The 57,671-nt window shown below is 42.5% G+C and carries 45 protein-coding genes and 1 pseudogene (1 of these 46 only partly in view); 4 read left to right on the plus strand and 42 right to left on the minus strand.

Annotated elements, in window-relative coordinates; translation table 11 throughout:
* Positions 1-200: 200 nt before the first annotated feature.
* The 13 genes from IEY34_RS10395 to IEY34_RS10455 all read right to left on the minus strand — a co-directional run bounded on the left by IEY34_RS10395 (position 201) and on the right by IEY34_RS10455 (position 16,195).
* Positions 201-1,718 carry a glycoside hydrolase family 43 protein gene (locus IEY34_RS10395; protein ID WP_189011089.1) on the minus strand — a complete coding sequence of 506 codons (1,518 nt, stop codon included), beginning with the start codon at positions 1,716-1,718 and terminating at the stop codon, positions 201-203.
* 40 nt (positions 1,719-1,758) lie between these two features.
* Positions 1,759-3,378, minus strand: coding sequence for a response regulator transcription factor (locus IEY34_RS10400; RefSeq protein ID WP_189011091.1), 1,620 nt, complete (start codon positions 3,376-3,378; stop codon positions 1,759-1,761).
* On the minus strand, positions 3,371-5,128 hold the full coding sequence (locus IEY34_RS10405) for a sensor histidine kinase (RefSeq protein ID WP_229757563.1): 1,758 nt from the start codon (positions 5,126-5,128) through the stop codon (positions 3,371-3,373). The genes IEY34_RS10400 and IEY34_RS10405 overlap by 8 nt, the downstream gene beginning before the upstream one ends.
* Before the next feature lie 85 nt (positions 5,129-5,213).
* On the minus strand, positions 5,214-6,101 hold the full coding sequence (locus IEY34_RS10410; RefSeq protein WP_189011324.1) for a carbohydrate ABC transporter permease: 888 nt from the start codon (positions 6,099-6,101) through the stop codon (positions 5,214-5,216).
* 53 nt (positions 6,102-6,154) lie between these two features.
* Positions 6,155-7,057, minus strand: coding sequence for an ABC transporter permease (locus IEY34_RS10415; protein ID WP_189011093.1), 903 nt, complete (start codon positions 7,055-7,057; stop codon positions 6,155-6,157).
* A gap of 68 nt (positions 7,058-7,125) precedes the next feature.
* Positions 7,126-8,847, minus strand: a complete 1,722-nt coding sequence (locus IEY34_RS10420) for an extracellular solute-binding protein (protein WP_189011095.1) — start codon at positions 8,845-8,847, stop codon at positions 7,126-7,128.
* A 524-nt stretch (positions 8,848-9,371) separates the two neighbouring features.
* The gene (locus IEY34_RS10425) at positions 9,372-10,019 is read right to left on the minus strand and encodes an HAD family hydrolase (RefSeq protein WP_189011097.1); all 648 of its coding nucleotides are present in this window, start codon (positions 10,017-10,019) and stop codon (positions 9,372-9,374) included.
* 601 nt (positions 10,020-10,620) lie between these two features.
* A complete protein-coding gene (locus IEY34_RS37775; protein WP_189011326.1) occupies positions 10,621-10,740 on the minus strand; it encodes a transposase in 120 nt (39 codons plus the stop codon).
* A gap of 38 nt (positions 10,741-10,778) precedes the next feature.
* Complete coding sequence (locus IEY34_RS10435) at positions 10,779-10,955, minus strand: hypothetical protein (protein ID WP_189011099.1); 177 nt, start codon at positions 10,953-10,955, stop codon at positions 10,779-10,781.
* Positions 10,956-11,358: 403 nt separating this feature from the next.
* Positions 11,359-12,156, minus strand: coding sequence for a helix-turn-helix transcriptional regulator (locus IEY34_RS10440; RefSeq protein ID WP_229757564.1), 798 nt, complete (start codon positions 12,154-12,156; stop codon positions 11,359-11,361).
* A 311-nt stretch (positions 12,157-12,467) separates the two neighbouring features.
* Positions 12,468-14,267 carry a type 2 periplasmic-binding domain-containing protein gene (locus IEY34_RS10445; protein ID WP_189011101.1) on the minus strand — a complete coding sequence of 600 codons (1,800 nt, stop codon included), beginning with the start codon at positions 14,265-14,267 and terminating at the stop codon, positions 12,468-12,470.
* Between the two features lie 42 nt (positions 14,268-14,309).
* Positions 14,310-15,278, minus strand: coding sequence for a carbohydrate ABC transporter permease (locus tag IEY34_RS10450; RefSeq protein WP_189011103.1), 969 nt, complete (start codon positions 15,276-15,278; stop codon positions 14,310-14,312).
* Positions 15,275-16,195 carry an ABC transporter permease subunit gene (locus tag IEY34_RS10455; protein ID WP_229757565.1) on the minus strand — a complete coding sequence of 307 codons (921 nt, stop codon included), beginning with the start codon at positions 16,193-16,195 and terminating at the stop codon, positions 15,275-15,277. The genes IEY34_RS10450 and IEY34_RS10455 overlap by 4 nt, the downstream gene beginning before the upstream one ends.
* 426 nt (positions 16,196-16,621) lie before the next feature.
* Between IEY34_RS10455 and IEY34_RS10460 the strand changes: the two genes are divergently transcribed.
* The gene (locus IEY34_RS10460) at positions 16,622-18,424 is read left to right on the plus strand and encodes a cache domain-containing sensor histidine kinase (RefSeq protein ID WP_189011107.1); all 1,803 of its coding nucleotides are present in this window, start codon (positions 16,622-16,624) and stop codon (positions 18,422-18,424) included.
* Positions 18,417-19,973, plus strand: a complete 1,557-nt coding sequence (locus tag IEY34_RS10465) for a response regulator (RefSeq protein WP_189011109.1) — start codon at positions 18,417-18,419, stop codon at positions 19,971-19,973. Before IEY34_RS10460 ends, IEY34_RS10465 begins: the two co-directional genes overlap by 8 nt.
* Before the next feature lie 475 nt (positions 19,974-20,448).
* On the opposite strand, the pseudogene IEY34_RS38110 reads toward IEY34_RS10465, so the two are convergent.
* From IEY34_RS38110 to IEY34_RS10490, 6 genes and pseudogenes are all read right to left on the minus strand, one after another.
* Positions 20,449-20,721, minus strand: a pseudogene (locus tag IEY34_RS38110) (transposase zinc-binding domain-containing protein); the annotation flags it as partial.
* A 125-nt stretch (positions 20,722-20,846) separates the two neighbouring features.
* Positions 20,847-23,399, minus strand: a complete 2,553-nt coding sequence (locus IEY34_RS10470) for an S-layer homology domain-containing protein (RefSeq protein ID WP_189011111.1) — start codon at positions 23,397-23,399, stop codon at positions 20,847-20,849.
* Between the two features lie 85 nt (positions 23,400-23,484).
* Positions 23,485-24,987, minus strand: coding sequence for a sulfatase (locus IEY34_RS10475; RefSeq protein ID WP_189011113.1), 1,503 nt, complete (start codon positions 24,985-24,987; stop codon positions 23,485-23,487).
* A gap of 30 nt (positions 24,988-25,017) precedes the next feature.
* Complete coding sequence (locus IEY34_RS10480) at positions 25,018-25,881, minus strand: carbohydrate ABC transporter permease (protein ID WP_189011116.1); 864 nt, start codon at positions 25,879-25,881, stop codon at positions 25,018-25,020.
* A gap of 19 nt (positions 25,882-25,900) precedes the next feature.
* Positions 25,901-26,818 (minus strand): carbohydrate ABC transporter permease, encoded by a 918-nt coding sequence (locus IEY34_RS10485; RefSeq protein ID WP_189011118.1) that lies wholly within the window; start codon positions 26,816-26,818, stop codon positions 25,901-25,903.
* Between the two features lie 109 nt (positions 26,819-26,927).
* Positions 26,928-28,265 carry an ABC transporter substrate-binding protein gene (locus tag IEY34_RS10490; RefSeq protein ID WP_189011120.1) on the minus strand — a complete coding sequence of 446 codons (1,338 nt, stop codon included), beginning with the start codon at positions 28,263-28,265 and terminating at the stop codon, positions 26,928-26,930.
* A gap of 324 nt (positions 28,266-28,589) precedes the next feature.
* On the opposite strand from IEY34_RS10490, the gene IEY34_RS10495 reads away from it, so the two are divergent.
* The gene (locus tag IEY34_RS10495) at positions 28,590-28,874 is read left to right on the plus strand and encodes a response regulator (protein WP_189011122.1); all 285 of its coding nucleotides are present in this window, start codon (positions 28,590-28,592) and stop codon (positions 28,872-28,874) included.
* Between the two features lie 66 nt (positions 28,875-28,940).
* Here the strand turns inward: IEY34_RS10495 and IEY34_RS10500 are convergent, their stop codons facing one another.
* From IEY34_RS10500 to IEY34_RS10530, 7 genes are all read right to left on the minus strand, one after another.
* Positions 28,941-29,687, minus strand: coding sequence for a Cof-type HAD-IIB family hydrolase (locus tag IEY34_RS10500; protein WP_189011124.1), 747 nt, complete (start codon positions 29,685-29,687; stop codon positions 28,941-28,943).
* 25 nt (positions 29,688-29,712) lie between these two features.
* Positions 29,713-30,540 carry a carbohydrate ABC transporter permease gene (locus IEY34_RS10505; RefSeq protein ID WP_189011126.1) on the minus strand — a complete coding sequence of 276 codons (828 nt, stop codon included), beginning with the start codon at positions 30,538-30,540 and terminating at the stop codon, positions 29,713-29,715.
* The gene (locus IEY34_RS10510) at positions 30,537-31,457 is read right to left on the minus strand and encodes a carbohydrate ABC transporter permease (protein ID WP_229757566.1); all 921 of its coding nucleotides are present in this window, start codon (positions 31,455-31,457) and stop codon (positions 30,537-30,539) included. The genes IEY34_RS10505 and IEY34_RS10510 overlap by 4 nt, the downstream gene beginning before the upstream one ends.
* Before the next feature lie 6 nt (positions 31,458-31,463).
* Positions 31,464-32,264 carry an endonuclease/exonuclease/phosphatase family protein gene (locus IEY34_RS10515; protein ID WP_189011128.1) on the minus strand — a complete coding sequence of 267 codons (801 nt, stop codon included), beginning with the start codon at positions 32,262-32,264 and terminating at the stop codon, positions 31,464-31,466.
* A 15-nt stretch (positions 32,265-32,279) separates the two neighbouring features.
* Positions 32,280-33,653 (minus strand): ABC transporter substrate-binding protein, encoded by a 1,374-nt coding sequence (locus IEY34_RS10520; RefSeq protein WP_189011130.1) that lies wholly within the window; start codon positions 33,651-33,653, stop codon positions 32,280-32,282.
* A 130-nt stretch (positions 33,654-33,783) separates the two neighbouring features.
* Complete coding sequence (locus IEY34_RS10525; RefSeq protein WP_189011132.1) at positions 33,784-34,650, minus strand: AraC family transcriptional regulator; 867 nt, start codon at positions 34,648-34,650, stop codon at positions 33,784-33,786.
* A 294-nt stretch (positions 34,651-34,944) separates the two neighbouring features.
* Complete coding sequence (locus IEY34_RS10530; protein ID WP_189011134.1) at positions 34,945-35,175, minus strand: hypothetical protein; 231 nt, start codon at positions 35,173-35,175, stop codon at positions 34,945-34,947.
* A gap of 325 nt (positions 35,176-35,500) precedes the next feature.
* Here IEY34_RS10530 and IEY34_RS37780 point away from each other — a divergent pair, with 325 nt between their 5' ends.
* On the plus strand, positions 35,501-35,686 hold the full coding sequence (locus tag IEY34_RS37780; protein ID WP_373291223.1) for a helix-turn-helix domain-containing protein: 186 nt from the start codon (positions 35,501-35,503) through the stop codon (positions 35,684-35,686).
* 544 nt (positions 35,687-36,230) lie between these two features.
* On the opposite strand, the gene IEY34_RS10540 is transcribed toward IEY34_RS37780, so the two are convergent.
* The 16 genes from IEY34_RS10540 to IEY34_RS10615 all read right to left on the minus strand — a co-directional run.
* Positions 36,231-37,166 (minus strand): ribokinase, encoded by a 936-nt coding sequence (locus IEY34_RS10540; RefSeq protein WP_229757567.1) that lies wholly within the window; start codon positions 37,164-37,166, stop codon positions 36,231-36,233.
* Between the two features lie 92 nt (positions 37,167-37,258).
* Positions 37,259-38,659, minus strand: coding sequence for an ADP-ribosylglycohydrolase family protein (locus tag IEY34_RS10545; protein WP_189011140.1), 1,401 nt, complete (start codon positions 38,657-38,659; stop codon positions 37,259-37,261).
* Between the two features lie 20 nt (positions 38,660-38,679).
* A complete protein-coding gene (locus IEY34_RS10550) occupies positions 38,680-39,564 on the minus strand; it encodes a carbohydrate ABC transporter permease (RefSeq protein ID WP_189011142.1) in 885 nt (294 codons plus the stop codon).
* 60 nt (positions 39,565-39,624) lie between these two features.
* Positions 39,625-40,515, minus strand: a complete 891-nt coding sequence (locus IEY34_RS10555; protein ID WP_189011144.1) for an ABC transporter permease — start codon at positions 40,513-40,515, stop codon at positions 39,625-39,627.
* Positions 40,516-40,584: 69 nt separating this feature from the next.
* The gene (locus tag IEY34_RS10560; RefSeq protein WP_189011146.1) at positions 40,585-42,279 is read right to left on the minus strand and encodes an extracellular solute-binding protein; all 1,695 of its coding nucleotides are present in this window, start codon (positions 42,277-42,279) and stop codon (positions 40,585-40,587) included.
* A 158-nt stretch (positions 42,280-42,437) separates the two neighbouring features.
* The gene (locus IEY34_RS10565) at positions 42,438-43,850 is read right to left on the minus strand and encodes a response regulator transcription factor (protein ID WP_189011148.1); all 1,413 of its coding nucleotides are present in this window, start codon (positions 43,848-43,850) and stop codon (positions 42,438-42,440) included.
* Positions 43,843-45,591 (minus strand): sensor histidine kinase, encoded by a 1,749-nt coding sequence (locus IEY34_RS10570; protein WP_229757568.1) that lies wholly within the window; start codon positions 45,589-45,591, stop codon positions 43,843-43,845. Before IEY34_RS10570 ends, IEY34_RS10565 begins: the two co-directional genes overlap by 8 nt.
* A 208-nt stretch (positions 45,592-45,799) precedes the next feature.
* Complete coding sequence (locus IEY34_RS10575) at positions 45,800-48,067, minus strand: carbohydrate-binding protein (protein WP_189011150.1); 2,268 nt, start codon at positions 48,065-48,067, stop codon at positions 45,800-45,802.
* Between the two features lie 57 nt (positions 48,068-48,124).
* Positions 48,125-49,666, minus strand: a complete 1,542-nt coding sequence (locus IEY34_RS10580; RefSeq protein ID WP_189011152.1) for an ABC transporter substrate-binding protein — start codon at positions 49,664-49,666, stop codon at positions 48,125-48,127.
* Between the two features lie 89 nt (positions 49,667-49,755).
* Positions 49,756-50,643 (minus strand): carbohydrate ABC transporter permease, encoded by an 888-nt coding sequence (locus IEY34_RS10585; RefSeq protein WP_189011154.1) that lies wholly within the window; start codon positions 50,641-50,643, stop codon positions 49,756-49,758.
* A gap of 11 nt (positions 50,644-50,654) precedes the next feature.
* On the minus strand, positions 50,655-51,593 hold the full coding sequence (locus IEY34_RS10590) for an ABC transporter permease (protein WP_229757569.1): 939 nt from the start codon (positions 51,591-51,593) through the stop codon (positions 50,655-50,657).
* Between the two features lie 224 nt (positions 51,594-51,817).
* Entirely contained in the window at positions 51,818-54,163 is a 2,346-nt protein-coding gene (locus tag IEY34_RS10595; protein WP_189011158.1) for an AraC family transcriptional regulator, read from the minus strand.
* Positions 54,164-54,260: 97 nt separating this feature from the next.
* The gene (locus tag IEY34_RS10600; RefSeq protein WP_189011160.1) at positions 54,261-55,658 is read right to left on the minus strand and encodes a glycoside hydrolase family 30 protein; all 1,398 of its coding nucleotides are present in this window, start codon (positions 55,656-55,658) and stop codon (positions 54,261-54,263) included.
* A gap of 316 nt (positions 55,659-55,974) precedes the next feature.
* Positions 55,975-56,421 carry a GNAT family N-acetyltransferase gene (locus IEY34_RS10605; protein ID WP_189011162.1) on the minus strand — a complete coding sequence of 149 codons (447 nt, stop codon included), beginning with the start codon at positions 56,419-56,421 and terminating at the stop codon, positions 55,975-55,977.
* A 320-nt stretch (positions 56,422-56,741) separates the two neighbouring features.
* Complete coding sequence (locus IEY34_RS10610) at positions 56,742-57,191, minus strand: GNAT family N-acetyltransferase (RefSeq protein ID WP_189011164.1); 450 nt, start codon at positions 57,189-57,191, stop codon at positions 56,742-56,744.
* 364 nt (positions 57,192-57,555) lie between these two features.
* A protein-coding gene (locus IEY34_RS10615; protein WP_189011166.1) for an S-layer homology domain-containing protein crosses the window boundary here: on the minus strand, positions 57,556-57,671 show its final stretch. The gene runs 1,507 nt beyond the window's last position; 116 of the gene's 1,623 nt are visible here — the last part of the coding sequence; its start codon lies beyond the right edge, outside the window; the stop codon is at positions 57,556-57,558.

The raw sequence follows: 57,671 nt of genomic DNA on the forward strand, positions 1-57,671 counted from the left end.
CAAAAAACCATGCAGAAAGCATGGCTTTATCATTTAACGAAAATATTTCCGGTTATGGTGCAAGCATATAAAATGGATAGCAAATACGAAGTTGCCAGAGAGGTAGGCATCGAGGATCAATAAAAAGTTAGTTCAATCACAAAGGTTTCCTGAAGCCCCATCGATCATAGGGATGGAATAAAATTAGATCTGCCTCTCCTCTATACATTATTCTCCACATTAAATCGAAAAAAATCAAAATCAGCATGCCCGCCAACATGCTTAGTCGCATAATTAAACAACCCAAACCGGTAGCCCATAAAATGATCCAGGGTATACTTCATCTTCAAAGGAGCCCCGATTTGCTTCCATTCTTCACAGTCGGCTGAGTAGTAAAAGCTTGCAAGATCAATGCTATTGTTAAAATTGAAATGAATTTTCAAATAAATCAAACTTTCCTCGTATGGAAAACGCTCGACCGTTTCTTCACTACCGTCGCCTCCATTGACACACATCGCAACATATCGCTTTCCGTTCGCTGCGGCTTGAATACCGACTGTTCCGAAATGATTATGAAGTGCTACCATTCCAGCATGATCACCCGGCCTCATATGGGAAACATCCATTGCCGTAATTCCAATGCATACAGGACCTTCTGTCCGCTGCGTCAATGTATTGCGTGCAAATAGGACGCTACTGGTACTATTTCCTGTCTCTAATCGCAACCAGCCAGGGCGCGTGATCGCAGACCAAAGGCGGTTATCCGGATTATGATTCCATTGCCAATTAAGCAGCAATTTATTTTCGTTATAGTCGAACTCATCGCTAATCACCAATTGAATAGGTGCGGTGCTTGGCAATTGCGCCCGGAATGAAACTTGCGCTTTACCTTCCATCCCAATGACCGGCCAGTCCTCCACCCAAGTAACTTGAAGCACAATAGGAATTCTCCCCACAGCATCATGATCTTGAAATAATAAGGCATACCACTCATCCTGCGGTGTATCAACAATGCCTCCTTGAGCGATACCATGATTACGGTAACCCATGTCGTCATCAAGAATCACTTTATGCTCATAAAGACCGAGCAACTCCCTGGAACGATAACAAAGTTGTCTACGACGCCTATTTCCGGTACTGGGCCATTCAATGAAAAACAAATAATAATAACCATTCAGCTTATATGCATGGCATCCCTCGCATCGTAACATGATACCGTCACGTTCCGTCTCGAAGAGCTCCTGATGGATACCTCCAGATTTTACAGTCATTACATCAGATGTCAGCTCTCTAATGTGAATACTCCCGTTGCCGTGAATCACATAAACACGGCCGTCGTCAAACAGCAGACTCGGATCATGATGAATTCCTGCAATGACAGAGCGCTCCCACTTCCCGTTGTCGATATCTGCTGTCCGGTATATGTAGAACCGGTTCATATCATTACTTGAGAAGCACACATAGAACACGCCATTATGATGCCGTAAACTTGCAGCCCATGATCCTTTGCCGTAAATGCCTCTCCCATCCAGCAAATTGTTGGCGTCGTTATCCTCTAAGGTATCGTAAACGTAGTTCACGATCTTCCAATCCATCAAATTCTCAGACCTCATAATCGGGCATCCAGGCATTGAATGCATGCTTGTGCTAACCATATAGTAGGCTGTTCCTACTCTAATAACACAAGGGTCCGGAACATCCGCCCAGATGATTGGGTTCGTTATCGTCACATTCCCCATCGCTAACTCTCCTAATACTTAAAAGCCGATCCCAATACGCTTATTTCCTTACAATCTCACGATACTCCGCTGGAGTCATGCTGGTTGATTTTTTGAAAAATCGAGTAAAAGAGTGTGGGGTTTCATACCCTACCTGAACGCCCACTTCAGCAATTTTAAGTTCATCTTTCTTGAGCAAATTTTTGGCTTTCTCCATTCTAACTTCATCAATATATTCAGATAGATTAATGCCACTTTCCTGTTTAAAAAGCCGAGATAAATAGGACGGGTTGAAGTGTATCACGCTAGCTAAACGTACGAGAGACAAATCTTCACCCAGATGCTCCTCAATATACAATCGGATCTTCTCTATCACCGCTGCTGCTCTATTGCGTTCTACACTCAATCGAAGATTGAACAAGGACTCTGCGATCTGTTTCAAAAACTCGTAGCTATCTTGCCAAGATGAATGCCTATCTCTTTGCATAAGCCCGGTTGTTCCAACCTTATCGTGCAGCTCCCAACGGTTAATATATGACAATAAGAAGAGTGCAATCGTGTAATACAGTTCCAGTGCAAAAGGGCCTCCATTTCCTCGTTCATCGAAAGCCGTTTTCATTAATTCGTTGAACAAATGGAGAAATCCCTCTCTATTTCCGCCTTCTAGATGAATCGCCAAGGACTCCGCCTTTTCTCTCAGCGTTCTTGAGTTGGCCGCTGTTCCAATGGTTCCCAAAGTGACTGTTTGTACCATCTGGGCACCGTCTCCCGCTCGCCGGTACTGCTCACTTCTCAATCGATCGTATATCTCTGAAAGTTGCTTCCATTCGCAGGTATCTGCGCAAATTGTTATGGCAAAAGTAATTCCCAAAGAATCAAGACAAGCTTGCTGCATAAGTTCAAATTGTCCCTCTAGAAATTTGACCGTGCGGGCATAGGCTTCGTCCAGTTCCCTTACTTGGCCATGCTTCGGTTGAACAAGCCAGACGAGGCCGCCATAATGATCAATGATTCCAAGACTATCTGTGCGTTCTGCCAGGAATGTCTCTGCCAAAAATTTGACAGCAAGTGCCGCATTCTGGCTTTCCGCAAAGGAATGGTGCATGTTCGTACGCTGAATGTCAGCTACCGCAACAAGGATGGGCAAAGCTGGATCAAGAGCAATGCCCAGATTACGGAAATCAACTTCTAACTCCTCCGTTGTTCGTGTCCCTTGAAGCAAATAACGGAAATAATTCCCTTGAGCAAGGGTTTCGAGTGTAGTAAGCTTCTCTCGCGATTGCTTGACTAGATCATGGAACTTTAAACTGCTTTCCAGTTCATGAATCGCATCTGTTACTGCCTTGATGATCTTATCGTATTCTTCACTCTTCAGGAGATAGCTAATTCCAGGTGATTGAATTGCTTGGTAGACATAATCAAAATCATTATACCCAGTCAAAAAAATGATTTTGCAATGCGGCCAACTACTCCGTATGTTTCTCATTAGCTCGAGACCATCCATCCCAGGCATACGAATATCGGACAACACGATGTCCACTCTTGTCGTATTCATCCAATCCAGCGCTTCTTCACCGGAATAGGCTTTATACAAATCAAGATTGAGATTCAGTTGGCTAAATACGTCAAACAGCCCGTCTGTAATGATTTCCTCATCATCAACGATCAGCATTCTAATCATGAGCATAACCACCTTTAGAAGGAAGAGAAATGATACCTTTCAATCCCCCGAGCTCGCTTCGGCTTATTCGCAGACCGTATGCTTCACCGAATGTCATTCTGACACGGCGGTGAATATTCACTAAGCCTGTTGTCTCCGCATGTTCATCACCATTATCCAGCGTATCAGAGATACGCTCCAGTGTCTCATCCGTCAAGCTATCACCATTATCTTCCACAATAATACGTATCTCAGCCTCTTCCAACTCGAAGCGAATCATAATGTATCCACTGCGTTTCATTTGTTCCAAACTGTGTTCAAATGCATTCTCGATAATGGGCTGCACAATTAAACGTGGTACTGACACCTGTTCAATTTCCCGCGGTAGAGCGTCGAATTGCACCCGGATACGCCGTGAGAAGCGTAATTCCTGAATCTCCGTGTACATTCTGGCATGGTGAATTTCTTGTTTCAACAGCACTTCATCTGAAGCATTCCTGGTAACAAATTGAAAATATTCACCAAGCTGTGTGACGAACTGTCCGATTCGTTCAACATCTCCAATCTTCGCCATCGTTCTCAAGATAAAGAAACTGTTGTATAGAAAATGTGGATTAATCTGCGATTGAAGCTGCTTCAACTCCGCCCGTTGTGTCATGATTTTCTGCTTATACACTTGATCGATCAAAGAGCCAAGATTGGTGACCATTTGGTTAAATCGGCCATACAAGTAACCGAGCTCATCCTTAGACTCGTGCTGGATGTTCACATCCAGATCCCCATTTTCCATACGCCGAAAGCTTTTAACTAGCGTTAACAACGGTTTGTGAATAAATTTGTAGGTGGAGAATGCATAAATGGCAATGATGACAATAGCAACGAAAATAAATAACCATGCCCACAGATAAAACTTGTCCAGCGGCTTCTTAATAATTTGCTCTGGAATAAACCGGTAAATAGACATATTTAAATAATCAGAGCTTGCAATTGCGGTATAATATCGGCTTCCCGAGATGGTAAAGGTCCCCGTACTATGAACTGGATTTTGTTTTATTTGTACAATGGTTGCTGGTATATCCTTCCATAAGCGCTCTAAAGATCCACTCGTCAGAATAACACTGGTATTCTCCTTAGTCATCAAAGTTCCGCTTCCGGGATAGGTGTTGAACTGGTCTAACGCCTCCTGTAGTCTCTGTTGATCCAGTTCGATTTCAATAATGAACAATGGTTGATTCCCATTGGTTACTCCAAGCTTCGCGGCACTTACAAATAATCCGCCATTCCACTCAATAATCTGGTTATTCCTACTGCTTAAATCCGAGCGCAAGCCATTGTACCGTTCGGTATCAAATTCGCTTGGGCCATTGGCGGATGAAATCGTTTTGAATATCGGATAAATATGAGCACTTACATTTTTAATATAAGGAGAGCTGTTTTGAATGGCATAGAGACGTTTTCGCAGCGAGTTAATTTTTTCAGTGCGTTTAAACACATCCATCGTGTCCCAGGTCAGCGTCAGTTCATTGAGATCTTCATCCTCGATAACGCCAAACTGCAGCAACTTCATCCGTTCTATCTCTTTCTCAAGATCGTTTACATAGAAGGTTAGTTGCGATACCGCCGTTTTGGAGATGTCTTCGCTTGCCGTATGGACGATCCAGTTATACAGGTAGACGCCAAATAATAAAATGGGCAGCATGATAAGCAAAAAAGTACTGAGCAGTCGAAGGAAAATCGTGTTCCGCAAAGTGAATGGCTGACGGTTGATCAAGGTACAAGCCCCCAACTTTTTTCTTCCATTATAGCCTGAAGCTTGTAAGTTTCCCAAGCATTTTCATTAGGAAGCCATCTATCCTCTACCCCTTAACGCTACCAAGGACAATCCCTTTAACAAAATACTTCTGCAGGAAAGGATACGCCAAGATAATGGGAAGGGAGCCCAAGAAGATCTGTGAAGCTTTCAGCGTCCGATCAGAAATGAGGGCCATATTTAAGGCTTCATCACGTGATATATTCGTTAAATTTTGTTGAATGACGATCGTTTGAATGTAGCTTTGCAGCGGGTAATGACTAGGGTTCCCCATAAGCAGGAGACCGTCAAACCAACTGTTCCAATGTTCTACCATGGAAAATAAGGCAAGCGTTGCAAGAGCAGGCTTGGATATCGGCACATAAATTTTCCAGAGTGTCGTCCAGTAGCCTGCACCGTCCATGACTGCTGCCTCCTCCAGTTCCTTTGGCACCTCTCGAAAGAAATTAAGCAGCAGGACCACGCTGAATACTGGAACCGCACCGGGCAGCACGAGCGCCCAAATCGTATCAAGCATATGGTACTGCTTAAGTGTAGAGTACCAAGGAATCAAACCGCCGTGAAAGAGCATCGTTATGAAGAAAATCCAAGCGTAAACCATTCGCATGCGGAACGACTTCGTTTCCTTGGATAAAGGAAATGCGACGAGGATGGTTAAAACCAAATTTAATGGCGTCCCGATCGCAATGCGCTTCAAGGAAACAAGCATGGATTGCCAAAATGCTTCCCGACTAGCCGTAAACTTGTAGGATGCTAATGTGAAGTCAACCGGCCACAGTTTCACATGACCTGCTGCCGCAGCCGTACTGGAACTAAACGAAACGGCAACGATATGGATTAACGGAAGGACACAAATTAACGATATGATGATGAGAAAGGACACATTCAGAACGGAAAACCACTCGAATCGGAATCGACTGTTGGGTACCCGGATATAGGTATCAGACACAGAACTGGGTGATGGTTGTACCACTGTTTTCCCTCCTCCTAGAAGATTCTATATTTTGCAAACCGATAAGCGACAAAGTACGAACTTGAAATCAATATAAGCGAAACTAGTGATTTGAATAGTCCAACGGCCGTTGCAACGCCGTATTGAGCATCCAATAATCCGATCCGATATACAAAAGTATCCAGAATATCGCCGCTTTCATACACCTGAGGGCTATATAAATTGAACACTTGATCAAAGCCTGCGTTCAAAAGCTGTCCTAAACTGAGAACTGACAACAATACAATGACCATTCGCATGCCGGGAAGCGTGATATGCCATATCTTATCCCAGCGGTTTGCGCCGTCAATCGTGGCAGATTCGTATAAGCCAGGGTCAATGCCCGTGATAGCCGCTAGATAGACGATAGTTCCATATCCGAAATTTTTCCATATATCCGATGAAACGAGCGTAAACGGAAACCAGCTATTGTCACCAAGGAAAAATATCTTATTCAAACCGAAAGCACCCAACAGTTGGTTAACAATACCGCTAGACGGCGATAAAATATCAATAAGTATCCCTCCTAGAACAACCCAAGAGAGGAAATAGGGTAAATAAATGGTAGTTTGCACGCTTCTTTTAATGACCTCATTCTTCAATTCGTTAAGAAGAATGGCGAAAATAATCGGCACAATTAAGCCTAGAATAAGTTTAAGACTTGAAATAAAGAGAGTATTCCACAGGACCTGATTAAAGCTAGGAAGGTTCATGACATATCTGAAATTATCCAACCCCACCCATCGCTGGTCACCAAACAATCCCTTTGCAGGAATGAATTTTTGAAATGCAATGATAATTCCCGCCATTGGGACATATGAGAATAGCACAATTAGTACTAATCCCGGTAACATCATCAGATGCAGCGGAAGCTCTCTCCACATTTTCCTGATACCCATAAAATAACCTCCATTATTTAAAGCATAAAAAGCAGAGGAAGGATGGTTAACCCGCCCTCTGCCCGTATCTACTTCTTCGTTGCTGCATACCATTCATTAACTTCTTTCGTAATTTGCTCTCCGCCTAGCTTAGTCCAGTCTTTCACAAACTTATCGAATTCATCTACAGAGCCGCCCATAATGATTTTGGTGTATGTCTCATTCATCAATTTTTCTAACGTCGATTTCCGCTCAACCATCGTTGGCGTAGGTGCGCCTACGAATTTATCCATCAGGAATTGATTATTTTTATCGTACTGGTCAACAACCCCCTCGGAGCCTTCCGGGCCATAAATGCGTTCCCATCCCCACAATGCAAACCCTTCTTTTGAACCCGAATTGAAAGCCTCTATCTTTTCTTGAATGGTTTTGGCTTCTCCATTCAGGGTCGAGAAGTTGTTCGCCTTACGTGCCGCATCGATCGCTCTGAATGCCTCTACATTTTTCTTTACCGGGCTCGGGGTTACCGGTGACAGTTGCCATACGCTCTCTGCTTCCGGCGGTGCATAGTATTTGTCAAACTCCGCCGTTTTGCCAAAGTTTTTCTCCAGATGCATATTAAACAGCTTGATAACCGCCTCAGGATGCTTGAAACCCTTTTTAACCGCAAAAAACTTGCTTGTACTGAACCTCAATGGAACTTTAGGTGTATCGCCGGACTCCGAAACGATCGGGAATGCCTGCCATTGTGCTCTCGGGTCATTGTTACGGTTCAATTGAAGCGGCCAAATGGAATTCCACTGTTCGCCATACTCCATTCCGATCTTGCCAGCAGCTATTTGCTCAGATACCTTACCACCGTCTTTAATTCCGAATTCCTGATCAATTTCTCCATTCTTAAACATGCTTTGAAGGGCTTGAAGCGCTTTCTTAACTTCCGGCTGAACGCCGCCAAACATCAGCTTTCCGGATGCATCGGCAATCCACATATTCGGATAAGCTTTATACCCTGCCATGAACCCCTCTAAGCCTATAGCTCCTCCCCACAAGGCTTTGTTTAAACCGAGACCAAACGTATCTTTTTTTCCGTTGCCATCCGGGTCCTTCTCGGAAAAAGCTTTTGAAATGGTTTGTACATCTGCCATCGTCTTTGGCGGCTGCAATCCTAATTTGTTAAGCCAATCCGTACGAATCCAGATAAACATAGCACGTTCAAGTGAGGAGTCAACCTGCGGGATCGCCATCAGTTTGCCATCGATCGTAGCAGCATCGAATGGGCTTTTCCCTTCTTGCGATAAGATCTCTTTGGTTAGGGGAGCCGCATATTTCTCATACAAAGCTGTCATATCTTCAATTTGGCCGGAATCTGCTAATTGCTTTAACTGAGTCGCGTTCACTGGAATAACATCAGGCAGATCGCCAGAGGCCAGCGTTACATTCAGTTTCTGTAAATACTGATCAGAAGTATCGCTTCCCTTTACGACCCAATTATTTTTAATATTGATGCCGAGCTGTTCCTTATATAGACGTGTCCATCTGTTGTCTTCAAACGATTCACCTTTTAGCACACCGAGTACGTTATTTTCAACAACATCGTTGAGGTTCCGGACAAACGACACCTCAATTGGTGGATCATACTTGCCAAGCGGTTCTATATTTGCACCTTTCACATCGGTATTCCCGGCAGTGCTCACTGCTTCATTCTTTCCAGTACTCGTTGAATTGTTTTGGCTGGTGCAAGCCGATATGAGCGTTGTCATGGCAAGTAAGGAAACAGACAACGCTTTCATTTTGTGTTGGTTTAGCTTCATGTACATCCCCCTATATTAAGTATTTAAAGCTATCACTGCAGTGACTTGGTTATGTTTTCATTATAGGGTTGGCGAAACATCCAGACAATGTACAACTCTTTACTTTACTTACCAAATCTTGTTGTAATGTAAGCGTCATCATTGTGTGCGAAGCCCTACAAAATATCAAACATCTTCTCTCCTTTAAACGGATTAAGGACTGTCCACAAATTCTCAAACAAAAAGAGGGTACCACTCAGCATTCTTTTCCCTTCTTTCGCAGATTGATAGCAGCTTCCTCAATCGGCTTCTCCAATACCCGCTTCTCAAATTCTCTCAGAAAGTGATGATTATTATGCTATCCGGCTGCTTTCCGGATTACCTCCCATGTTGTTAATTTTGTTACTCGCTGTTGCTCCTCACGGAACATAATCGTGATTGGAAATCCCTTGAAAAAATGAGGAATACTGAAGAATTCTGTCCGTTAGCTCAGCGAACAAAAAACGGATGCATCCGCATCCGCTGTTACGCTATCAGTTCTCCCGTTAGTTTAATAATATTTCAATCAACTGGTTTGGATTATTAAATAAAAATGTTGGGTTTAGTGGGGAAAGCCTTTCAAGTTTACCTTCTCCCCAAAGAGCCGCAACGCTAGTCATGTTTGCGGCATGTGTGGCTTGTATATCTGTCGGCTGGTCTCCAACATACAAACACTGCTTTGGCTGTATATCAAGTTTTTCAGCTAATTGTAGTAAAGGAACAGGACTTGGTTTAAAATCAAGACAATCTTCCTTTGCCAAAACTGCCTCGAAGAAAGAAAACAACCCAGTGTTTCGTAATTCTGTCTCTGCATTTTGTTTTAATTTAGCAGTGACAATCCCAAGTTTAAATCCATTTTCATAGAGGATTTTAATCATTTCCCGAATCCCAGGATATTCTTCAATCAGATGATTATACTTTCTATAATAGACTAATGTTTCTTCAATAATCTCTTCTTTTTCGGAAGATGATAAAAATGGGAATAAAATATCTAAAGCGTTAAACGGTTTTCCGAGTAAGAATTGTTTTTCAGTTTCGTTTATTTCTCGATTTAAGACTTTTTTAATCCCGTAATTATACGCTTCTGTACCCAGTCCCTCACTATTAATTAAAGTACCGTCCAAATCAAAAAAAATACCTTTAAATCGGCTCATCTCAACTCAGCTCCCTCTCTCATCTCAACTCAACTTTTCTCAAACCTATTCCCAATTATATATCCTGCTCCCTTACTTAAAAACAATCACTTTTATAAGAATACTGCCCGTTACTTCAACGAGGCTACCGATTGATGCCGGCAGCTTCGTCCTCTGGTTTCTTATTGATCAAACGTTCGCCGTCCCTCGGTTTTAAGGGTTTATCTCACGTATACTCACTCATTCGCAGGATTTCATCACCTTGAAAATCAGTATTGTTCAGAAAGTAAGTTGTTTAGAACCGGTGGTTTACATTTTGGGCATGCTGGAATGAATAGAGGAACATATGGAACAATTCCCCAGGTCCTTCTCTACTGCACGCATCCTCCACAAATTCCTTAGAGGTTCACCCTCCCACGGCTCAACGGGTCTATGCCCTTACATTCCTCCGTTATACCTGACCAAGGTGTGGAGACCGATAGCGTTTAGCGGATGGGTCTGTGCCCTTATGAAGAACGAATTCGGTCCTCCGTGCTTTCTTTGTGAAAATCCTGCGAATGAGTCAATCTACGTTATCGTCAATAAGTCTTAGGCAGCCTGAGCGTAGTTGGGAGTAGCTTTTTCAGGTAAAAAGGATATGCTCATGCATCTGTCGAAAGACTGGATTCGTTCCTACGAGTGTGATCGTCGCTAGATACAAATATTTGCGCAGTGTAGCATCTCCCCGTTTCGAAAGTTTGATTTTCCCCTTGTGTTTTCATGACATCCTTTCAGCCAAGTTTACACCTGCTTTACGCAATAACTGACGTCCATGAGCATACTGTCTAAGGTCGCCAACACATGATAGAATGGCTGCTGTGAAGATTGGCGGGCTGTCTTTTCTCCTACACTCTGCTTGGCTTGTGAAATTAGCTGCGCAGCTTTCTGAGTACCCGTAGAACCACCCGCTCGTTTCATATGCTCTCTCCAACCTGTTATTACCTCTGGAACGGACAAAGACTGAAGATCTAACGGAGAGGGGAAATTTTTTTGTCTGGGGCAAAAAGTAAACTGATTTCTTCGGCGTGATGGAAATTTGGTTACCGGACAAAATCCGATGTCGAGCAAAGCATGGACGAGAAAGTCATTGATGCAATCGAAAACCCGGTCGGGGGCGTACCACAAGCCCCCAAGAGAGCGTGCTTTTTAGATAGGCTGTCCGTTTACGACCAACTTCATTTCGATAAACGGATAATTTTCATAAATTGCTCACTCCCCTAATTTTGTTTTATATTATAAACCAGCGATTTTCTTCCCTTGGTATTTACCTGAATAGATTAAAAAGACGTTTGGCGAAGAGTCTTCTGTTTTGTTGTGCAAGTTAAGTTTTAGCGGCCCTCTCAACAGATGCCCATTCCATCTGCTTGTGAAACTTTCTTGGTGTAAAGCCCGTAATCTGCTTGAATTGACGGCAAAAGTGCTCCACGTTGTTGTACCCGCAGCGCAAAGAGACCTCCGCGATGGATAGTGAGCCGTGCAATAAATATTCCTTGGCTTGGCGGATGCGACTTGTAATCACGTCATCCATACAAGAAACCCCGAAAGTCTTCTTGTAAATTGACTGCAAATACCCAGGACTGATGCGGATAGAGTCGGCCATTCTCGGAACCGCCCAATCCTGGCTAGGATTACTGTATATGGCGGTCCGAAGCGTCAACAAATTGTAGTATTGGGGCGTAATTACTTCTTGAAAGTAAGATTCCAGCAGCTTGTTAAACAGGGTTCTAAGTAAGCAGTCGATGGATGATTCTTTATAATCTTTTTGGAAAGAGTGTTCGCTGACGAGGAGTTGGAATATTTTATGGCAGTATTCAGGGTCATTCAATGAAAATGGCACTCCGAATGGAAGCGAAGTTTCCATTACGTATGATTCATTGGATTCAAAACGAATCCAGTCGTTCTTATATTGTTCTGCGCATGCCCGGTAATAAATTTTTTGATGGGGATGGTATAAAACTCCATTGTATGCTGGGTACTCCTTCAATTCTCCATTCACCCAGAACAGCGCGGGTGTATGGGTCACGACGAGCAGCCAACAGTTATGGCCTTCTGGGATATCGAACACAAAATTGCTTGCGTGCGCGGCATCATACTCAACATAAAAAATGTTGGTCATCATGATCCTCCAGTATCCAAAAAATAACATTGCATCAATTATTTATTAGCATATATTACTGATTGAAAACAGTCAACGAAGCAAGGAAACGCCGAGAAATTCGAAGAATTGAACACCTTCCTGTTCGGCTTCCGCTATATCGCGCAGAAACTTGGGCGTGCGGACTCCCGGGTAGAGCTCCGTGAATACCCCACTCTGCACGATCGCTCTCTGAAAGAGGCCGTTCCCTTGTACCAATCCGTCGTCTAGAATTAGAAAATGAATAAGGGATATATAAGATCATACATATCCCTCATTCATTAGAATTATAATTTTCACTTTTTAGCTATTGCATCGGCACGCATTTTAATAATCTTTTGCGCTTTTTCCGTATCTGAGGCAAAGACATCATTCCAACCGAGGCCTATCACATCTTTCTTCATCATTTCCCAAAGCTTGTCGAACTCTGCTTGATTCTTTGCAAATACTATTTTCCAGGATGTGTTCTTTACATAGTCAGAAATCTGACTGCGTTTGTTTTTAATATCGGATGAATCGCTTCCTAAACTTGTATTGATATTGGGGACGATATCGATCATCTTATGTTTCAGGTAGTAATCTGTTGCGTTTTCTGCATTATAGGTGTTCTGCCAATCCGTCGTTAGCGCTGTCTTGTTCGCTTCTATTGTTGCGGCCCAGTAATTGCTGTTATAGAACTCCCCTGTCTTTGGATCTTTGGCAAAATCGCTTATAATCATCGTGTTCAGCTTGCTTTGTCCGTCCTGGTATCCGCCGCCTCCGTACTCTTCCGGAACAGGTGTATTTTTCTGGAATGCGGTTTGACCTACCTCGGTCAGCTTAAATTTACCGTCTGCCGTCTTTTCGTAATTGAAGCCTTCAATTCCATTCACATAGTAGCGCAGGCCTTCAGGAGAAGCCAGCCAATCCATGAATTCCATGATCCGATCGGGATCATTGGCTTTGGAACCGATAGCAAATACTCTTCCATTTCCGTAATAGGCATCGCTTGCCTGAATGATGTGCGTGTCAGCGATCGGAATAGCAACATTCCCGTCACCCTTTTTACCTCTTTCAATTGTATTGTAGAACCCTGTTTCCCATGAGTACCACAAGAGGAGTACCTGCTTGTTGGTCAGCTTTTCCGATACTTTGTTCCAATCCTGGGTTGGCGAGTCAGGGTCAACCAAACTCATCTGATTTGCTTTATAATAGAATTGTAGAATTTTCTTGTACATACTGTTGTCATCGATGAGTGGAACGATGTCGCCTTTTGCATTCAACTGGATGGTCGTGGTTCCTTCTGGCTGCTCATAACCGTACCAATTGCTCAACCAGCGTGCATTTTCCATAGTGCCTCTGCTGTCCCAATCCTTCCACAAGGTGATCGGAGCTATCGGTTTACCGTCCGGAGTTTTCGGATATTTCTCATGCATAAGTTTCAGTACATTCAAAAGATCATCCAGATTGTTCAGCTTGGGAGCCCCAACTCCCTTGAAATAATCCCAAGGCATTATTGGGCTTGAGTAAGGGATTTGCTCCGAGTATGTCGTTGGTGAAGTATCTGCCTCAAAAGTCGGCAAAGCATAAATCTTGCCATCCGGATTTACTTTTTGGAATGCTGCATTGAAAGGTTTGAAATGATTGTCCACATATTTGGACAGGTTCTGGGTACTTTTGATCTTACCCGTGAGGTCCATAATCAGACCGGCTGGAATTAATTCTTCCAACTGACTGTTATTGACGATCAGGAGATCGCCCAAATTTCCTGCTGCCGATCTTGTCTTGTATAGCTGATCGCCGGCAACCTGCGGAGCAAGAATGTTCAATGTGATATTGAACTTATCCTTAGTAAGCTTTCCATACCACCCTTTCTGCTCTCCTTGATAATTTGCTGCATTGTCAAAAACGGTAATGGTCAACGGTTTACTGTGATCTAGTGCTGTACTAGCCTTGGATGTAGCTTCAGTACCGGAGTTTGGTGACTTACTTGGTTCCATTGATGCAGCCTTATTGTTAGATTCGTCTCCACAGCCGGTCAATGCTACCGAAACCATGAAGAGGCTAGCAAATAATAACAACATCGGTTTTTTTACTGCTTTACTAGATTTACTCATACTCAACCCCCATATTCTTTCAATTTATTAAACCAGTGAAAGTTATCCTTTCACTGCACCGATCATAATCCCCTTTACAAAAAACCTTTGGAAAATCGGATAAACCAACAAAATGGGCGCTACAACAATAATGGTCACCGTCATTCGAATTGAAGTACTGGTTTGCTTTGTTGCCAGACTTGTGATCGCTGTCGAACCGGCATTCTGCAGGTTTACCATGCTGGATATGGAACTTGCCTGATTCATATAGTTATATAGAATAAACTGTAAGCTATAAAGCTTGCTCTCCGTGACCAACAACAACGTGTCCTGGAAGGAGTTCCACTGATCCACTGCAGCGAATATGGCAACTGTAGCCAATATGGGCTTACAGATCGGCAACATGATTTTGAAGAAAAGGGTCATGGTCCCGGCCCCGTCGATACTTGCCGCATGTTGCAATTCCTTCGGCGTTGATTCCACGAAAGTCTTTACAAGAATGATGAAAAACGGAGCTACGATTGTCGGCAGAATATAGGCCAAAAAATTGTTTGTCAGATGCAAAGACCTCATTGTCAAATACCATGGAATAACCCCGGCATTAAAAAACATGGTTAAAACCGTATAGCGATACCATAATTTTCTCCTCCACATGTCCTCCTGGGTAAACATGAATCCCAGAAAGGCGGAAGCACCTACCGTCAAAGTGGTTCCAATCACGGTCCTTCCTACAGATACAAGGGCTGCATCCCACAACCCCGGTATTTTAAACGCATCCACGTAGTTATGAAATTGGATATTTATCGGGTAAAAGATAACATCACCTTTGGCACTGATATCGTTTGCGCTTATGGTATTAATAATGATGGAGTAAAATGGATATACACATATAAGCGCATACAGGGAAAACAACACATATATTAATACAGTACTCATTTTGTCTGTTGGGCTAACTTGTACTTTAATTTTTCTGGTGAGATGGCTGCCCGGCACTTTATCATTCGGCGCCAGCCCTGCTGCTGTATCACTCATACAATACTCTCTCCTCTTAATCTTTTTGACAGTCCGTTCACAGAAAAGAGAAGCACAACACTAATCAAGCTCTTTAGCATACTGATCGCGACGGACACGGAATAGCTGCCGCCCCCCATTGCAAGGTTGTAAACATATAAGTCTAAAACCTGTATGGAATCCTTGTTAAATGCATTTTGAAATACGAAATATTGCTCCAAGCCATTATTCAGAAAACTCGCAATTTGCAGCATCAACAAAACAAAATAGGTCGGCACCATACTCGGCAATACGACATGCCAGATCACGCGCATTCTTGTCGCGCCATCTACATAAGCCGCTTCATATAGAGAATCATCTATCCCCATAATCGCTGCTATATACAATATGGCTGACCAGCCCAATGTTTTCCAAGTCGTCCACATCCACATCATAATCCAAACATGGTCGGAGTTTTGAAGAAGTAATATCGGGGAATCGATAAATCCAAGTTGTTTCAAAAGGCCGTTGACTATACCTTCACTAGAGAACATTGAAAATGCCAGTGAATAGACCAATACCCAACTGATGAAGTTCGGCAAGGTTGTTACCGTCTGTATAAACCTCCGGAAACGTACGGATTTGATCTCAGTTAGGAATATGGCAAAAATCATTGGAAGCCAGGAGAACAGCAGATTCAAGCCACTCATCCCAAACGTGTTCTTAAGTATTTGAAGGGTTTGATCGATCTTTACTTGGTTTTCGACCAAGGTATGAAACCACTGCAGACCAACAAACGGCGAGTGGGACAGCGGAATTGGCGGCGTATAGTCAAAGAATGCATAAACCCAACCATATAGCGGGTAATAGGCAAAGATACCAAGTAAAATCATAAAAGGAAGTATAAAGAGAAATTTTCTAAATGAACTGCTTGTTATGCTGTTTTTTTGTATTTGCACCATGTAACGCTCCCTTTTTTTATGGTATATTCAACGTATTTATTGACACATAACGATATCTATAAAAATATATGGAATGCCGAAATGGCAGTCTCCTCTACTGCAGCGCAGAAAGTCATCGATGAATTAGAGGACGCACCTTATGTTGATAGCGTTTTCATTCTGTTTCGTTAAAGCAATTATAAGATATCATTTTTTTCAAAACAATGACCTATTCTCATTGATTATTGATCTATTCTCATATAGCTCGATTGTCGTATGGGAAAGATCTAATCGACGCTCGCTCATTAGTGGATTTTTTTTATCTCATTTTTCGATAGAAATGAGTTACTTTTCGTCCATAGTTTTCCTTGCTTATTTGAAGCATACAGTCTACAATACTTCCATCAATTGAAATCGTTATCATTCTAAAGGATTGGACACCCTATGGGAAAACTAAATTCGTTTAAAAACAGCATCTTCGGCAGACTTTTTGTCACGTTCATCTTACTCAGTATTATCCCCATGATTGCCATCGGCTTGGTTTCCTTTAAGGTATCCGAGAAGCTTCTTGACGCACAGGCCAGTCGCTCTAATACCGATACTCTAGAACAAATTGACAAAAATATTAGCGTATTGCTCGACCAAGTGACCGCCATCGTCAACATCTACAATATGAACAACGAGCTGGAAGCTAATCTCACCAAAACCTATACCAATATCTATGAACAGCTCTTAGATCAGGCCAAAGTGGAAAACAACATGCTGCGCTATTCCTTCGCTTTCGATTGGCTCAATTTCCAATCCTTTCTGATCGGTCAGAACGGCTTGATTTACACCCAGAATTATCAGAACAATATTGTAGATCCTGTCCGGTTACTCAGCTATAATTGGAAGGATTTATTAGAGAGAACACCTGATCGTATTACCTGGTTAAATACGCATAAAAGCTTTCTGAAAAACAATGAAGATAGCAACGTATTTACTGCTGCTAAATTATTACAAACCGATAACACCAATAAATCCTATGGCGTGTTCGTACTCAGCGTCAAAGAGACTAGCTTATATAACATTTATAAGGGGCTATTAAATGAAGACAAAGAAATTTTCATTCTGGATGAGGACATGAATATAATTTCACATAGCAACCGGGAGCTGGTTGGAAGTAGGATTTCCGGCGATCCACCTATAACCTTTTTAGCCAAAAACGATGAAAATTACAAGGTTTCTACCATAAATAATCAAAAGTACCTTACGCTCTATACAAAAGTAAATCGTATGAATTGGTATATTGTCGAGAGAATTCCAATGTCCTTAATTTACAAGGATATCGATGTTTTAAAATCCAAAATATTCTATATTGCCTGTATCTGCATTTTGCTGTCATTGATCGCTGCTATTTTCATCTCACGCACGTTTTCAATGCCGCTCCGCAAATTATCTAGACGGATTCAGACGTATCTCCTGCAAGGTAACGTCCAAACAATTAAACAACACTCTCCTGTGAATGAGATGAACTTGCTAGCAACTGAATACGATAAAATGATCTATAAGTTAGAGCGAACCATTAATGAACTCGTCAAAAATCAAGAGGAGAAACGCATGGCTGAGCTACATGCCCTGCAGATGCAGATTAATCCACATTTTTTGTACAATACACTCAATTCGATAAAATGCTTGGTCTGGGTCCAGAAGACACATCTCATCGAGCCGACCATCAACGCCCTAGTTAATTTGCTGGAGCAAACGATTAACCGAAGTCATGAGCTCATTAGCATCCAAGATGAAATTGAAAATATGGATCACTACATCTATATTCAGCAAATTCGGACGTCCCATACGATTACGATGAATTACCATATCGATGAACAACTCTTACAGTACAAGCTGCCTAAGTTGCTGCTGCAGCCCATTATTGAAAATGCCATTTTTCATGGACTTGAACCAAGCGGATGTGAAGGCAGCATCTCCGTCTATGGCTCTCATTATCGGGATGGTATCCGCATTGAAATCATCGATAACGGCGTTGGGATGACGGAGCAAGAAATTGAGGCTATTTTTAACGATTCTGGCGATCGGCTTCATTCACGTTTCAGCGGCATCGGTGTCCGCAACGTCGACGAACGCTTGAAATTAAATTTTGGTAGAGAATACGGTCTAGCAATCACTAGTCAACCTGGTAAGGGAACCTCGGTTACCCTAACACTACCAATCGTACATTCATGTAATGAGGTGCAAGATCATGTATAAAGTCATCATTGTTGACGACGAAAAGCTCCTGCGTCAGGGATTTATCCATATGACAGATTGGACCCAAAGCGGCTTTGAAATTGTTGGGGATGCGGCGAATGGCGTTGAAGCGTTAGCCCTTGTGGAAAGCCTTCACCCAGATATCGTTGTTACCGATATTCGCATGCCTGTTATGGATGGGATTGAGCTTACACGCATCCTGAAGCAATCTTATCCGAATATTCAGGTCATTGTTCTAAGCTCTTACAATGATTTTGATTATGTAAAGGATACACTGCAGCTTGGTGCGCTTGATTATATTTTGAAGCCCAAGATGCAGTATACAGACCTGGTGAACGCTATGAACAAAGCCAAGCTGACCAATCTGCAGCAATCGCCTCCTACTAGACCTAATAAACCAAAAAGCCAATCCATGCTCAGCTTCTTGAAGAGCCTATTGGCACAGCCTATTGAATGTTCCGTTGCCCTTCAAAATAAGCTGGATGATTTCAATATTTCGCTGCAATCAAGTCACCTACGCCTTATTCTAGTGCAAATTGAATACGAGGAAGGCGATTCCATTCTTGACGATTCGCCAGTTAACCAGATCTCTCAAACAATCGTCGAGGATCTGCAGAGTAAATTCAGAGGGGGAGAGAATGGCTGTTGCTTTGCTGTGAATCCCGAGCAAGTCCTCATCCTCCAGAATCACTCGGATCCTGAAAATCTGGAATGGATGACAACTATTCTTACCTCATATGACGTTCAGTACTGGCTTTGTGTCAGTGACGTTTTCTCCGGGTTTGAGGAAATCCATTCCGTTTATCAGCAGTTGCTTGCGATCTCCAACTTCCGGTTCTACATGCCATCCGGCACTTTTTTACAAGGATCTGATTATCGTGAGCGCAGCACCCGCTTGGATTTACAGTTTAAGTTGCTGAACGACTTCATAGATATACAAAATTTCCAAGGACTTTATGCTCACATTGATACCGTTGTCCAAGAGAGTATGCTTCAACAACGTTATGTTGATCCATATGCCATGCGAAATGGGTTTATTGAAGTGTTATATTATGTGATCCACCGGCTCGATGAGAAAGCGTTCGACATTGAAGAGCTGCATAAACAGAAGCTTGCTTTTTTCAAAAATATCGAAAACTCCCGCCATTTAGACGAATGCTTAGCAATCTCTCACCACATTCTCATGGAGATCGAGAACCAATTGAAGCATAAACGAAATGCTCAGATAAGCCCTACCATCCAAGCTATTCTCGATTATATCCAACAGAACTTCAGTGAGGATATTTCACTTCAGTCGATTGCGCATCAATTTCATCTGAATAAAAGTTATCTAAGCCAGCTGTTCAAGGTTCAAACAGGAGGAAATTTCAATAACTACTTAGCTAATCTGCGGATCAATGAGGCAAAGGCCATGCTTAGAGAGTCTAATCCCAATATTTATACCGTATGCCAAGCGATCGGCTATCCCAATCCGAGTTATTTCGGCCAGGTGTTCAAGAAAATCGTTGGGATGAAGCCCTCGGAGTACAGCAAGTTGTATCACAAATAAAGAGAATTTTCTCTCATAGGAACACTAAGAAAAGTGGCTTTGCCACCCTGAGGGATGAGCATCTTCATAACGGTTTTCAGCAATATAGCGGATCCTAGTTCCCTTTGGGCTTCGCAATGACAGAGATCGTCGTGTGAAAAGGAACTATGATCCGCTAAATGGCGGGAACTGGGGTAAACGTAGCATGAAAAGGAACTGAAATCCGCTATTTAAGCGGAACCTGCTGATTCCAACCGGGAAATGGTGCAATAGCGGATCGTAGTTCCCTCTGGCGTGGAATATGGCGGTTTTCGGAATTATAGCGCACTGTAGTTCCCTCTGGATCTCTATCATGACACATTTTCCTATAATCGCGGCTTGACGTTCCCTTATCTCCGCGCGATTGCAAAGCTAGAGGATCTCATTCTGCCAAATAGCTTGTTTATACCTCCACACCAGCACCAATTCGAACACATAAGTACGTTCACAGCTACCTAACATGTCGATGGTTGACTTGAGATACGTCCTCAGACAAGACACGGCTCCGCTCTTCCGTTTCTCCGCATGAACACGTCGTGCAGAAACACCCCTTGCACCAAAAAGGCACCCACCTTAAAGATCGTGGCACCCTTCACATGTGAGCAGGTTAAACCCTTTTTTTCGGGTCTCCACAATCTCGAAATTTCCAGATTTCTTTCAGCACTACGGGACGTATCTTTTTGCCATGCTTGCTTTTATTGGCTTCATAGTAGCGATTCTCATCAAAGAAGTAGGATGTCCTGTTTCATACTCTACATGTACCAAAAAACTAAAAAGGGAGAATCCCTTAAATCCACTGAAAAAAAGAGGGGAAGCATCGCTTCCCCCCCTGTTTATCAATCAGTTAAATGATTGTTATTTCGCAGCTGCTGCCAACATACGAAGGACAGCAACGACGACTTCTGCTCTTGTAGCTTTCTCATTCGGTCCGAAGTTGTTTCCTTCGCGACCGTTCACAATGCCACTTGCCGCGGCTTGTGCGACAAAGCTTTTCGCCCAAGCATCATCAACGAAGCTCGTTGTTGCTGTACCATTCCCATCCAGTTTCATTGCGCGTCCTAGGATAGCTACAATCTCCGCACGGGAAATGAGCTGATTAGGACGAACGGTATTGTCCTCAAAGCCAGTCAACCACCCTGCGTTTGCAGCTCTGTTCATATCCGCTAATGCCCATGCTGGAATTTGACTCGCATCGGCGAAAGCAGCATTTGCTGTATTTCCTTGTACATGCAGGGCTCTAGACATAATGGCTACGAATTCAGCGCGTGTAATCGCACGATCCGGAAGAAGGGATCCGTCATCATAGCCATTTATGATACCTTTGGTAACACCTTCTTGCAGTTGCTTTTCTGCCCAGTGACCCTTCATGTCTTTCCACTTGGAGCTAAATTTAAATGCAGTCAAGGAATGCGCAGGGAACGTGTAGGTGAAGTGATCCCCTTGGATGTTCATCTTTGCTGTGTCAATTTTCACCGTATCTGGCTTCTCGTTCGTGTTAATTGAATCCAGCTTATCACCATTCAAGGTCCAAGCTTCTGCCGTGCCCGCTTTATAATCCTTCAATTGAACATTGGAACTAACCGCATCTGTTGCATCCTGATTGAGAACAATTAAATACAAATCATCTCCAGTTGCTGAAGCCACTGTCATCAATTTATTGATATTTTGATCTTTGTTGTCAATGTTTATAGTTCTTATTGGATTATTAACGATAGATGACTTCACTTCGTTCTCACCGCTCATATGAGTAAACATTTTATACATGTTAGCGGAAGCCGACGGCAAAAAGGTGTACGTGTCAAAAAGCGCCATAGGTACGGCTGACTTATTCTCGAACGTTCTGTCAATTAGAGAATGCCGCAATGCGTATTCCATATCCATATCGATGAAGTGCATGAGCATATTCGCAGTTTGCAGGGTTGCTCCCAAAGACCCTTCGTATAAAAGGGCAGTTTTGGATACGCCATTCTCCTGATATTTCTTACTTTCAGGATCGTGTGGGCCAAATTCAGTAACAATAGGCTTGATGCTGCGCCCCGATAATTGTGAGGACGCGTCTCCTTTTTCCTTGGTTTCATGGATTTTTAGTTCGGCATCCAGGATAGAAGCATAGTGGTACTTAGGAACGTTATTAGGATCATAAGGGGTTGCAAAACCACCACTATAAGGATGAATCACAAGTCCATCGTATGGAACATTTTTACCAAATGCGGTTATTGCGTAATCCTGATCCATGGCGCTGTAAATTTTTATGGAAGGATCTACTGCTTTCATCTTGTTATAGTATTCACCAAACCCGGCGTGAGTGGTCTGATAGGTGACGCGGATTTCCTTGCCTGAGGCAGGTATATTCCCATTGTTTCCGCCGCTGCCAAATTTAATAACACCGGTACTATAATCCAGCTCGTACGCATTTATTGCGCCTGCCCCAGATAAAGACGCTACTCTCGTCCATGTTTCGCCAACCCAGTCTGACTTACCGCTGCTCGGGTTGTTTACATCATTGCCGACCGATACGTCCACCTGCGATCCCAGATCAATCGGAGCGTACTTCGCATACTTTACTTGGTTTGAGCTGCCGTTGCTTTGGGAAGCATCCATCGGATCTCCTGCCATTGTGCCATCCCGCCAATCATCGATCAGCCCGGTTTTTTGAAGCGTAAATTTCACCGTGCCCCCGTTTACATACAAATAGGCTATCTTCATATTGGTATTATTATTTAAAGCAACTAGATCTGGGTTATTGGATATCAATTTCCCATCCAACCAATATCTCATAGTCGGAAACAGGTTAATCTCATTTCCAATCTCGAAATCTTTTATGTTATAAGGAGCTGGATGCCCATTCTCGGCCCGTTTCATTGCCCACGGATGTGCGGCATCTGCCGGTGCATTCAGGTACTCAACTAGGTCGGCAGCATCCTGTGGATTCCCATTACCGACATTATAAACATACGGCGTCACGTAGCCATTACTCTCGGAGAAGCGCATCCCTTCGTCTAATCCAAAATTCGACTTTTCTGGACCATTGCCCAAATAAGGATTGATTTGATTCATTCTTTGCTCGGTAGGTCCAATAGAGCGCTTCCACCAAAACAAATTCGCTGTCGTCCCCCCAGGGTAACGAACCGCTTTAAGCCCAATATCCTTGACTGCTTTATCAAACTTGGGGTTCACACGCTTTTCTTTCGCATCCCACATGCCGACACCATCAACGAAATAGCGGTGATTAACACCGAAAAGGCCAGGTTGAATTGCATGCATGACATCGCTTGGATCTACGGTAATTTGTGTCGTCGTTGCATCCGCAGCCGCAGCGCTGAAAGGAGCGATCGTTCCTCCAATGAGCATTGAAGTACCTAGCACCAGACTTGTGAATCCGCTTACATTTTTCTTTAATTTAATCATCGTAACCTCCCTGAAGCTTGTTTTTTATATAGTAAACGCAAGGAAGGTCTTACCTGCATGGTGTAGCTGAACCTTCCCTACGATGCTACTCTAAACCTAGACGTACGTACTGCTCATCCGGCGAATCATGATTTGCCAAGGCTTTGCGCAGTAGTTCAATCATCCGCTTCTCTGCCTCTTCATCCTGTATCGGATGATGCTGTCCGTAGTCTTTACCGTTATGGTAGAGCAAGTTTTCTCGAATAAATTCACTGTTCACATGGAAGGATTGCGTTTGGTCCTTCATCTGCACATTACTTCCGGCAATTTTATAGACCGGAAAGTTGGTCCATTTGAGAAAAGGTCCCATTTCAATCCGACTCGGATCCACAATTTGCTCGGTGCCATAGTAATGGCCAATCGTCGTTGGCATCGCTGTGTATAGATAAATAGGCGAATTATCCGCAAGAAGTGAAGCCCGGAAGTAGGTGTACTCCCCGTCCGTGATGTTCACATTTTTCCCGAAATAGCCGTAAATCGCGCTATCCCTAATCGTCTCAGACTCCCCGCGCAGCAAAGGCAACCACGATTTACCGTGAAGTTTATTCCGACAACACGTGTTTTCGTCCAAACCGAAATGCTCCATAATGGTAGGAAACACATCGATATTTTGCGTTAATGCATCAATACGCTTACCTGCCCAATTACTTCCTGGCACATGCACCATCAGAGGAATATGGCAAATCTCGTTGTATGCAGGCATCACATTTTTGGCCATAAAGTTGTGCTCGCCAAGCAGGTAACCATGATCAGAGGTAAAGATCAGCATGGTATCTTCCCACATCCCGTTCGTGTCCATCGCATCGAGCAGCTTCCCAACCCAACGATCCGTCATCGTTAGCAGTGCGGCATACCGTTTGCGAATGTGCTTAAGCGCATCGTCCGGCACATTGACCTGCCCATACTCTGGCCAGTAATAGGAGGGACCATCGTAATCATCCCCGTAATTCGTCAATTCATTTTCAGGTAAATCGAAAGGCTCATGCGGATCAAATGCCTCTACCCACAGAAGGTAGTTATCCTCATCTTTATTGTTATCTAACCAGTTCAACGCTGACTTGATCGTCTTAGGTGATGAGTAGTCTTCTTCGGTATGAAATTGTGTCCGATTCAGCGCATACTGTGGAAGGTATTTGCCGATCTGCTCTGGCTTTTCCGGTTCACTAACCTTAGACACCCAGGAATCTAGCTCCTGTCCGCGGATGAAATCCCACGTGTTAAACTGCTGACAATAATTCTCTCCGCCGACGCGGAAATAGTGGTAATGATCCGTTGAAATGTGTGAAAAAATCCCATGATCCCGCAGCACCTGCGGCAGCGACTGATCGAAGGGTTCAATCGGTCCCCAATTTCGCTCTAGAAACCCAAGACGTCCCGTCATCATATCTCTGCGTGCCGGCATGCAGGGCAACGAGCCTGCCCAATGGTTCGTGAAAATAGCCGATTTTTCGGCAATTCTGTCTATATTCGGCGTTTCTACGCCTTTTGCGCCATAAGCGCTAAGATAATGCCGATTTACCGAGTCCATCAGCAATACGATTGCTTTCATCCTCATTCTCCTTTTTCTAGTTCTCGTTGATTAGCCCTTAATACCTGATGTGACGATACCTTCGACGAAATATTTTTGTGTAAATAAGAAGAGTACAAGCAATGGTAAGATAATGAGCGTTGTTGCCGACATCAAGAGGTTCCACTGTACCTGCGTCTCATCACGGAACATCGTCAGCGCAAGCTGGACGGTTTTCATTGAATCTGCGTTCGTCACGATAAGCGGCCATGTGTACTCATTCCAAGATTGTGTAGCCTTGAGCGCAACCAACGTGGCAAATATCGGCTTGCTGACAGGCACATAAATGTACATGAAGGTTTGAAAGCGCGTCAAGCCATCAATTTTAGCTGCATCATCCAGTTCTTTCGGAAAGCCGAGATAAAACTGTCTAAACAAGAACACCCCGAAGGAACCGGCCACATATGGCGCAATCAAGCCCATGTAGGAGTTGATCCATCCTAAGCCGCCTTGCCCGAGGAAGTCGTTACCACCCGCAAAAGGAACATGTCTCAGAATCAAGAACACGGGAATCATCGTAACTTGCGGAGGAATCATCAGACCGATTAAAGAGATAAGGAAGAGCAAATCACGGCCTTTGAAATTCAATCTAGCGAAGCTGTAGCCAGCGATCGAGTTCAGCAACAGGCTGACAATAACTGTAATGATGGTGACAAAAAGTGAGTTGAAAAAGTATCTACCCCAGTTTCCACGGCTCATCGCTTCCACATAGTTATGCCATACAATCGTTTTCGGGAAAAAGATGAAGCTTGGCGACATGATGTCTCCCATCGTTTTGAGCGATGTCAGAACCATAAGCAGAAAAGGAAAAATCATCAGAAGTGTAAATATCAGTACGATGATGGAAAGAGCGATCTTAGGTTTTGTTTGTTCCATGATTCATCAACCACCTTATTTAATCGATGTCATTACCTTGGCCATATTTGAAATTGACGATGGTAATAACCGCAATAATCCCCAGTAATACCGTTGCCATTGCGGATGAGTAACCTAGCTGAAATTCCCCGAAAGCACGGTTATAAATTTGATGAACAATCGTCGTCGTCGAATTCATTGGACCGCCGTTAGTTAAAATTTTAATCTGTTCGAATACATTGAAATTGTTTATGAGCCCTGTGATGAGTAGGAAGAATGTGATCGGCTTTAGCATGGGGATTGTAATGTAAAAGAACTTATGAAGCGTATGCGCGCCATCTACCGAAGCGGCTTCATATAAATCCCGCGGCACCCCTTGCAAACCCGCTAAGTAGATAACCATGTTGTAGCCGACGAACTTCCAAATCCCCATGATGATCAGGGCAACCATCGCCCAGTTGGCATCATACAACCATTGTTTACCTCCAATATGAAAAAAACCGAGTACGCTATTCGCGATTCCGCGTGATGGTTCATAAATCCATAACCAAATCATCGATACAGCAACCATGGATGTCACATGCGGTGTGAAAAATCCAGTCCGAAAGAAAGAAAGTCCAATGAGTTTGTTATTCAATAAGCTGGCGAAAATCAAGCCAAGTCCAAGTGTAAACAAGAGTGTAAACACCGTGTATATAAACGTATTTTTGAGTGATATCCAGAAAAATTTATCTCCCCACAATATTTTGTAATTTTTCAACCCGATAAAATCCATACTGTTCATATCATAATTCGTGAAGCTTAAATAGATGTTCATGAGAATCGGAACTAAAACGAAGATAAGCAGGAAGAAATAAAATGGAGCGATTAATACATATCCAATGGGATCGCGATCAAGCTGCCCCTTGTTCACTTTACGAACCTGTGACACTTCACGAGTTGCTAGGCTTGCGTTCATGGTGACTCTCCTTCCAGCCCTATTAACGGAGCTGGCTGAGCGGGCCTGTAGACGATTGTTGAATGTCGTGTCATACAAGCTCGCTTGCCGCTTCCTTATTTAAGGAACATTATTTAGCCATATTTTTCAGTTCATTTTGTAGACTATCCTGTGCATCCTTAAGTGCTTGCTCAGGTGTTTTCTTCTTGCTAATCGCTTCCTCATAGGATTGGATGATGTATTTATTGTAAAGAGCTAACCAAGGAACAACTGGCTTCCCTTTACCATTGTTTACGTAATCCAAGAGCACGCTGTTAAATGCCGGATCTTCGTCAGTAAATTGTTTACCCAACGACTTCTTCACAACCGGAATTTTCAAATCTTTATAGCGCTTCCAAACTTGATCGTTGGACATCATGAATTTAATAAATTCAAAAGACTCATCCTTGTGCTTGCTAGTGCTTCCAATTGTGAAAAGACGGTAGCCGTTGAAGCCGACTTTTGTTTCTTTTTGCAGGACGGGAGCAAAGCCTAGCTTGTCTTTCAAATCCGGATTGTTTTTAATCAGATTACTAATTCCACTTGTTTGAAGGAAAGACATCGCCGATTTACCGCTTACAAAAGGAATTTCATCCTTCTTCTGATAGTTGTACGGAATGCTCACTTTTTTGTTGTTGAGGTCAACCAAATATTTCAGACCCTCAACCGCTTTCGGATCATTCAGAACCGGAACACTTTGCCCTTCGTCGATCAACTTCGCGCCATTCTGACGAAGGAAAGGTTCAACGAAAACGTCTGCTGAAGTGAGTGGAATATCAAAGCCTGCACGAGTTACGTTGCCGTTCGCATCCCGCTTCGTGAGCTTCTCCGCATAGCTGGCTAGCTCGTCCCAGTTCGCTGGCGGCTTGTTCGGATCCAGACCTGCTTCTTGGAAATAATCCTTCCGGTAAGTCAGTATTTCCGGTGCAGGGAAGAAGCCTAACCCAAGCGTCTTATTCTGATATTTACCCGCGTTTAACGCGCTGTCCATGATATCCGCTTTTTGGTCCCATTTATCCATGTAAGCATCTAGTTGGGCAAAATCACCTCTCGCTCCTCTTGATCCCATGAAAGCTAGGTACGCTGAGAAAATGTCAGGCATTGTTCCACTAAGCTTCGCGGAATTCAGCTTCGTATCAATATCTTCCGCAGCGGATGGTAGCACGGTTGTTTCGATCGTTACGTTCGGATGCAGCTTCTCAAATTCTTTCGCCGCATTGTTGAAGTATTCATCATTCGCTTTATCTGCGCCTGGAAACCAGAACGTCAGTTTAACTGGTTCTTTGCTTCCTGTGTCCTTAGATGTTGATGTACCTATTGCTTTGGCTGTTTCTTTTGCGGCTGGCTTGTCCGACGTGCCACACCCTGCTAGTAGTCCTCCTGCTATAACCGTACTCAGTGATAAAGCTGTTACTTTTTTAACATTCACTTTATACAACCTCCCCTAATGTGCTTTCTAGTGTTGCGTTTGAATTGCTTTGGCCTACTTCATTATTATAGATAGCGCTTTCTTTTTCGTGAAGAAATGAAAATTAGATTATTTGTTTAGATTTTCAGTAGTTTTTCCCATTTAAACCCAAATTACATATTCAATCTGAAGAATATATAAAAATATTTAGGTAATCCCTCAGCATGTTTAGGTTAGGTAGCTTGGGATAACGATATTAGGTGTGGTTCCACTAAAAGCATTCTTTGTGACACTAAAATAAAAAGCACTCACTTATTAAGTGAATGCACATACTATTGGATTACTATGAGATTTTCTTTCCATCCCCAAACCGTACAACCCGCTTCGCCTGCTCCGCAACATCTGCGCGATCTGCTTGCCAACTCCTTTGAGCAAGTCGTCGTTACCGCTGAAGCCCGTAATGGCAAAGAAGCATTGCAACGGCTGGAAGAAACCCGTAAATTCATTACATCAGGTGACGATTCAAACCTACTTCAAACGGTCAGCGATTGGCAGGCCAAGTGTCTAGCCTTTGTTCAAAAAAATGTTTGGTGTCTCTCCTCAAGAATTCAGAGACAAGCTGCCTACTAACTGAAGCATCGCCTGAGAACGCATTCGTGGATAAATGAACTTGAGGAAGATTCAAATCTGATTCCGTTATTTATCTGCCTCCAAAACATACCGGCGAATCGCCTGCGCCACTCCATCCTCCCTGTTGCTGCCCGTGACGGCATTCACCAATTGCTTCACCTCGTCCTGAGCGTTGCCCATAGCTACACCTATACCGGCTTCAAGAAGCATTGCTTTATCATTCAAGCTGTCGCCCACAGCCATCACCTCCTCCATGGATAATGCCAACAGATCGCATACTTCGCGGATTCCGCTCGCTTTGGAAATACCCGATGGATTGAGCTCGATGTTGCTCGGATGGGAATTGGTGATCTCGAATAGCCCTACCTCTTCTGCCTTTGCCCGAACCCGTTCCAGTTGGTTCCGGTTTTCCGAGGAGTAACAGAACTTCAGCCATTGGGACTCAGGGGTAGTTCGGCTCCAATTGTCACCATCAATCATTCCTTCTGTCGTATAACCATAAAACCAACAATCTTCATCAACGGCAATTTTATGAAGCGCCCTAACAGTTTCGACATTTAACCTTTGTCGCATATACAGCTCGCCGGAAGACTTCCACACTTCGCTTCCATTAACGGTCACCATCGGAGATTCCAGATTCAGCTCTTGCCAATAAGGCTTGGCGGTCTGTACCTCCCGCCCCGTTGCCACAATGACGGTAACTCCTTGAGAGCGTGCTTCAGCGATCGCTTTCCGGTTTTCTTCAGATACTTGGGAATCCTCGTTCAGCAGCGTCCCGTCCAAGTCAAGTGCAATCAATTTTATCCTGCTCATGTAGTGCCTCCAGTATTTGATTAAACTATCCTTTTAATCCGCCTAATGTGATCCCTTGTACCAGCTGCTTTTGGAATATGATAAAGACCAAAACGGAAGGAATAAGGATGATGGTTACTCCCGCCATAATAGGACCGTAGATAATACTTTCGGAAGATTGAAGCATCGTAATCCCGACCTGCACCGTTCTCATATTCTCTGAATTGGTAACTATCAGCGGCCACAAATAGGCGTTCCACAAACCGATAAAAGATGCAATAAAAATGGATGACAATATGGATTTCGACATGGGTACCAACATGCTTGTAAAGAACCGGAAATCGCCACAACCATCGATAAAAGCTGCATCTCTATATTCTTTTGATATGCTCAAGAAATGCTGCCGCAGTATGAACATATAAGTCGCGGATGCCATCATGACAATGATGACTCCGGAATAAGTGTTTATTAATTTCATGTTTGCCACTGTAATATAATTGGTTATAAAAAGCATGTCTCCAGGAATCATCATCGTACCGAGAATAACTAAGAACCATATTTTCTTTCCTTTAAATTCCAGGAATGAAAATGCGTATGCAGCCAGGCTGCTCGTAATTAATCTGCCTACGGTTCCAATAATCGCAATCAAAAAAGAGTTCCATATAAATCGGAGAAGCGGCGTTGAAGTAAATACGATCTCATAATTTTTTAGAAATAATTGGCTTGGAATAAATTTAGGCGGATATGAGCTTAAATCGCCGGAACTCATAAAACTGGCACTTACACAATAAATAACCGGGGATATGACGATCAAACCAATGATGATACACATCGTACTGAATAGAAAGTCGCGCATTTGCATGGCAGTCTTCATGAATAATGCACTCCTTTCTTTTCATACGCAAAGGTAACTAAAGTAAATAACATAACAATGATGAAGATCATAATACCAACAGCACTGCCATATCCGTATTTGCCATTCTCGAATGCTTCAATGTACATTCGGTATATCATCGTTTCGGTAGACCCCATAGGTCCTCCTTTTGTCAAAACCATGATAGGACCGAAAACCATCAGTGAATGAATAATATCCGTGACGATCAGAAAAAAGAGAGTTGGGGACATCAATGGAAGCTTAATATGAATCAGAGATTGAAAATAACTGCTTCCCTCCATATCCGCCGCCTCCAGCAATTCTTCGGGGACATTGCGGACGGCTGCCAAAAGAAACAAGAAGCTGAATCCAATGCCCATCCAGATGCACACAATAGCAATGCCAACCATTGCATACTTTTCATCACCGAACCAGTTGATGCTGAGTCCGGTTAGAGCGTTGAATACGCCGATCGACGGATTTAAGATCAGTTGAAAAATCATCGCCGCCGATGACATCGATACAGCCATGGGCAAAGCGAACAAAATCTGGTAAATACTTGTCCCTTTCCGTTTCTTTTCCGCCAATAATGCCATGCAAAGGCTGATAATTATGGTTCCCGGAATTGTGATGACGGTATATTTCAACGTATGAAAAACAGTTTGCAGCATTCTCTGATCACTGAATATATTTATAAAGTTTTCAAACCACACAAATTCAATTGGATTACCATTCAAATCCACTAATGTAAATCCTAAATAAAAGGTTTTCGCAAATGGGTAATAGGTGAATAAGAAAACAAAAATTAAACACGGCAGCATAAACAAATATGGCTTGGCGGCTTCTCTCCATCTTTTCTTCGTGAAATGATATTTTAATCCTTTGCTTTTCACTTGTTGAGTTGAACTTATATTCACGCGGGATCATTCTCCTTCAATAGCAATCAGTTGAGCGACGACCGGATAATGATCCGAAGGATACCGTCCGTCAATCATCCGTCGGTCGATTTGAATGGATGACACTTGCACGTCAGGAGTAACAAAAATATAGTCGATCGGCTCTCCTTCCATTCTTCCGGAATAGTTATCATGGAACGTTGCTCCTACGGGTCCAGCCATCACGGAGTAAGCATCCGACATGTCCACAAGCGCCTCATCCCAAACTGGCTCTCCCCTCATAAAGCGGATCACCGCATGATCAGGTTGTGAGTTGAAGTCCCCTGTCAATAAGACAGGGACATCTTTTGCAGCTCGCAGTTCCTTAATTCGCTCCCATATAAGCCGAACACCTTGTTCCCTTGCCTGCTGCCCCTGGTGATCTAGGTGGGTGTTGAATAATAGTAACTCCGTACCTGTGCCTTTATGCCGAAAGTGCCCCCAGGTACAAATACGTGGCAGAGAGCTGTCCCAGCTAATACTTGCCGGAATCTCCGGCTGCTCGGATAACCAGAAGGTGCCGTGTTCCACAATGTCCAGTTCGTCTTTTTTGAAAAAGATAGCGCAGTGCTCATCTCCTCGATCTCCAAGCCGATCCTCGCCGATCCAATGATATTCCTCTAACTGCAGATCCTCCAGCATACTGGTATTTCCTTCCTGAGTACCCAAAAGCAGCGGACTATGCTCTCTGATCATGGCTGCCACTTTATCGCAACGGTACTCCCAAGCATTATCGCCGTCCTGTGCCAAGCAGGTTCTCAAGTTATAAGTCATCAAAGAAATATGCATAGTTACCCCTCAGCATCATTTAATATTATTTGCCCGGTTGTAATCCTTCAAAGCCTTGTTGCTTGCAGTTGCCATATCCGTGATCGCCTGATCTATGTTTTTCTTGCCTTGTACGTAGTTCAAGGTCTCCTCTCGCATAGCCTGGCTGAACTCGGCGCTTACCGGTCCCATCGGCTCTTGAGTTTCGGGAGACGACGCATGGAGCTGCTCGATTGCTGTTTTAAACAATGGATTTTTGGTTAAATGCTCTTTCATTTGAGGCAGATCATACGTTTTTGTGTTTACAGGGAAATACCCGGTTCCAGTGTGCCATACAAATTGGGATTCCGGCGTAATGCCATATTTCAGGAATTCCCATGCAGCATCTGATGCCGCTTTATCTCCCCTGTTCATAATATAAAGTGCGGAACCGCCGACCGCGACTCCCCCTTTGTCCGTTTCATTCACTTTGGGAAGGAATGCGGTCCCAACTTCAAATTTGTCTGCGACCTTAGCCAGTGTGCCTTTTAATGCTGCAGTAGATGTAACGAACATAGCCAGTTTTCCAGCCGCAAACTCTTCATCTGCTTTGACATCGGTGCCCGTCTGGATGCCTCCGGAATCTACTACTTTTTTCCACTCTGTCAAAAATCGTTTCATCGCTCCGTTCGTATCAAACTCAACAGCCGTCATATAATCGGCACGTCCGTTTTTGTTGTTACCAATATAGGCTCCCTGCATGCCAATCCAGCTTGACAGTTGATATTGATCAGGAGTGACGGAAAAGCCCCATTGGGTAACTTGACTACCACTTTTCTTGGTCATTTTTGCCGCGTATTTTCCTAATTCGTCTATCGTTTGCGGAGGCTTAGTCGGGTCCAGACCTGCCTCTTTAAACAAGTTTTTATTGTAATAGAGCAAAATCGTGGAATTTGCAAAAGGAATGCCTACTTGCTTACCTTTGAAGCTAAAGCCGGCAAGCGTATTCGGCTCTATGTCCGTGACTTTGAAAGACGGATCTTTGGTAAGCAGATCTTGAGCCCAGATGATCGCTGGTACATCTTTAATATAAGAGGTGTCCGAAGCAGGAATCTGTACGATATCCGGATAGTCCTTTTCGTTCTTCGCCTGAACGGCTGCTTTTACTTTTTTCAGCAGATCAGCGTAGGATCCTTGAAACACCGGTGTGATTGTAATTCCTTTTTCCTTACCGACAGTTTCATTAAAGTTTTGGACCATCTTTTTGACAACCTCTTCGTTCGAGCCCCCCATGGCGTGCCAGAATGTCAAGCTAACCGGCCCTGTGCTTTTTGGTTTTGCTGAAGTGTTAGCTGCCGGTTCACTACTGCAACCTGCTAATGCCGTAGCTAAGACGACTAATGTCAAAATTGTTTTCATCTGTTTCTTCATTCATAGAACCTCACTTTTCATATTGTATATAAGCCTTCCCCGTTTACCGGGAATGGTAGTTCACATAACTTATATCCTTTAATCTACTTAAAATATAATCCTAAATAGGTGAAATTTCTTCACTAAATACTTAATCCGATTCACAAAAAGGGCTATTTATTCTCATAGCCGCTTTCCTATAATCCCCAGGAGACATCCCTACAATTTTTTGAAATGCATGGTAAAATGGGTTGTGACTCTGAAACCCTGATTGATAACATATATCCACAATGGACAAATTTGTATTCAACAGTAATCTTCTTGCTTCATTCACACGTAAATGGAGCAGATAATCCTTAAATCCTTCCCCCATAATCTCTTTAAATAAGTGGCGTGCCCGCGAAGGGCTAAGGTCAAGTTTCTTAGCGACATCTGAGAGTTCTAGAGGTTCTCTAAAATTTTCATGTATGTAGGTTAATACAGGCTCTAACTTGTAATAAAGCGCAAAGACTTGGTTAAATTCCCCCGGCGATATATGGCTCTTGAAATGCCTAGAAAGTAGAACGCAAATTCGCAAAATATAACTACGAATCATGCCAGGGTACGCTGTTCTTTTCTTTTCCATCTCCTCATTTACAGCTAAAATAATCTGTCCGATTTCTTTGGCAGCCTCTAATTCGGAAGATATTTGATTAATAAACTTTCTTGGACTATAGAAGAATGGAATTAATAACTCTTTTTCAATTTCAATGAGCTCTTTTTTAAAAAAGACAAATATGTATTGGCTCGGATCTTCAGGGTCAGACTGAGCAATGTGCCGTTCCATATTATTGACGATAAACACATCACCGGGATTCACACTAAATTTTTTATCTCCAAAGTAAAACCAACCTTTGCCAGAAAGACAATAACCAATTTCTAATGAAGTATGCCAATGAAATGTTTCTAGTAACGAACTAGGAGTCCATTTGATTATTCCAACAGGTATACCTTCTTCTAATTCATTAAAAACTTCCATAAATTTTCCCCTTCCAAACTACATAATTGAAACCATCTGTAAGTAAAGTAAGCATAAAATAAAAATTGTAAATTAGTTTGAAAACCTAACAATTACGATTAAATGCCCTCCAGTTTCCTAAATGTAAGTGAAACGGCATTCTTTACCGCCTCTCTGAGTGCCTTTTAAATGCATTAAAGTTGTAGGCAAAATTTTAGCATGTATCCAGATTTTTGAGAGCAGAAGTCCCCTGACAGGGAGATCGTCTATTCGGAATCCCCGTCTTAGTGCGGATACAACGTCTTTGCTGTTCTTTCATCGGGAATTGTTCCCTAAACGGGCAAGTGAAATATAAACTTTACGTCCTGCCATATTGGATAGATTCAGCTCTTGGTCTTTACCTTTTGCTTGTTCTAATGTGCTTTGGCGGTAGTAAACTCCATCAGGAGCCAGCGTTTTGATCTGAGTCGCATGAGGATCATTTTGAATAAATGATTCGCCAAATGCTGCGTCGCTATGGGTGTTTTCCCGGTACGAAGACTGCATCTAACTTGTTACTCCCTTTAACCCATGTATTGAACGACTTTGTACACAAGTTCAAGACGAGCCAGCTTCTTACAAGAGATGCTAAACTCTAAGGAATCCATTCGGGCCCTGCTTTTACAACTGAATGACTTCGGCTAGCTTCTGAGACAGAGCATCGATTTCTTGCTTTAATAAGTCTTCCTTGGTCTTGCTTTCATATTCGACTAAGCATTGCCTAAAGTTGGTGATCGTATAAAACCGTATTATTTGGATTAATTATACTATTTTCGCGGGTTTTCTTGGGGGGGTTTACGCTAAATTAACTTTTTGGGGAACAATCATGCTAATGCATAATTATTCATTTCTCATCCGACCAAAGTCACACTTTACGCTGAAGTTCGACGCATTTGCAATGGGATTAATGGCTGAAATGCCTGTAAATGCTGCAGCGCGGGAACTAAGAGCGCACGATACTCGTATGTGTAGAATTCTCCATCATTATGTGGACCAAGCCATGTCAAAACTGGATTGATCCCAGGTAAAACGAATTGCTGTAGATGAATACTTCTGAATACGGAAAATCGTGGTTCAGGAACATAGCTAAGGTTATTCCACCAATTAAAAACGGAGACATGCCAAATATGCAAATGGCAAAGCACTGACAGAATATTTGAAAGCAGGAGGAAAGGCAGGGGCGTTGTCTCTTAATTATTCAATTGACAGCTTCTATCAATACGGAGAAGATATGCAAGCCTACATCCAAGTACTTATAATTGAATGACCTTGCAAAAAAATAACCGTCAGATCCTCCTGACGGTTATTTTTAAGTTACAAGTGAATTTCTTACAATAATATTTCTCACATCCGACAACTGCTATGTCGTGGCTGAAGTAAACAAGAAGCTCCGTTTCAATTGCACACAGCCAGATTTCATTTGGTGACATCTGGTTTAAGCAAGTACTTTCGTATCCGGCATTGCCCGTAATCAAAAAATAAGGGCGGACTCTATCGTTCATCCCCTTTTTTTTGACGCACTAAGATATCGATATCTCGAGTTTCCTAAGGGACCCACATCATTACTTCTTTGAATTTGTAGTTGTTAAGAATGCCTCAATCTCAGATTTATTCGGAATACCATCTTGGGCACCTTTTCGTGTAATTTTTATTGCAGCAGCAGCAGAGGCAAATCGCAAAGTCTCTTCCGAAATATCCTTCGAACCTGTCGATGCAGCCAAAACTCCAATGAAGGTATCCCCGGCCGCCGTCGTATCAACTGCCTGTACGTCGAAGGATGGAACATGCATAACATTACAGCTACTATCGGTAAACATTGATCCTTTATTTCCTAACGTCAGCACGACATTCCCTACTCCTCCATTTATTAATTTTACAGAAGCTTGAACTGCTCCGTAATCATTAGAGATGGGGATTCCAGTAACAGACTCGGCTTCAGTTTCATTGAGAATTAACACATCAATTAAATGAAGGATATCTGACGGTATTTGTAATGCTGGGGCGGGATTAAAGTAAACGCTAATGCCTCGTTTATAGGACTCTTCCATCACATATCTCGTAGTATCCCAATTTATTTCATTTTGAAGCATCACAATATCAGCAGTATCAAACACATCAAGAGAGTCTTGTATATCATTTACTGTTAACAAACCGTTAGCTCCCTCAGAAAGAATAATATGATTTTCTCCTGACGCATCTACTGTAATTGATGCTAATCCCGTATTTCCATCTTTATGAACAATAAAATCTGACTGGACACCGCTTCCACGAATAGCGGACAATAACTGCGAAGCGAATGGATCATTACCAACAGCACCAATTAATATGACCTGAGCTCCAGCTTGAGCTGCTGCTACAGCCTGATTTGCTCCCTTTCCTCCAGGATTATAGTCAGTCTTTAGACTTTTAATCGTTTCACCTGGGAGAGGATGTTTCAACACATGATTTACTATATCCATATTAATACTGCCTATTACAATAATTTTCACCACATGCATACACCTCAAATATTAATGATTTTTCAGTAGCGACAACAAAGTCTAAGTCCTACAAACATCCATTCATACTCGTTTTTTTGATAAAATCAAATTCAATGGCCGGAATCCGCGTTCTCGTTCACATAGAGTTCACTGGGTTGAATCCGATGTTGGCCGTTGTGCAGCAGTTCTGGCAAACGCCCCATCCGCTCAGCCAAACGAGAAAGCTTTTGCTCATTAAAATAAGATAACCCCGTATAAATTCGGTCCTGAAATGGCTCAAGCCATCTTGGTTCCAAACTGCCAGAGCCGAAATAAACCCCAAGCAGAGAACCGGCTGTTGCCCCAAAGCTGTCCGTATCGTTGCCTTGCATCACCTGCTTGCAAATCCCATCTCCGACATTTTCAGCAAATCGAAATGTATTCATTAAGGTGCCTATTTCCTGATAAACCTGACAATGGCAATAATTCGCGTACTTATCGTTAATGCTCTGATAGGCTGCCAGCCAGTTGTCTGCATTCGCGACCATCTGCAGGCAATCCTGAGTAATCTCGTAGAATCGGCTCCGTCTAGGTACGAATTGCAGGGCAGTACTCATTATTTCTATCGGATCGCGCAGCACCTGCGCGACAGCAATCGCAGCAGCAATGAACATCGTGGCGTAGATACCGGTCCGGCGGTGTGTAAAGCTTGCATCCCGCCAAGCCAGCTCAGCAGCAAGGGCTGGTTGACCAGGGCAGGCATAGCCGTAAGCGTCTGCACGAATCGCTGCACCGCATAGCTCTGTATCCTGGACCATGAAGTCAGGCCAACCCTCGATTTCAGAATGATGAAATATGTCCCTATCATGCTCCAAATAGCTCATCCCCGATCGAAGGAGGATAGCCCTCTCTGGACCCCAAGTTGTGCTTATCGGAATATGATTAATCCATAAGTCTCTTACATTTCTTTTCGTAAAACCAGTGCCGAATTGCTCTAGCGCCATCATTCCCATTAAGGTGTAATTGATATCGTCGTCAGGTGCCACGTAATGCATTCGCCCCCGGGTCGTTTCATACCAGGACCAATGACGACGATCCAATGCACGGAGGATTTCATCAGAAATGTAATCGTTCAGTGGCCATTCCCCTACGGAAGTTAGCGCTTGACGCAATTCCGACAGGCTGGGGTTTACCTCAATTGGCTTGCCCAACATGGAGCCGCAGACTGAAGCGAGGAATGCCGCCTCTACTCGCTTGGAGCTGTCCTTCAGATTCAGGATTCCGACCTGTCCGAGAGGTCGAGCCGGATCGCATTCCCGCCATATCTCCTCTAAATCATTGGGTTCATAGTAAGGCCAATTGTCCCTCATTGGAATATCAACCAAGCTGTGAGCGAATTCCACATAGGCATCATAGCTTGCGGGAAGCTTTTCCAGCTTGGCTAAGTAACCCGAGGTTTGATGTCCCTGCTCGAATTTATTGCGCAGAATTCCCTCCAGTTGACGTTTAAGAAGTGCGAGTGATGGTAGCATGCTGTATCTCCTTTATTTAATTACTCTTTAACAGATCCTAACGTAATCCCATGGATAAAAAATCTTTGCAAAAACGGATAAATGACTAAAACTGGAATCATTGCAATGAAGATTTTGGCTGCGTTCAACGTCTGGTTGGAAAGCTCGCTCATCTTTTGAATTTGTTCTGCTGTCATGGTTTGTGCATCAATGATAACGACCAATTGTTGAATGTAGGTTTGCAGCGGATAATGATCGCTACTGGACATCAGCACAAGACCGTTAAAAAACTCATTCCAATGATAGACTATGCTGAATAAAGTAACCGTAGCAAGCACCGGAACAGCCAGTGGAATATAAATTTTTACAAGCATGTACCATGGACCCGCTCCATCCACTAACGCCGCCTCTTCTAACTCCTTAGGCAGATTGCGAAAATAGTTAATAACGAGAATAACACTAAAAACCGGAACGCTATTCCCTAGCACGAGTGCCCAAATATTATTGATTAATCCGAATGATTTAACCGTTTGATACCAAGGGATCAGGCCGCCGTTAAATAGCATAGTAAAAACCAAAATCCACATGAGTACATTTCGAAAAGGCAAATCTTTCGCATTTTTGGATAACGGATAGCCCATGAGAATGATGATTACAAAATTAAGACTGGATCCTAATACGACACGCTGTATTGAAACCCAAAAAGAATTAAAAAATTTGCTGTCTCCCATAATTTCTTTATATGAACTCAAATTAAACCCCACCGGCCATAATCCAACCTGACCCGAGGAAGCTGCTGCATTCTCACTTAACGAGATCACAAGCGTGTACCATAAAGGAAGTACACACAAAAGCGCAATGCCAACCAGAAGCACGACAAGCAAAACATCAAATGCTTTGGAGCCAAATGTTTTTTCTATAACCATAGTTGTAATGCTCCTTTATTTAAACATCAATTCGAAAAGTAACCGTCACAGAGGTTACTATTAAAAAATACGATAATTTGCAAATTTAGCAGCCAAGAAATAGGACGTTGTGATCAAAGTAAAACTGATAACAGATTTTAACAGTCCAACGGCCGTTGCCAAACCATACTGTAAATTCAATAAACCGGTTCGATATACCCAGGTGTCAATAATATCACCGCTTGAATAAACAAGAGGATTATAAAGGTTAAATATTTGATCGAATCCAGCATTCAAGACATTGCCAAGACTAAGTACAGAGAGCAAAATAACCGTTGTAATAATTCCGGGCAGCGTGACATTTAGCAATTGTTGCAAACGCGACGCACCGTCAATCGCAGCCGCTTCATATAAAGAGGGATTGATGCCCGTCAAAGCCGCCAAAAAAATAATCGTGTTAAATCCAAACTCCTTCCAAACATCGCTTCCAACAACAATGAAGGGAAACAAATCTGCTCTGGCAAAAAAAACAGTAGGGCTTATACCAAACACAGACAAAATCTCGTTAATCGGTCCTTTGTAAGAAAAGATATCCAAAAGAATACCCGAAAGAATAACCCAAGATAAAAAATGAGGCAAATAAACAATCGTCTGAATCCATCTCTTTAAAATTGTCACACGTAATTCATTCAACAACAGGGCAAAGGTAAGCGGTACGACCATATTCGCGATAATTTTCATTACAGCAATAAAAATCGTGTTAAAAAAAATCGTCTTACTATCATTAAGCGTAAACATATACTTGAAGTTTTCCAATCCAACCCACTCAGAATGAAACATGCCTAAGCCAGGATTAAAATCCTGAAAAGCAATAACGATTCCGAACATAGGAACGATACTGAATAGAGTCAACCAAATAAATCCAGGGAGGAGCATGAGATAGTAATGCTTGGCATAACCCTTAGTTATCATTCTGTAATCACTTCCATTCTCGCTTGTTTAGAGAAAGGCGCCAGATTTCACTGACGCCTTTAGGGATATTTATGGTTTTGCGACTTCGTCTATTTCTGCAAGAATTTGGTCTCCGCCTTGCTTCTTCCAATCGAGTACAAACTGATCGAAGGAATCTAAAGGGGCAGCCCCCATTATAATTTTGAGAAATGTTTCCTTTTCCAATTTATCCAGTGCAGCCCATCTACTTTCCATGGTCTTAGTCTGCGAATAGGTGACGCTGTAAGTTTTTTTATAAGGCTTTTGCAATGGAGAGATGCCGACGAATGTAGAATACATTCGTTTCCATACTCCCAAATCCGCATTCGGGTTCCAATACTGGATATCATAATTGTCGTAAGGCTCCAACTTAACTTTCTTTACATTTTCAGCGTCCGTTTTTAATAGGTTATATCCGGGAAGATTTAAGTCTTCCGGCTTCTTAGTGCCCGCTAAAACCTCTTTCAACATTTTATAGGTAACATCCATTACATCCATCGAGGCAAAGACCAGACGTAATGGATAATTGCCAATCGCAACATTCACATCGAATTTCGATTCATCTCGATACAAGAGATTTTGCATTTGAATCGCCGCTTCAGGATGCTCATAACCCTTCCGAACAACGAGATATTGGTTCGATGGGTTGCCCATATGCGGAGTAAATTCGCCATTCACATCAAGTGGTGCGGTATAGGCCTGCCAGTTTGCCTTCGGATTATTCTTAAACGCGTCCGCTAACGGACCATACCCACCTGACCACCATACACCAAAATAGATGCCCGATGTTCCATTTTTGATTGATTCTTGTGCATCTTTGCGAATGCTCATTTCCTTATCGATTAAACCTTTGCTATAGAAATCACGCAGCTTGGAAAGCGCTTGTTTCGTTTCAGGCTGAATGGAACCGTACGTTGCTTTGCCATTAGAGCCCTTTAGCCAATATCCAGGATAAGAATGGAATGAAGCAAAGATGGGGTCAAATCCATAGTTGTTGCTATTCGGATTAATAAAATCCGCATTGAGCTTTCCGCCTAGTTGCGGACCTGCAATACCGATGGTGTCTGCCTTCCCATTACCGTCGGGATCCTGCTCCACGAAGGCTTTGGCTACCTTTTCCAACTCATCCATCGTCTTAGGAGGCTGTAGGCCTAGCTTATCTAACCAATCCTTGCGAATCCACATGTAATGTACCATATCTGATTCCGGTGTTACATTTGGCAAGGCATACATTTTCCCATCAACTGTAACTGATTTGAGTGCAAGCCCATTCGTTGTTTCAATAATGCCTTTAATGGTTGGCGAAGCATATTTATTATAAACATCGGTTAAATCTTCAAGCTGGCCGCTTTTTACCATTTGTCTGAACTGCGTTTCCTTCACAACTAACGCATCAGGCAAGTCGTTACTCGCAATGGATAGATTCACCTTTTGTTCGTAATCTTTTCCTCCAGCGGCCTGCCAAACAATCTTCGTATCAATGTTCAAGTTTTCTTTAACATAACGGGTATACTGGTTATTCTCGGGAGAATCGCCGGCCGGTAAGCTTTTATCCGACGCATCAACTTCTTTTCCAATTTTAAGCGTGATTGGTTTCTCGGATTTCCCAAATGGATCCGCAGCTTTTTGCACTGCCGCCGTTGAAGAATTCGGTGATTCTTTGGAAGAGTTTGATTGACTACATGCGGTTACTACAATTATCATTCCTGCAAGTAAAATCTGAATACCTTTTTTTGACTTGCTCATGTGCACCCCTTCTTTCTCTTTTAAATTAATCCACATCTAAAGGGTATCACACAAAGGCATCTAGCTAGGATAGGCGAACGTTGCATGTTTAGAGAGCCAAATGACCGACAATTAGCATGACTTTGCGACTCTTTTTTTAACTATCAACTTTTACCCCCCTATTTATCGGACATATCTCTACCTGTACCCAGTGTTTGCCGATATTTGCTCGGAAGCATGTCCGTTTGCTCACGAAAGGTGCGGCTAAAATACTTTTCATCCATATACCCAACGTTTTCTGCAATCCAAAGTATTGTTTTGTTGGTATAGAGCAGAAACATCTTTGCTTTTTCGATACGAACCTGCCGTAAATAGTCACCAAAATTCATACCAACAATTTCTTTAAAGCATTGACTGAAGTAGCTTCGACTCATATTGACTCTTTTAGCAATGTTTACCGCTGTAATCTGTTGATTCATCTCTTCCTGAGCTATATACACAGCTTTAACAATACTCTCCATAACCTCTTGCGAAAAGGTAGGTTTGTCCATAGCGTTACGGATCATATTCCGTGTGTTTATAAGCCATTCATCGACTTGATACCAAAAATCAAATGAATCCAGCAGTTGAATTTTTACTAAGCTTACAGGATAAAATAATAGATTCCATTTATCGATTAACGTATACAGCAACCCGAAAAGCTTCGCCTGAGGTAACCGCATCATCTTTAAAGCATCGATATGATGCTTAAATAAGCTGTCCTGATAAATCCATTCGTAAGACGACCATTGCTCTTTCAGATCATTTATACTTTTTTCAGACTGTACTTGCCTGAGACAGCCCCATTCTTGCAACAAAATCGGCCCCATGCTGGAATCTAAATCATAATCGTAAAAGAAATCCTTCTCTCTATATTCTCTTAACCAACGATGTACATCTTTATGGGGCCTGCCGTAGAGACCAATCAGATTTATCAGCGCCCACCCCGATTTAGTGTTCACCTCCTGTGTAAGGCTTTCTAACCATAATTCGCTAGACTGCTCCACTGGTTGTGTCCAAAGCCAAAGGTTACTGTCCACTTCAATCATCAATTGATTCGCGTGTTCGCACCACTCATCTATCCAATAATCTCCAACATCCTTATTTAATGAGAGCAATGCATAGCCTCGATCACTTGTATAAACCTCATTTAGATTTGTAGCTCGTTTTTGTTCTTGAGCAATCCGGTTGTAGATTCTTTCAAGCACTTCCTCAAAGCGCTCCTTTTCAAGCTGAACCTTAGCAATGTAATCAATCGCACCTAATCTAAGCGCCTCTTGGATGTATTCAAAATCCTGATGGAGGGTCAATACAACAATATAAATATGAGTGAACTCTTGACGGACCCTCTTTATTAATTCAATGCCTGACATAACAGGCATTGCAAGGTCAGTAAGCAGTAAATCAACAGCATTAGATTCTAAAAATTCCAATGCCTTTTCGCCATTGCTTGCTTCCCCGACAACCTCCATATCGAAATTCTGCCATGGCATTGCCGATATAAGGCCCTTTCGAACTAATTTATCATCATCAACAACCATTACTTTAATCATGATTAGGTTCCACCTCCGAGAGGGGCAGACTTAACAAAATGCTCGTCCCTTTCCCTACGACACTATTAATTTCCAACTTGGCCCGCTCACCATATTGCGAATCAATCATACGCTTCACATAGTTCATCCCGATGCCCATACCAACCTTCCTATTTTCAACTTCTGAGTTATTTAATAAATTTTGTATGATTTCTTCTGACATCCCCGATCCGTTATCGTGAATCGAAATATTAATCGTTTGTGTTAATTTCACCTCAACTCGGATGAAGCCATCATCGCTTAAGCCATGATAAAGCGAGTTCTCCACGAGCGGTTGAAGGATGAACCGCGGAATCGGCATTTTCAATACCTCTTCATCCACATGAATCTGCACATCAAATTGAAAATCATAACGAATTTGCTGCAAAATAAGGTATTGCCTCAATGCCTCGATTTCCTCTTGTATTGTTGAAGCTTGTCCTAGCTTGCCTAAATTATAATGCAACAGTTTATTTAAAGACGTTACAAGACGATCGATTTCGTTCTGCCCGTTCATGACAGCAAGCCAATGCACCGTATCCAACGTATTCATCAAAAAATGAGGATTGATTTGATAAAGCAATTTCTCGACTTCAAGATCAACTCTGCGCTTCTCTTTCTGCTCAACTTCCGCGAACAACTCCCAAATTTGTTCTTTCATTTGTCGAAATTGATCCAAGAGATAATCAAACTCTGGTATTCTTGTCTTTGCTATACCAGATTCGATTCGATTTTGCGCCATCAGCTTAATTTCTTTATTGAAGCCGCTCAATGGTCGATACACCATTTTCCATAATAGCCAAGCCAGGAACAGACTCATTCCCAAAAAAACTAACGAAAATAGTAGGATTTGAACGAACCATCGATTCATCTCTTTATTATAATCTGCTTTCGGAATCACGGAGACAATGCTCCAACCTTGATTACTTTCCTGTCTAAACCAGTAAAACCCATTTTGTGCGCCAGAAGATTTTCCATTTTCAATGCCAGGGAATGTCGTATCCATTGCATAAGTATTGGGTAATTCGCTGTAGGCAATTCTACCATCATTGTCAAGGAATATATGAGAGTTCTTAACTCCGGTTTGATCATTATTAAGGATGCTCTGTGTCAAATGGAACCCTGTTTCAATGTAAACATAAACATCATCCCGATTAGGCAGTTCTACTTTTCTTAAAGCAGACAGCACATATTGATTATCAAATGAATTGTTGCTTACATGTGGACCATAATAGGAAATTCCAGAGTATTGGGCAAGCAATGGCAATTTTTCCGGAGAGAAGCTATTCTTGACTCCCGAATTTTCAAGATCATAGGAATGATCATTTTGGAAATAATAGAGGGTCAATCCGATACTAGGATTCGTGAAAGTAATGAGGCTTAATTCATCCTTCAGATTGCTTTTCATTTTGACTCGTTCGTATGGTTGACTATCTGTACTCGATAACAATTGATCTAATTTCTTGCCTACACTACCTTCAAATGCAAGCTGTTGGGATACATGGTTCAAATTGCTGATGGTGCCCTCTAACGAGAGCTCAACTTGCTTTAAATTACTTTGAATGCCGCTTTGAATTTTATTTGTAAGAATGGAGTAGATCGTATAGTAAGAAATCAGACCTATGCTAATAAACGGAATCAACGAGCTAAATAAGAAGATTATAATAATCCTCTTTTTTAAAGTCAGGTAATCATAAAGAAATAATTTAATATTTCTGCTCATATTGAAAAGTATACAAACACACGCTCCCCAAAAAAATATTTTCTGAATCTAGAAAATTGTATTATTCACTGCTTTACCATAGGTTGACCTTCTAACCAAAATAACACAGTACCCTCATTTTTAACAAGGAAAAGCAAAAGGCGCTATGGTTTTCAAACCATAGCACCTTCTGCTTTTTACCAATGAACCATGATAAGTTCGGCTGCAATCACTTTTTCACTACATTGAAATCATCAAATGCTGCCCAATTTCCTGCAAGAGCGTTGGAGAAAGCACCGACTGTGACTGTCCCCGTTGTCACCGTAATATTATCAATGACAAGCTGCGTCCAAGTATTAGGAATAGAGGCTGCTCCAATGTCACTATAGAGGGTCGCTCCCCCATAATTGCTTACTTCTAATCGCACTGCACTTTGGCCACCGCCTGAACGTACCCATACGGTTGCGCGATAGGTACCATTAGGCACGGAAACAGCTTGATACGCTGTTTGTTGATAAGCCGTGGAAGCATAATGAGTTAGTTTATAAGTTCCAGACCTAGGGGTACTCGTATCCACGCTTTGGGCGATTGCCTGACCTGTAGGATGCCAATCACTCCAATTCGTCAAACTTCCAGTCTCGAGTCCCGGATTCAATAGAAGATTGGTAGATGTGAATTGAATCCCGTTCAAATTAACACTGCCCTTATAAACAAGGTATACATCTTTAACACCGGATGCCCCGCTAAGCATTGCACTATTGGTAGCCCAGGTCTGCCATCCGCCCGTTGCTCCGACGGAAATGGTACCCAGCAATGCACCCGTTGCGCTGCCCGTCCTAACCTCGATTGAAGTGCTTGTCGTTTCCCCATTCGCCACACGAGCCATAATCCCGCTCACGCCGCTAAGATCGACATTTTTGTACATAATCCAGCTTCCATTGGTCGCGTTGCCAATATCCAAACCCCCACCTGTATCCGAGGATGTTTCTGGTTTAATGGAGTAAGCCTCATTATAGGCAGAAGCTTTCAACGGTTTGTCATTCTCAATAATCGTATTCGTGGTAGACTGTATACCTGACCACTTAAAGGTAACCGCTGATTTGGCTGGAAGGGTATATGTAAAAGCTTGTTCACCCCACTTTACTTTAAACGTATTATTCGTACTCGTTTCGTTGTACGCAACTAATATTTTACTGCCATCCGGATTCTTCAAAGCAACATTGTGAATGCCTGAAGCATATCCGGTCGAAGCGATTCGAGCAGCGCCAGGGACAACGAATTTACTTAAATGCCCCATGGAATAATAGGAGGGTCCATACGTTACATTGCCATTGCTTTGATTGATCGCAACCAGTCCTGTACATGTGGTACAACCACCATTGGTAGGCCCATAGTTCGTATCAAGAGCAATATTCCAAGCAATGAAGTTTTTAGACCAGTGGCGAAGGGATTTGGTTAAGTTTTTCATATCCACATCGAACTGACCCGTCGTTGTGTCCGTCCATATTCCGCCTGTGCATTCTGTTTCATAAATATCTTTGGTTGGATAGAGATAATGCGTCGTTGACATGATCGTTGCTTCACCGCCGTAACAGTGCCATGCTGTAGCCGGTGTAAAGCTTGCTGCGGCAGAATCACTGTAGTAAGCAGGTACAAAATCAACATCCCAGTTATGATCAAATCCAAAAATTTTAACATTTTTACCGCTCAATGCGGGGCCTAGATTGTTTTTAACAAAATTAGCCTCTTCTTGTGCAGTCAAATACATCCCCGGATACGTATCAGATGCCCATCTCGGTTCATTCTGTGGAGAAACGGCATAGATCGGTACACCCTTCGCTTTGTATGCATCAATAAAATTGACGAAGTAAGTAGCTAAATCACCATAATTAGCCGTGTTGAGTGTCGCCGATGTTCCTCCAAGCATAGAATTGTTTGCTTTCATCCAACCTGGAGGGCTCCATGGGGTAGCCATAATTTTCAGATTGGTATTCAAGCTAACGGCTTGCTGCAAAAGAGGAATGATATTCGTTTCATCATGTGCAATTGAAAATGTGGATGTCGCCGTGTCTTTGAAATTGTAATTGCCGCTTGCGGAAAAATCGGATGCACCTATCGGTTGCCGCAGCCAGCTAATACCGATACCGCTCGTTGGGCTAAACAAATTCGTCATTAATGTATTTCGAGCCGTTGAGCTCAGTTTTTGGTTCATTAAGTAGGCGGAGGAATCCGTGATGGACGCTCCGAATCCATCCACAGTTTGAAAGGCAACATTCTCATCCACGTAAATGGTGTTTTCATCCGTACTTCGGTAGGGTGAAAAAGTGATGTTACTCTGTGCCGTTAATTTTTCGGAAAGCGCTTCATTCGTACGCCATACATTAACCGTTTCTCCGGCAGCCGATACTTGATTAGGCTGGATGAATAAGAAAGAAGAAGCGAGCACGCCAGTAGTTAGGGTGATTGATAAAATCTGGTTTACTACGTTTTTTTTCACTGATTTTCCCCCTTAGAGTGATTAGCAAAAAGCATAAGCAGCAAAGCCAAAATTTATTTATTTGTTTGTTTTTTGTTTCCAGGCATCCAACTGCTTCTGAACTTCCGCAACTACTTTGTCAATTCCGGCTTTTTTGCGTTGTTCAATGTATTGCGCTAGTTTCTGATCTGAGCTTATTGCACCTGTATTAAGCGCTGGACCATACTCATCATTCACAGCTTGAATATTCGCAATTTCACTTTGAACAGGCCCTGGATCAAAGGTAAACCCAAGGATTGGGGAAGATTTCGCTTCACTATTTTCCTTTAGCGTCAGATCACGAACTTCTTGATTTTGACCTTGTTGCATATCAGCGAGAAACCCATTGCCAAATACCCAGGTTTGGTTTGGATTATATCCGCTGTTATCTGTTAACTTAATGGTATTTGCGGATAGACGTGTATAATGCTTTCCTTCAATACCGTATGAAACTAAGTTTAGCAGTTCTTTGTTCGTATTCAGCAGATTCAGAAACATAAGTGCACGCTCGGGGTTCCCTGAAGTCTTGCTTATCGCCTGCATGGACTGAATGATTGTGTTTGTACCAACAAATGGACTGGACGTAGGTATTGTCACGATGTCTTGGCCGCCTGAGGCATTTTTCTCTTCTACTTCTCTTCCTGGCTTCAATACGTTATGGAAAGTAACGGCGAGCTGTCCTGCTTTCTTACGATCATCGAGCGCTTTGACCGTTGGCGCATCTTTATTGATTAATCCTTTTTTATACCAGCTGTTCATGAGATCCAAGTATTCCTTGTATTCGGGTGTTTGAATGACATCAACGACTTTGGTCTTCGCATCATCGCGATAAATGCCGACAATAGCCTCATTCGAGATGTATTCAAGATTGTTGTAGGTCGTTTCCATGCTTTGAAAGTTACCAAGGCGCGTCAACGCAAATGGGATAATATCAGGTTCATTTGCCTTAATTTTCTCTAAGAAGGGTTCAATATCTTTGATTTTCTTGATTTTACTTGCATCAAGCCCATATTTATCAGCAAACCGCTTCTGAATGAGGAAGCCTTCTTTGTTCGTAATCGTTTGATAGTTAAGAATACTATAAGTCTTACCATCTACCTTTAACGCTTCCCAAACGAGATCGGGCATACTCTTTTTCAATTCGGGAGCCACTTTCGGCAACAGATCATCAATTTGAGCGAATGCTCCACGACGCGCGTTTTGAGCATAGTTAAACATCCAAAATGACGTCCAAGCAATATCAAAATTTTCATTTGCAGCTACCATTGTATTTAGCTTCTGCTCATAGCTGCCGCCGTCTGTCGGCATTAGTTTAATTTCTGCATTGATTTTGGCCGTAGTAATCTTATTAATCGCATCCTCGACGGCTTTGGTATCCGGTTGCACACTCCATTGCGGGTAATACCACGTAAGCTTGACCGGTTTAAGGGTGCTGCTGGTTGCCTTGCTATCCGCTGCTGGTGTCGCTGTATTACTTGCGTTACCCGACTTTCCATTGTCTCCTCCGCATGCAGACAAAATCAATGACGTACCCATCAACACGGTTACCCCGAGTTGAATTCCCTTTTTTTTCTTTAACATTGAACAGACCTCCTAGTTAATTGTATGGAAAGCGATTATTGAAAGCGTGATCATGCTGCAATAACCGTTTGCTCCTGTTGTTTATTCGCCTACTCTTTTAATGAACCAACGGTAAGACCTTTCACAAAGTAGCGTTGAAAGAACGGAAATATAAACAGCATGGGACCCGCCCCTAGAACAGCCAAAGCCATCCTGGTGGTTAAACTCGGAAATTGCGATATATTGACATTTCCACTTAAATATTGCGAATTAGCTGCGTAGAACTCAATAGTATTCATTGTTCGGTACAACAATAACTGTAAAGGCACGAGCTTCTCCTTATCGACAAACAAGAGCCCCAACCACCAATCGTTCCAGTAGACAAAAGAAATAAATAAGCCAACGGTAGCCAATGCTGGTGTGGAAAGCGGCAGCACGATCGTAAAGAAGGTTCGATACTCACTTGCTCCATCCATCTTGGCCGATTCAATAATTTCTGTCGGCAGTCTATCCAGGAAGCCCTTCATAATCATGACATAAAAGGGATTGATGAGATAGGGAAGAATCAATACCCAGATGGTATCCTTCATATGTAGATATTTCACGATCAGAATGTAGAAAGGAACTAAACCACCATTAAACAGCATCGTGAACACCACGAGAAACGTCGTTGCTTTGCGATACTGATAATCTTTACGAGACATGGTATACGCAACCATGGCGGTGAAGAGCAAGCTAACTAATGTACCCCCGATCGTAACCACAATCGTGACCATATACGCGTTAAGGAGAACACCCGGATGTTGAAAAACTACTTGATACCCTTTTAGACTAAAGTGATCCGGGATAAATCGATAGCCGTATTTCACTACACCATTTTCATCTGACAAGGAAACGGCTATCACTAACAATAACGGGAGCAGCATAGCAAGAGACACAAGTCCAAATAATACGTGCACGGCGCTGTGAGCAATGGACTCCTTCTTCTTTAAATTCATAGTAACGCTCCTTACCATAATGCATTGTCCGAATTGATTTTCTTGATAATCCAGTTAGACAGAACGACAAGTATGAAGCCGACTACCGATTGATACAGCCCAACTGCGGCAGACATCCCCACATCCCCGATCGTACGCAAAGCCCGGAATACATACGTATCGATAACATCCGTTGTCGAATATAAGAAGCTGGCGTTATTCGGTATAAAATAGAACAAACCGAAGTCTGCACGGAATATACCGCCAATAGCCACAATGAACAAAACAATGATCAATGGTGTCAGTAATGGCAGCGTAATGGTACGAACCATCTGAAACTTGTTGGCTCCATCGATCTTAGCCGCTTCATAGTACGTAGGGCTGATCCCAATGATGCCTGCAAAATAGACAAGCGTCGAGAAGCCTACTGTTTTCCATAAATTAACGGCGTTCAGAATGTAAGGCCAACGACTGGCTGCCTGGTACCAATTCACCGGTTCCAGACCGAAGAACGTCCAGACATGATCGAGTAACCCTCGGTCTTGCTCCAAAAAGGCAAGTGCGATATACCCAACAACGACCCATGAAAGGAAGTAGGGAAGGAACAGCGCAGTCTGATAAATTTTAACAGCTCTACTGGACAATTCATTTAACAGTACAGCCAAAATTAAAGCACATACCATTGTAATCGCGATAAAACCAAGATTGTAGAGCACGGTGTTGCGTGTAATTCGCCAAGCATTATCCGATACGAAGAAGAAGCGAAAATTGTCGAATCCATTCCACGGACTTCCGAATATCCCGCCGTCAAAGCGAAACTTCTTGAATGCGACGATCAAACCGATTAGCGGCAAGTAATTAAAGATAAGTTTGAAAATGAGAGCTGGTAAGCTAAGAATAAACAACTCTTTATTTTGCTTGAAGCGCTTCCATCTCCCTGTCGATCCTTTCCGTATGGCCTGATCTTTCATTTGCATTCACCTCCTCTGGTTGACTTGCTTACTTGCAATTTCATAAGCTTATCTTGTCAGAAATGACGAGGGGTTTTCTACTCAACAAATTGCACTTTACTCCATTGTGTAGTCAAATTCTCGTACATTCCTCCTCATCCGAAGGCGGTTACCCAAATAAACGGCTTATATTTCGAAAAAGGCCCTGAATCTCAACTTCCGTAGGTATCCAGGGCGTTTTCATTTCATATTTTGTCTGTTCCTATGACTTTTCTTAATCTGTAATCTTTCGGTGTTGTGCCATATTCCGCCTTGAAAAGCTTGAAGAAATAGCTCTGAGAACGGTAACCTACACGCTCCATGACTTCCGTAATGCTGATATCTTTAGCTTCTAGTAACGCTAAGGCATTATTCAGTCGTACTTGATTGATATACTCCGTTACCGCTGTTCCTGTTCCTTGTTTAAATACGCGACCAATATAGGCGGAGGACATTTTCAATAATTGCGCAATGGTTTGCAAGCTGAAATCAGGATTATTACAATTCTCAGCGATAATCTCTTTCATTGTATGGCACAAAATTTCCGTCTTATCATTCTCACCAGGACTGGTTTCATTAGTTAGCTGTGCCGTCAGGGCATGGAACAACCCCTCAATCTCGCCGACGGTCTCTTGTTCCAGCACTTTTTTATAGAATTGTCTGAGATCGATCGCAATCGGTCTCGAGCGATTCTCATTCATCTCACTGATTGTTTTCGTGACCGTAACCGTCATATGCAAGATGGAGTACATGAATTGGGTATAGGTCAGCGATATCGCGTAAGTAAAGAATTGATGGAAGTTCTTCATTAATTCATCGCTATTTCCCCTACGCAAATGCTCGATGATTTGTTTCTCAATCTGCGTAGCCTGATAAAGATCCTCATGGCGTTCATTTACCTTTACGCGTTCCGACGAGAGTAGTGTGGAATGACCGAATATCATACGGTACTTGATGAGTTCTTGCGCTTCACTATACGCCTCCGCAATCTGCAAATAATGATCAAATGGCGCTGCATACGATATCGTTGTAGAAAGCTGGTAATATCGCTGAATGATCTGCTGTATTTCCTTCAATGACGCTTCGAAAGCAGGGAGCGAGAAGGAATCCTTATCCAGAAGAGAAGCTAGAAAGACGAAATGATTATCCCCCATCTCAATCCAAATGAGCTTACACCAAGGCGAAAGCAATTCCTCCCCTATGTTTCCAAGGGCAAAACGATATATTTTTTGGTCATCCGCACTGGCCTGCATCATTCTAGTCTCAAAATCATCGATTTGGCACACGCCGATCATAAAGGGGCCTTCCGCATCGATCGCAAGATCATGTTCGGTCAGTAAATGAAGGAATTCATCCTTGGTCAGACTTCTACTCTTGGTGAGGAGATTGCGTATATGAAACCCTTCCACAATTTGTCGATTCCTGGCGTGTTGAATTTCTGCAGTATTGGTCTTATCGATCATAGAGGCGTAGACGTCAGAGAGATAGGACCATTCATCCTTTTCTTTCATAAGCTTAGGTCCTGCTGGGAGTGTCCCTTTCAGCTGCATGATCATTCTTTCAACAGGTCTATATAACCGTCTAGAAATGATATATGCAATGACCGCGGATAATAAAAGGAACAATACCGTCGAAATCACCAGCATATTTCGAATACCCTTCAGTTCGCTTAAGGTATAATCGTAGGATTGTATACTAACAGCCTTCCATTGATACATGCCAAGTGACATGACCGTCACAATCGATTTGTTATTGCCTTTGCCATAAGTGAAAGATTCAAAATCAGCTTGACTAGCCTGTATCCGCGCAGCAACATCTGCCGGCAAAAAATTCGCAGAACGATTCTCACTCGTATACGAATTTCCCTGTCCATCCATAAGCAGAACGGAACTGCGCTTGTCGTAAGCCAAATCATTGATCACTTTAATATTATTAAATAACCATTCCGGGTTCACATTGAGGATCAGTGCACTTTGTTTCAACGTCGGCATTGCCTCATCCCTGTACATCACATAGGAGAAGAAATCAACAGCCGTCATCGAATCATTCGATATTTTGAAAGGAATTAATTGCATCTTATGCAGACTGTGCTGGTTCTCTAGTTGCTGGATTTGCTGCTCGAACCGCCCAATCTCCCCATGCAAATTATCTTGAAATTTCCGATTTGTCGATAAGTAAGTATGAGTATAGTTGTTATACAAGATAATGGAATGCAAATAGGTAGAGGAGTCCGCTAGCTTATCCAGCTTGGCCAATTTCGTCGCGATACTCTCATAACTAAACGTTTGACCATAAAGAATAGGAATGACTTCGTTATCAAAATAAAGTGACATCATTAAATTTTTCAAAATTTCATCCATATATTCGACATTATATTTCACTTGGGCAAGCACTTTGCGGTTCGCTTCCGTTTGAATATGAAGTGTTGTGCTTTTCATTTTCACATACATCGTTGAGGCAAATACACAAAGTACAACAACGATAAAGACTGTCAAAGATAATAAAATACGCTGCAAATATTTACGGGAACGAAGTTTAGCCCACATGCTCATTCTGACTCCTTTTGGACGATTCTTGCGATCGTTCATGAACAACATAGGACTGTCCCATGAATGGGACAGTCCTTATTCAATCGAGATTGTATACGAATCAAGAACGTTGCCAGCGGAACGTTGCTACCGTTTTCGGAGGAAGCTCGGCATGAATTTGTTCCCTCTCAGCAACAATTCGGAAGGGCTGATCCTCATCTGTCTGGTTAATGACTACAACAACTATGGTGTTATCAGGGTTTAGAAAAGCAACATTCGTTACAGTAGCTGCAGATCCATAATTGCTTTCAACTCTTCGTGCCCCCCGTTGGATGAATTTAGAGAATTGCCCGGTCAGGAAAAACTCCGGAGTCATCCAGTACTCATCTCGATGGTTGGCATCTTGAACAATTAAAGTCGGGTCGGGGATCCCAACCCATTGATGGCTACCGATTGTGCTATCTAGCATGGTCACCCAAGCATTATAACTAGAAGCCCAATTGCGAAAATATTGCGCAATTCGGTCTGCTGCAGACACTCCCCAAATCGAACGTTCCGTCATATGAATGGTCTTACCCGGATATGCACCCTTAATTTCCGACATCAGGGTCGGTTCTCCATCATAATCATGAAAAGCGATCCCATCCGTAACTTCATAGCCCTTTTCATCATTAAGAATGGGGCAAACGTACATCCAACCATCACTGAAGTTATGATCGAAGATCCAAATTTTAGTGTGAAGCTGGTATGCATCCAACTCTTTTTTGAGTGCAATTGCCAATTCCCTTTGACGCTCGGGACTCATATAACAACTTGGATAATCGATTTCAAGTAAAGGCTCATTTTGAAGCGTAATGGCATATAGTTCAATACCCTGCTCTTGGTACGCTTGAATCGCTTTACGATAATATTGAGCGAGAGCGTCCGTATACGCCTGGCCTTCCTTCAGCTGCCCTTTCTTCAAGCTTCCAGAGGTTTTCATCCATGCAGGCGGAGACCATGGAGAAGCAAATATCTGCATATCAGGGGCTATTTCCAGCATTCGCTTCAGCGTTTTTACAATCCCCAAATCAATATCCTTTTGTATCGAAAAGCCCGCTAGAGGAAAATCCGTCTCGCCCTCATCCAGATCATTGTAGGAATAAAAAGTCTGCGCCGTGAAATCCGATGTGCCGAGTGTAATGCGCATAAAATTAAATCCAACTCCGTTGCTGGAATCGAGCAACCAAGCGTAGATCTCATCTTGTTTTGCTTCGGACATCTGCGACAAATTATAGACCGTGCTTTCTTCTACCGAAGTACCCATGCCAACAATTTCTTGAAACGAGATCTCAGGAAAGACGGTAATCGTTGGGATATCAATCGGGCTAGGAGAAGTGATAGTCAAGTTCACTCTTGCTTCAAGTGTATGATGGATTGGAAATGACTGATAAAACCAAGATCGATCTCTTGGATTTTTCTCAGAACTCCACCAAACCTCAGCTTCTTTGTGTTCTTGTTTTTTTTGAATAGGTGTCATCGTTGTCTCTCCTCTGTTAAGTAACCGAAATAACCAGCAGTTTGAATACCATGCTGTGAATGGGTTGCATTCCTTAGTATGGCATACTAAATCTACATTTTTCTACTGATTAATCTGTACATTTCTCAACTATGACCCTATATAAATGCGATTATCATGCTATTTTCGCCAACCTGTTCAATACGTTGATTTTGTCCGTCTGATTTATTTCCGCCACTACTTAACCACTCCCAACATGGAAAATATACCCATATATATTATAACGAATACACGTTCGTAGGTAAACAGTGTCTATAGGCATTACGCCGACAGTTTTTTAATTAAGTTGAAGTAAACGTATGATTTCACCATCAATTATCTCTTCGCTTGCCTTTTTAAACCCCAAGGATTCATACATTCTTCCAGCAATTAAGTTATTAGGTCTGTGCCCGATCATAATTCTTTTGCAGCCCATTGATTCAATCAGCTCAATTAGTTTTTTCATTGCTGTCTTTCCGTAGCCCTTACCCTGGTTATTTTCATCAATCATTATTGCGGGTATCCAGTGGTTACCCTCCCCGTCTGGCTGCTTACAAAAAGCAAGAAATCCGATTAAATTATCATCACAATAAATTGCACGCAGCTCAAAATCATCAACATATTTAGATTCTGCAATCCAATAAACAACAGGTGCAGGAAAAACATTTAGTTGTTCTTTCTTAACTTTTAACCTGGTACAATCATACCAGTTTTCAATGGACACTTGCTTTAATTCAATACCCAAAGAGAATTCCTCCCAAAATTGACTTCACAGAGGATTTCATCCCTCTATGACTATAATTGAAAATCCTTCATTGCAACTACCTCTGCATGAATATTTTTCATACCACATCACTCCTTTCAATTTGGAAATCACCCATTCATCTTACCACTAAGTTTTTCGTCTTGATTGGTACAAAACAGCTATAAAAATTGAGTCTCGAGATCTGACTCTAAAGTTGATCATCCACCACGCTCTACTCCCCGTTAGCTTAATACCAGAAGGAGCAGCTGCCGCGGCGGCAAGCTGCTCCTGGATCGCTCAACTAATGTTCTTACGTTAGTTTAGTCCTCGAATTTTCTTATAAAATTTTTTTGGTCCTTTGTAAATCTATAGCCGCGTCGTTCGTAGAACCTATGAGCATGTATTCGACTTGGGTGGGATAACAGTTTCATCCCAGAAAATCCATTGTCCTTTCCCCACTGTTCAAGACATTCGATTAACATGCTGCCTATACCTTGATTTCTATAACTTTCTTTAACAACAAATCCCAGGACGTTTACTAATGAGTCGGAAAAAAGTAATTCATACGGGCTTCCATGAATATATCCTATTACCTCGTTGTTTTGTTCGTAAACAAAGATGATATCTTTAGTTTTCTTTGTAATGATTTCAATCTTCTCTTTTATTTTCTCTTTGGATAATACATGCAGATTCGGGTTAAAGTCATGATTTAACAAATAAATATCGTGATAATCAGTTACCCTAATTTCCCTGACATTGTTTTCTTCCATATATGAACGCCTCAATTCGTTAGATCATTACAAACACCTGAAATAAAAGTTACAGGTCTTTGCATATTTTAGCAATCCACTATGTTTGCACTGTTCTGCCCGTTACTTCAATAAATGAAAAGAGGAGTTGCTGTAAAGCAAACTCCTCCACTATGTTTTCTATTTTCGAGAAAATCGGTGCATTTTAAAGCAATACTTTGATCTAAATCGAATAGAAGCAACATTCCATAAAAAGGTTTGAATGAACATTGTCAGCAGAACATTGAGTATTATGGATCATTAAGCATGAAGCGACCCACAGCGATAAAGTCCGCGTCTATATTGGCCAAGGTAGCTTCGACAGAGGCCTTATTCATTTCCGTTCTTACTTCACTTTCTTCTCCCCGCCTTCTGTAAGGCGCTCATACCGATGCTCCGTCGATGCCTCCTCGACGTAGCCGAACGCCCAGTGAGAGGCAGGTACATCTGACCATGTCGGTG

The sequence above is a fragment of the Paenibacillus marchantiophytorum genome, assembly GCF_014640555.1.
Lineage (GTDB): Bacteria > Bacillota > Bacilli > Paenibacillales > NBRC-103111 > Paenibacillus_E > Paenibacillus_E marchantiophytorum.

Coding starts and splice junctions, on each gene's coding strand:
- IEY34_RS10460 (WP_189011107.1), top strand. CDS start 16,622: ATGGGAAAACTAAATTCGTTTAAAAACAGCATCTTCGGCAGACTTTTT.
- IEY34_RS10525 (WP_189011132.1), bottom strand. CDS start 34,650: ATGGAAGTTTTTAATGAATTAGAAGAAGGTATACCTGTTGGAATAATC.
- IEY34_RS10550 (WP_189011142.1), bottom strand. CDS start 39,564: ATGGTTATAGAAAAAACATTTGGCTCCAAAGCATTTGATGTTTTGCTT.
- IEY34_RS10580 (WP_189011152.1), bottom strand. CDS start 49,666: ATGTTAAAGAAAAAAAAGGGAATTCAACTCGGGGTAACCGTGTTGATG.
- IEY34_RS10475 (WP_189011113.1), bottom strand. CDS start 24,987: ATGAAAGCAATCGTATTGCTGATGGACTCGGTAAATCGGCATTATCTT.
- IEY34_RS10520 (WP_189011130.1), bottom strand. CDS start 33,653: ATGAAGAAACAGATGAAAACAATTTTGACATTAGTCGTCTTAGCTACG.
- IEY34_RS10570 (WP_229757568.1), bottom strand. CDS start 45,591: ATGAGCAGAAATATTAAATTATTTCTTTATGATTACCTGACTTTAAAA.
- IEY34_RS10505 (WP_189011126.1), bottom strand. CDS start 30,540: ATGAAGACTGCCATGCAAATGCGCGACTTTCTATTCAGTACGATGTGT.
- IEY34_RS10395 (WP_189011089.1), bottom strand. CDS start 1,718: ATGGGGAATGTGACGATAACGAACCCAATCATCTGGGCGGATGTTCCG.
- IEY34_RS10515 (WP_189011128.1), bottom strand. CDS start 32,264: ATGCATATTTCTTTGATGACTTATAACTTGAGAACCTGCTTGGCACAG.
- IEY34_RS10545 (WP_189011140.1), bottom strand. CDS start 38,659: ATGCTACCATCACTCGCACTTCTTAAACGTCAACTGGAGGGAATTCTG.
- IEY34_RS10590 (WP_229757569.1), bottom strand. CDS start 51,593: ATGAAAGATCAGGCCATACGGAAAGGATCGACAGGGAGATGGAAGCGC.
- IEY34_RS10600 (WP_189011160.1), bottom strand. CDS start 55,658: ATGACACCTATTCAAAAAAAACAAGAACACAAAGAAGCTGAGGTTTGG.
- IEY34_RS10470 (WP_189011111.1), bottom strand. CDS start 23,399: ATGATTAAATTAAAGAAAAATGTAAGCGGATTCACAAGTCTGGTGCTA.
- IEY34_RS10540 (WP_229757567.1), bottom strand. CDS start 37,166: ATGCATGTGGTGAAAATTATTGTAATAGGCAGTATTAATATGGATATA.
- IEY34_RS10565 (WP_189011148.1), bottom strand. CDS start 43,850: ATGATTAAAGTAATGGTTGTTGATGATGATAAATTAGTTCGAAAGGGC.
- IEY34_RS10420 (WP_189011095.1), bottom strand. CDS start 8,847: ATGAAGCTAAACCAACACAAAATGAAAGCGTTGTCTGTTTCCTTACTT.
- IEY34_RS10555 (WP_189011144.1), bottom strand. CDS start 40,515: ATGATAACTAAGGGTTATGCCAAGCATTACTATCTCATGCTCCTCCCT.
- IEY34_RS10435 (WP_189011099.1), bottom strand. CDS start 10,955: ATGAAACGAGCGGGTGGTTCTACGGGTACTCAGAAAGCTGCGCAGCTA.
- IEY34_RS10595 (WP_189011158.1), bottom strand. CDS start 54,163: ATGAGCATGTGGGCTAAACTTCGTTCCCGTAAATATTTGCAGCGTATT.
- IEY34_RS10440 (WP_229757564.1), bottom strand. CDS start 12,156: ATGATGACCAACATTTTTTATGTTGAGTATGATGCCGCGCACGCAAGC.
- IEY34_RS10465 (WP_189011109.1), top strand. CDS start 18,417: ATGTATAAAGTCATCATTGTTGACGACGAAAAGCTCCTGCGTCAGGGA.
- IEY34_RS37780 (WP_373291223.1), top strand. CDS start 35,501: ATGCATAATTATTCATTTCTCATCCGACCAAAGTCACACTTTACGCTG.
- IEY34_RS10450 (WP_189011103.1), bottom strand. CDS start 15,278: ATGAGTGATACAGCAGCAGGGCTGGCGCCGAATGATAAAGTGCCGGGC.
- IEY34_RS10585 (WP_189011154.1), bottom strand. CDS start 50,643: ATGAATTTAAAGAAGAAGGAGTCCATTGCTCACAGCGCCGTGCACGTA.
- IEY34_RS10400 (WP_189011091.1), bottom strand. CDS start 3,378: ATGATTAGAATGCTGATCGTTGATGATGAGGAAATCATTACAGACGGG.
- IEY34_RS10415 (WP_189011093.1), bottom strand. CDS start 7,057: ATGGGTATCAGGAAAATGTGGAGAGAGCTTCCGCTGCATCTGATGATG.
- IEY34_RS10500 (WP_189011124.1), bottom strand. CDS start 29,687: ATGAGCAGGATAAAATTGATTGCACTTGACTTGGACGGGACGCTGCTG.
- IEY34_RS10485 (WP_189011118.1), bottom strand. CDS start 26,818: ATGAACGCAAGCCTAGCAACTCGTGAAGTGTCACAGGTTCGTAAAGTG.
- IEY34_RS10425 (WP_189011097.1), bottom strand. CDS start 10,019: ATGAGCCGATTTAAAGGTATTTTTTTTGATTTGGACGGTACTTTAATT.
- IEY34_RS10480 (WP_189011116.1), bottom strand. CDS start 25,881: ATGGAACAAACAAAACCTAAGATCGCTCTTTCCATCATCGTACTGATA.
- IEY34_RS10530 (WP_189011134.1), bottom strand. CDS start 35,175: ATGCAGTCTTCGTACCGGGAAAACACCCATAGCGACGCAGCATTTGGC.
- IEY34_RS10610 (WP_189011164.1), bottom strand. CDS start 57,191: ATGGAAGAAAACAATGTCAGGGAAATTAGGGTAACTGATTATCACGAT.
- IEY34_RS10560 (WP_189011146.1), bottom strand. CDS start 42,279: ATGAGCAAGTCAAAAAAAGGTATTCAGATTTTACTTGCAGGAATGATA.
- IEY34_RS10445 (WP_189011101.1), bottom strand. CDS start 14,267: ATGAGTAAATCTAGTAAAGCAGTAAAAAAACCGATGTTGTTATTATTT.
- IEY34_RS10495 (WP_189011122.1), top strand. CDS start 28,590: ATGAGATTTTCTTTCCATCCCCAAACCGTACAACCCGCTTCGCCTGCT.